The sequence below is a fragment of the Ancylobacter vacuolatus genome (assembly GCF_030813595.1).
Lineage (GTDB): Bacteria > Pseudomonadota > Alphaproteobacteria > Rhizobiales > Xanthobacteraceae > Ancylobacter > Ancylobacter vacuolatus.
Genome location: NZ_JAUSUH010000012.1, coordinates 111,625 through 164,761, shown reverse-complemented (window position 1 = coordinate 164,761; position 53,137 = coordinate 111,625). Strand labels below are relative to the sequence as shown.

The following is a 53,137-nucleotide window of genomic DNA, read 5'->3' as shown; positions in this document are numbered from 1 at the left end:
ACCGGCGCCACCACCATCTGGGCGATGCGCTGGCCGCGCTCCAGCACCACCGGCTCGGCACCGAGATTGACGAGGATCACCTTCACCTCGCCGCGATAGTCGGCATCGACCGTTCCCGGCGCGTTGAGCACCGTCAGCCCCTGCTTGAGCGCGAGGCCCGAGCGCGGGCGCACCTGCGCCTCGAACCCGTCAGGCAGCGCCAGCGCCAGCCCGGTGGGCACCGCCGCGCGCGCCAGCGGGGCGAGCGTCAGCGTCTCGCCCTCCGCCAGCGCCGCCATCAAATCGAGCCCGGCCGAGCCCGGTGTGGCATAGGCGGGCAGCGGCAGGCCCTCGCCATGCGGCAGCACGCGCACAGTGACCTCAATACTCATGATTCACTCTCCCTCTCGCCCAGCGCGGCGGCGATGCGGGCGATCAGTCGCTCGGCAACCTCCGCCTTGGAGGCCGGCGGCCAGGCTTCGCCGCCGTCGGCGGTGATCAGATGCACCTGGTTGGAATCCCCGCCCATCACCCCGCCGGGAATGCCGCTCTGGGCGGAGACATCATTGGCGACGATCCAGTCGCAGCCCTTGCGGGCGCGCTTGGCCTGCGCATAGGCCACGACATTCTGCGTCTCCGCCGCGAAGCCGATGACGAGGCGCGGGCGGCCCGCCGTCCGGTGCGCGATGGTGGCGAGAATGTCGGGATTTTCGGTCAGGGCCAGCGGCGGCAGGGCGCCGCCGTCCTTCTTCATTTTCTCCGGCGCCTCGCTCGCGGCGCGCCAGTCGGCCACCGCAGCGGCGAAGATGGCGACATCGGCCGGCAGCGCGGCCTCCACCGCCGCCAGCATGTCGCGCGCGCTTTCCACCGGGCGCACCGTGACGCCAGGCGGCGCGGGCAGGTTCACCGGGCCGCTCACCAGCGTCACCCGCGCCCCAGCGCGGGCGGCGGCGGAGGCGAGGGCGTGGCCCTGCTTGCCGGAGGAACGGTTGGCGATATAGCGCACCGGGTCGATCGGCTCATGCGTCGGGCCTGACGTGACCAGCACATGCCGCCCGGTCAGCGGCCCCCCGGCCGCCAGCATCGCTTCTACAGTGGCGGCGATCTCCAGCGGCTCGGCCATGCGCCCGGCCCCGTCCTCGCCGCGCTCGGCCATCGCCCCGGCATTGGGCCCGACAAAGGCGATGCCGTCGGCGGCCAGCTGGGCCGCGTTGCGGCGGGTGGCGGGGTTGGCCCACATCGCCGGGTTCATCGCCGGCGCCAGCAGCACCGGCCGGGTGTTCGCCAGCAGCACGGCGGAGGCGAGGTCGTCGGCGAGGCCATGCGCCATCTTCGCCATCAGATCGGCGGTGGCGGGGGCGACGATGATCAGCTCCGCCTCGCGCGACAGGCGGATATGGCCGATATCCTGCTCCGCCTCGCGGTCGAACAGCTCGGTGAAGACGCGGTCATGCGACAGCGCCCCGGCCGCCAGAGGCGTGACGAAATGCTGGGCGGCGGATGTCATAACCACCCGCACCGAGGCGCCGCGCTCTTTCAGCCGGCGGATCAGGTCGAGGCTCTTATAGGCGGCGATGCCGCCGCCGATGATGAGCAGAAGGCGCTTATTGGCGAGCATGGCGTTTCCCGAAGGCCCGGAGCGGGAGGTCGGGCGTTCATACAGCCAAACGCCGATTCGGCCGAAGGGCAACCGCGAACATGCTGAACGCCCGCCGCCGGCAGGAGGGCACCGGCGGCAGGCGCGCGCCTTACTGCGCGAACTGAAAACGCGTCGGCATCGGCGTGGCGAGGCTCGGCAGGAAGCTGAAATCGGACGGCGTCTTGTTGTCCACCAGCGTCGCCGCGCGGTGGCAGCCGATGCAGGAGCCGACACCGCCGGAAGCGGTCGGCTGGGTGTTGTTCTGGATGTAGGTTTCCAGCGTCGCGTTGGAGAGCAGGCCGGGCACGGCGTCGGCCGGATAAGGCGCGAGGCGCGTTTCCAGCCCGGCCCCCCATTGGGTGCCCACCAGCTGGTAATTGGCCAGCGGCGAGCCGGCGAGCGCCTTTTGCCATTGCTGGTTGAGCGCCACCGTCAGACTGTAGATCTGCCAGCAGCGCACCACCTGCGGGCCGGAATAAAGCGTGCGCGTGCCCACGCTCACCGGCTGGGCATAGCCCTTGGCAAAGGGCTGGACCGGGCTCCAGACGAAGTTGGGCAGCGTGGACGAGGCTGTGGGAGGAACGTTGGTCGTCGTGCTGGAGGACGGGACGAAATAGGACGCCGCAGCGGCGCTCGGCGCCGCGCCGCAGGAGGGGCGGTTGAGGTTCACGCACCCGACCGGAGCGGCCGGATCGCAGGCCGCCGGTGCCAGCGGGGCGTTGTCGACATGCTCGAAAGTGGACCAGATCCATTCGGGCAGCAGATTCTTGTTCGTTGCATAGTCGGGATTGCGCTGGATGATGTGCATGCCGACCATGCCCACCGTCACATTGGCGCAGATCGGCTGGGTGTTGCTCACGAGGTCCGGCGCCACCGCCAGCAGCACGTTCTGGGCGATGTAGCGGCTCGCATTGTCATTGGGCCCGAGCACGCGCCAGGCGATCTTCAGCTCCATGGAGCCGCGCGCGCCCTGGGGGTCGGTGGAGGAGGCGGTGAAGGCGACGCTGTTGCCGGCCGCGACGAAGTTCGTCTGCCCCGCGACGGTGAGCAGCGTGTTGAGCAGGTTGCCGTCCGGCGCCGCGAGATAGGCGATTTCGGTGACGTTGAGCCGGCGTTCATAGAGGGTCCAGTTGCCGTTGACGTCGATCAGCGGCACGTCGGTGGAGGCCTGGTAATAGTCGTCATTCTTCTGGGAAGGGTTGCCCTTGCCGTCGCTACCGATGGAAATGACCGGCAGTTTGGACGGGTTGGCGCAGGAAGCCTGTACGGGCGAATTGCCGAACACCTGGTTCACCTTCGCCCAGCCCTGCCAGACGCGGGAGCCGGCGGCGGCGAGGCCGGTGGCGGCGGGGGCGGATTCGGTGCCGGCGATCCAGTTGAGACCGACGAAGCTCTGCCACGACATGTTGTCGAACGGAGTCTGCGAATCGTCGGCGCTGCTCGTGGGCAATTGCCCGATGATGCCTCTGTAGCCGACGTGTTGGCCGAGCGTCGGATCCGGGCCGATATAGGCCGGGATGATCGCGCAGGGCGCGCTGCTGCCATTGGCGCAGAACTGCGCGGCCGGCACATAGGGCGACTGGCTGTAAGCGTATTGCGCGGCGGCCGAGGTGAGGCCGACCGCTCCGGCGAGGCACAGCATGGTGAGGGCACGCATGGTCCTTCTCCCCGCAAAGGTTGCAGGGAGTAGCATTACACCATTTTCGCCAAGTTCGCAGCCTAAAGTTGCGTAGATCCGGCTGCGCAATCCGGCCTGACGCGCCCCCGCCTCAGAACAGCATCTGCACCAGGATCAGCCCGGCGATCGCCCACAGCGCCAGCGTCATCCAGCGATTGCCCCGCCCCTCGGCGCGGCCGATGGCGTCGGTGGTCTGCGGCGAGAGGGTGAGCCCGTCGCGGGTGGCGGCGTCGAGCTGGGCGGCGATACGCTGGCCATGGGCGATCAGCTCGGGCAGCGTCTGCAGCGAGCGGCCCACCGCGCCGATGCCGGTCGCCACCTCCTCGATCCGCCCGGCCGGGCCGAGATTGCGCTCGATCCAGGCCCGCACCACAGGCTCGGCGGTCTTCCACATGTCGAGCTGCGGGTCGAGATTGCGGGCGACGCCTTCCACCACCACCATGGTCTTCTGCAGCAGCAGCAGTTCGGGCCTTGTCTGCATGTCGAACAGCGCCGTCACCTCGAACAGCAGTGTGAGCAGCTTGGCCATGGAGATCTGGTCGGCGCGGCGCGAATAGATCGGCTCGCCAATGGCGCGGATCGCCTGGGCGAAATCCTCCACCGAATGGTGCGGCGGCACATAGCCGGCCTCGAAATGCACCTGCGCCGTGCGCAGCCAGTCGCGGGTGATGAAGCCGAACAGGATCTCGGCGAGGAAGCGCCGCTCCTTGTGGCCGAGCCGCCCCATAATGCCGCAATCCACCGCCACCAGCTTGCCGTCCGGGTCGATGAACAGATTGCCGGGGTGCATGTCGGCGTGGAAAAAGCCGTCGCGCAGCGCGTGCCGCAGGAAGGACTGCATCACGATGCGCCCGAGCTGCGGCAGATCGTGCCCCGCCGCGCGCAGCGCCTCCAGATTGTTCAGCTTGATGCCGTCGACCCATTCGGTGGTCAGCACCTCGCGGCCGGTGCGGTCCCAATCCACTGCCGGCACGCGGAAATCGGGGTCCTCGGCGGTGTTCTGCGCCAGTTCGGACATGGCGGCCGCTTCCAGCCGCAGGTCCATCTCCATCGTCACCGAGCGGGCGAGCGTATCGACCACCGCCACCAGCCGCAGCCGCTTGCCCTCCGGCGAGGAACTCTCGCCGAGCCGGGCGGCGCGGTAGAAGGAGGAGAGGTCGATGCGGAAGCGGCGCTGCACGTCCGGGCGCAGCACCTTCACCGCCACGCGGCGCGCGGTGCCGTCGGCCTCGATCACCTCGCCCTGATGCACCTGCGCGATCGAGGCGGCGGCCAGCGGCAGGTCGAGCCTGGCATAGACCGCGCTCACCGGCCGGTCGAAGGTGCGGGCGATGGTCGCCTCTGCCACCTCCTGCGGAAAGGGCGGCATGCGGTCCTGCAGCAACTCCAGGTCGCGGGCCAGCTGCGGGCCGACCACATCCGGCCGCGTGGCGAGGAACTGGCCAAGCTTCACATAGGACGGGCCGAGCCGCGACAGCGCGGCGCCGAGCCGGGCGGCGCTGGAGGCCGGGCCGCGCCGCTCGATCAGCCCTGCCAGCGCGAATAGGGGTTCCGAACCGGGCGGGCGCACGCCGGGGTCGATGCGCGAGGCGACGCCCTCGCGCGCCATCACGAAGCCGGCCCGGGCGAGGCGCAGATAATCACCGAGGGGAGTGGCCACGGCGCTAGATCCGCACGCCGGAATGCAGCGCGACGATGCCGCCGGTGAGCGGCTGCCACGCCACGCGCCTGAACCCCGCTTCGCGCATCAGATCGGCGAAGGCTTCCGGCGGGGGAAATTTGCGGATCGATTCGACGAGGTACTGGTAGGACTCGGCGTCGCCCGTCACCAGTCTGCCCATGCCGGGAATCAGCTTGAACGAATAGGTGTCGTAGATCGCGTCCAGCCCCGGCACGTCGACTCGGGAGAATTCCAGCACGAAACAGCGCCCGCCGGGCTTGAGCACCCGGCGCATCTCGGCAAGCGCCTTGTCCATGCGCGGCACGTTGCGGATGCCGAAAGCGACGGTGGCGGCATCAAAACTCTTGTCGGCGAAGGGCAGTTCCTCGGCATTGGCCTCGACGAACTCCACCCGCTCGGCGAGCCCGAGCGCTTGCGCCCGCTCGCGCCCGACGCCGAGCATGCCGCCATTGATGTCGGCCACGACAGCGCGGGTGCCCGGCCCACCGGCTTCCACCGTGCGGAAGGAGACATCGCCCGTGCCGCCGGCGACATCGAGCAGGCGGAAGGCGCGCTCGCTTTTGGGCGGGCGCAGGCGCGAGACCAGAAGGTCCTTCCACACCCGGTGCAGGCCGAGCGACATGAGGTCGTTCATCAGGTCGTAGCGGCGCGCCACCGAGTGGAACACCTCGTCGACCATGCGCTGCTTCTCGCCGAGCGGCACGGTGCGGAAGCCGAAATGGGTGTCGGCGCCGGCGCCGCCGGCCTGTGTGTCGCCAACCATGGGTGCGCGGCTCCCGCGTTCGATCCGAATTCGGGCCGGACCATAGCGGAGAGCCCGCGCCGCTCCAAGCCGCCGGGCGGGCGCTGGGGACGACCCAGCCCTGCGCGCGGCGCGCCCCCGCGCGCAGCACTCAGCAAGGCGCGGCACTAACCCGCGCGCGTTTTGCCCGGCGAATCAGTCCCGCCCGCTCAGGGGCAGCGGACATAGACCATGGTGCCGTAGCGGCCGGCCACTTCCGGGTCCATCCATTTGAGCACCAGCACCTGGCCGTCGAAGCGCAGCACTTCGCGGTCCGAGCGCGCGCCCGGCGGCTCGTCCGGCAGACCGATATAGATCGGGCCGTTGCCGACCTGCTTCGACACCACTTCGGAGGGCTGCGCGTCGTCGGCCAGATACATCATGAAGCCGCCGGACGGGCCGGCATTGATGACATAGGGCTGGCGGCAGCCCTGGCGGGCCTGCGCCTCGGTACGGGCGGCGTCCTCCGGCCGGTGATAGGCGGCAAGGCCCCATTTACCCATCACCTGCTGCGCCGAGATCGGCGAGGTGAACTGGGGCCGCGCCGGCTCGATCGGCCGGGGCGGAGGCGGGGAGGCGCAGCCGGCGAGCATGGCGGCGAGGGTGGCGACAAAGGCCAGACGGGCAACACAGCGAGACACGTTCATTGAGCACTCCGGAACGGAAGGCTGGCGGGCGGACAGTCACGGATCAAGCGCGGGCCTGCCATTTCAGATCCATGTATCGGGCATAATGAATGGTCTTTACGCCAGAAGACCAGCCGAACATAGTCCGCCCGCGCCCCGCCGTCGAACTCTCCCAGCCTTCCCGGTGAGAAAATGGACCGCCGGGCGGGAGTGTGTGACGTGAGCGATATCCTGATCCGGCCGGCGAGCGATGCGGATGGCGATGCCATTGCCGCGCTGATCGCCGCCGCCTTTGCCGAATATGAGGGCTGCGTGTTCGACCGCGCCGCCGAATTCCCCGAACTCGACGCCATCGCCAGCCATTTCGCCGGGCGCGGCGGCACGATCTGGGTCGCCGAGGACAGCGACGGCGTCATCGGCTCGATGGCGCTGGCGCCCACAAGCGACCCCGACGCCCCGCCGGGCGGGCTGGAGATCTTCAAGGTCTATGTGGCGCAGGCCGCCCGCCGGCGCGGCATCGCCCGCGCGCTGTTCGCCACCGCGCTGAACGCGGCCCGCGCCGCCGGCGCGCCGGAAATACGGCTGTGGACGGACACACGCTTTGCCGATGCGCACCGCTTCTATGAGCGCTGCGGCTTCACCCGCGAGGGGCCGGCGCGGGAGTGCCACGACCTCTCCGCCACCTGGGAATATTCCTACCGCCTGCCCCTCGGGGCCGCCGGGCCGCGCGAAGGCTGATCCCGTATGTTCCCCGCTTTCATGCGCGGCCGCCGCCTCGCCGGCCCCGCGCTCGTCACCATCACGGCGATCGGCTTCCTGTCGATCATGGATGGCATGATCAAATACGCCACCGCCGAGTACAGCGCCGGCCAGATCGCGGTGCTGCGCTATGCCTTCGGGTCGCTGGCGGCGGGCGCGGTGTTCCTCGCCACCCGCACCCCGCTGCCTGCCGCGACGACATGGCGCCCGCATCTGTGGCGCTCGGTGCTGGTGTCGATCACCGCCGTCACCTTCTTCTATTCGCTCTCGGTGCTGCAGCTCGCCGTGGCGCTGGCGCTGTCCTTCACCTCGCCTTTGTTCATCGCCCTGTTCGCCGCGCTGTTCCTGGGCGAGCGGCCGGGAAAGTCCATTTTGCTCGCGCTCGGGCTCGGCTTTGCCGGCGTGCTGGTGGTGCTGTGGAACGAGCTGGATGTGAGCGCCGGCGGCAGCCTCGCCAGCGGACCGGGCATCGCCGCCGCGCTGGTGGCGGCCGTCACCTATGCCCTCGCCATGGTGACGCTGAAGAGCCGGGCGGCGCGCGACCCCGCCCCGACCATCGTGCTGCTGCAGAACGTCTTTTCCTGCATGCTGGTGTCCCCGCTCGCCGTGCTGCACTGGACCCCGCCGACCGGGGCGGCGCTGCTGCTGTTCGTCGGCATCGGCCTGCTCGGCACGGCCGGCCATCTGTGCATGGCCTGGGCCTATGCGCGGGCGGACGCCAGCCGGCTCGGCGTGTTTGAATACACCGCCTTTGTCTGGGCGCTCGCCATTGGCCTGCTGGCCTTCAACGAGATTCCGGCACCGAGCACGCTGGCGGGCGCCGCCCTCATCGCCGGCGGCGCGCTGCTCGCCTCGCGGCGCAGCAAGGTGCGGGAGGCCGAGGTCGAGATCGGCCCCTAGGCCGAGCGACACCGGCGCGGGGCTGGACCCCGCGCGGCAAGACGATAGGTTAGGCCGGCAAACGCCCCCCTCGATGCCCCTTCGACGCTGCCCTCGTCGATCCACCCGGAGTTCTGCGATGCGCCCGACCCAGCGCCTGCGCGCGGCCCTGTTCACCGCCGCCGCCCTCGCCGCCGCGCTCATGTCGCCGGTTCTCTCCCCGGCGATGGCCGCCGAGCAGATCCGAATCGGCGAGCTCAACAGCTACAAGGCGCAGGCGGCCTTCCTCGATCCTTATCGCAAGGGCATGGAGCTGGCGCTGAAGGAGATCAACGCCGCCGGCGGGGTGATCGGGCGCCCGCTCGAACTCGTCTCGCGCGACGATGGCGGCAATCCCGGCGACGCGGTGCGCGTCGCCACCGAATTGCTGACGCGCGACAAGGTGGACCTGCTGACCGGCACCTTCCTCTCCCATGTCGGGCTGGCGGTGGCCGATCTCGCCAAGCGGCGCAAGGTGTTCTTCCTCGCCGCCGAGCCGCTGAGCGACAAGCTGACCTGGGCCGACGGCAACCGCTACACCTTCCGCCTGCGCCCCTCCACCTACATGCAGGTGGCGATGCTGATGCCGGAGGCGGTGAAGGCCAACCGCAAGCGCTGGGCCATCGTCTATCCCAACTACGAGTACGGCCAGTCCGCCGCCGAGACCTTCAAGCGGCTGCTCAAGGCGGCGCAGCCGGATGTCGAATTTGTCGCCGAGCAGGCCACCCCGCTCGGCAAGATCGACGCCGGCCCGGTGGCGCAGGCCATCGCCGACGCCAAGCCCGATGCGGTGTTCAACGTGCTGTTCGCCGCCGACCTCGCCCGCTTCGTGCGCGAGGCCAATACGCGCCGGGCGCTGGACGGCACCTTCGTCGTGAGCCTGCTGTCGGGCGAGCCGGAATATCTCGACCCGCTGAAGGAAGAGGCGCCGATCGGCTGGGTCGTCACCGGCTATCCCTGGTACGCGATCACGATCCCCGCGCACCAAAAATTCCTCGATGCCTACCGCGCCGCCTATGATGACTATCCCCGCCTCGGATCCATCGTCGGCTATGCCACCATCAAGTCCCTTGCTGCCGGCATCGCCAAGGCCGGCAGCACCGACACGGAGAAGCTGGTCGACGCCTTCGAAGGGCTGGAGGTGGACGGGCCCTTCGGCCCCTTCGTCTACCGCGCCAGCGACCACCAGGCGACGATGGGGGCCTTTGTCGGCACGCTGGCGGTGAAGCACGGGCGCGGCATCATGCTCGATCCCGTCTATATCGACGGCGCCAGCGTCCTGCCCTCGGATGCCGAGGCATTGAAGCTGCGGCCGGCAGCGAACTGACGCGACGGCAGGCGGGAAGACTTCATGTCGTTCGAGGCGCTGCTGTTTCAGGCGGTCAACGGCTTCGCCTCGGCCTCCGGCCTGTTCCTCGTCGCGGCGGGGCTGTCGATCATCTTCGGCGTCACCCGCATCGTGAACATGGCGCATGGCTCCTTCTACATGCTGGGGCTCTATCTCGCCGTGACGCTGGCGCCGCTGCTGGGAGAGACCTTCGGCGGCGCGCTGGGATTCTGGGGCGGCATTCTCGGGGCGGCGCTGGTGACGGCGGCGCTCGGCGCGCTGGTGGAGGTGGTGCTGCTGCGGCGCATCTATGCCGCGCCCGAGCTCTACCAGTTGCTCGCCACCTTCGCCCTGCTGCTCATCATCAACGACGCCACGCTCTATTTCTGGGGACCGGAGGACATTCTCGGGCCGCAGGCGCCGGGGCTGTCGGGCTCGGTCGAGTTCCTTGGCCGGCGGCTGCCGGAATACGACATCTTCCTTGCCCTCATGGGTCCCATCGTCCTCATCGTCCTCCACATTACCCTCACGCGCACCCGCTTCGGCCGGCTGATCCGGGCCGCGACGCAGGACCGCGACATGGTCGCCGCGCTTGGTATCAACGAGGCGCTGCTGTTCACCGCCGTGTTCGCGCTGGGCACCGGCATCGCCGGCTTCGGCGGCGCGCTGCAAATGGCGCGCGAGCCGGCCAATCTCGCCCTCGACCTCTCCGTCCTGGGCGACGCCTTCGTGGTGGTGGTGGTCGGCGGCATGGGCTCGATCCGCGGCGCCTATCTCGCCGCCCTGCTGGTGGCGGAGGTGAAGGCGCTGTGCACGGCACTGGGGCTTGTGGAGGTCGGCGGCTTCACCTTCAACATGTCGCGGCTGACCCTGGTGGCGGAGTTCCTCGTCATGGCGGTGGTTCTGGTGCTGCGCCCGCACGGCCTGTTCGGCCGGCCGCAGCCGGCGCAGGCCCGGCGCGGAGAGGCCGAGGCGCCACTTGTGCCGCTCGGCCGGACCGGCCGCCTCATCGCCCTGGCGGTTCTAGTGTGTTTCGCCGGCATACCCCTGCTCGGCGCCGTCGCCAGCTACGCCCCGGTGCTGGCGCTGGACATGGTGATCGCGGCTCTGTTCGCCGCCTCGCTGCATCTGCTCATGGGCCCCGGCGGCCTCGCCTCCTTCGGCCACGCCGCCTATTTCGGCCTCGGCGCCTATGGCACCGCCTATGCCGCGACCGTGCTCGGCCTGCCGACCCCGCTGGCCTTCGCCGTCGGCATGGCGACGGCAGCGGCCGGCGCGGTGCTGTTCGGCTGGTTCTGCGTGCGGCTGGAAGGCGTGTATTTCGCCATGCTGACGCTGGCCTTCGCGCAGATCGTGTGGTCGATCGCCCATCAATGGGAAGAGGTCACCGGCGGCTCGAACGGGCTGTTCGGCGTCTGGCCCGACCCGCCCTTCGACAGCGCCAACGGGCTCTATCTCGCCGCGCTGGGCGTGACCGTGTTGGGGCTGGCTCTCATCCGCCGGTTGGTCTTCGCGCCCTTCGGCCTCGCTTTGCGGGCGGCGCGGGATTCACGCCTGCGGGCGGAAGCCTCCGGCATCGCCGTGGAGAAAGTGCGCTGGCTCGCCTTTGCCATCGCCGGCACGCTGTGCGGCGCGGCGGGCGGGCTGTTCGCCTTCGCCAAGGGCTCGATCTCGCCGGAAGCGATCTCGGTCGGGCGCTCCATCGACGGGCTGGTGATGGTGCTGCTCGGCGGCGTGCACAGCCTAATGGGGCCGCTCCTCGGCGCCGGCGGGCTGACCCTGCTGCAGGACATGGTGATGCGCGAGAGCCCCTATTGGCGTGGTCTGCTTGGCCTGATCATCCTCCTCATCGTCCTCATTTTCCCCTCCGGATTGGCCGCCGGATTGCCCCGCAAAAGGGGGGCGCCATGAGCCCTCCCGTGCTGGAAGTCTCAGCGCTGACAAAGCATTATGGCGGCGTGCACGCGCTGGACGGCGTCACCTTCTCCATCGCCCGCGGCGAATTGCTTGCACTCATCGGCCCAAACGGCGCCGGAAAATCCACCTGCTTCAACATCCTCAACGGCCAGCTGCGGCCGGATTCGGGCTCTGTGCGCCTCTACGGGCGCGATATTACCGGCCTCGCGCCGCGCCGCATCGCCCGGCTGGGGGTGGGGCGCACCTTCCAGGTCGCCACCGTCTTCGCCTCGATGACGGCGCTGGAGAATGTGCAGATGGCGCTCATCGCCGCGCGCGGGCAGGTCTTCGGGCTCTGGTCGCCGGCGCGCCGCATGGGACGCGAGGACGCGCTTGCCCTTTTGGAACAGACCGGCATGGCGGCACTGGCCGAACGCCCCGCCGCCACCCTCGCCTATGGCGATGTGAAGCGGCTCGAACTCGCCATGGCGCTGGCCGGCGACCCCGCCCTGCTGCTGATGGACGAACCCACGGCCGGCATGTCGGGCGATGAGCGGCAGGCGATGATCGCGCTCGTGCGCCAGCTCACCCGCGCGCGCGGCCTCGCCGTGCTGTTCACCGAGCACGCGATGGACGTTGTGTTCGGCCATGCCGATCGTGTGGTGGTGCTGGCGCGCGGCCGTCTCATCGCCGATGGCAGCGTCGAGGCGGTACAGAGCGACCCGGCGGTGCGCCAAGTCTATCTCGGCGGCGCCCCCGCCTCCATCAGCGAGGCACCATGAGCGCGACCCCTCCCCTGCTGCTTGAGATCGAGGGCCTCGACGCCTGGTATGGCGAGGCACAGATCCTGTTCGGCCTCGCGCTTCAGGTCGCGGCGGGCGAGGCCGTCGCGCTGGTCGGCCGCAACGGCGTCGGCAAATCCACCACGATGAAGGCCATCATGGGCCTTGTGCGCCGACGGGCCCACCGACTGGCTTTTCGCGGCAGCGATCTCGCGGCGCTTCCTACCCATGCCATCGCCCGTCTCGGCATCGGCTATGTGCCGGAAGATCGCCGGATCTTCGCCGAGCTCACCGTGCGGGAAAATCTCGATCTCGGCCGCCGCCCGCGCCCGCCCGGCGCAACCCTGCCGGACTGGTCGATAGACGCGGTATTCGATCTCTTCCCCCAGCTCGCCGACATGCGCGCGCGCCTCGGCGGACAGATGTCCGGCGGCGAGCAGCAGATGCTGGCGGTGGCCCGTGCGCTTGTCGGCAATCCGGCGCTGCTGCTGCTCGACGAGCCCTCGGAAGGGGTGGCACCGATTGTCGTGGAGCATATGACCCGCGCGCTCTTGCGGCTGAAGGCGGGCGGCCTTTCCTTGCTGATCTCCGAGCAGAGTTCGGATCTATGCGCGGCGATCTGCGACCGGGGCTATCGCATTGAGCAGGGGGCATTGCGCGTGCACGGTCCGATAACCACACGGGCGCCAGATATTCCGCCGAATGCACAACCGGCATCACCGACTGCGTCACCTCTCTGACAATTTGCATTTGCGAGCCGGCTGGGTTGTGCTCTCATGGTTTGCGGTATTGGGGGAGGTTACGGTCATGAACAGGGGCGGTCCGGACCAGCCGGACGGCGCCGGTGGCGAAGGTGGCGCTGCCTATCGGCTCGACGAGCAGGTGGGCTTTCTCATGCGCGTCGCCAGTCAGCGCCATACCGCACTCTTCGCCGCGCGGATGATCGAGGGATTGACCCCACCGCAATTTGCCACCCTGGCCAAGCTGCGCGAAATCGGCCCTTGCTCGCAGAACCATTTGGGACGGCTGGTCCACCTCGACGCCGCCACCATCAAGGGCGTGGTCGACCGGCTGCAGGCGCGCGCGCTGCTGGTCATTGCCGACGACCCACTCGACCGGCGCCGCCGCGCCGTTGACCTCTCCGTTCGCGGTCGCGAGGTCACCGACGCCGCCATTGTTGTCGCTCGGGACATCTCGGCCGCAACCCTCGAATCACTCACCCCCCCGGAACGCGAGCAGGCCGTACGGTTGCTGCGCAAGCTCGGCGCAGGCGACTCAATCGCCTGAGGGGGCGAAATCGGCCAGCCGGCCGCTATAGGCCTTGGCGCGCGGAGCGGCATAGGCCCCGCTCTTCGAGGTGACGAGCCCGACCCGCACCAGCCCCTCGGCCAACGCCACCGCGCTCGCCACGCCGTCGATAACAGGCACGCCATGCGCCTCGCCGAGCGCGCGGGCGAGATCCGCCATGCCGGCACAGCCCAGCACAATTGCCTCCGCCCGGTCCTCGCGCACCGCCCGGCCGACTTCCTCCGAGATGCGGGCGCGCGCATCTGAGGCAGGATCCTCCAGCTCCAGCACCGCCACTTCCGAGGCCCGCACACGGGCGCAGCGCCGTTCGAGACCCGAGCGCAGCAGATTGGCCTCGATGACAGGGATGGAGCGCGACAGCGTCGTCACCACGCTGAAGCGATGGGCAATGAGGCTGGCGAAATGGAACCCGGCCTCGCCGATGCCGACCACGGGGGCACGGGCGAGGCTGCGGGTCGCGTCAAGCCCGGTATCGTCGAAACAGGCGATGATGTGCGCATCGACGCCCGACGCCTCCGCCTGCGCAACAGCCGCCAGCAGGCCGGGCAGGGCGAGGGCGTCGTCGTAGTGACCTTCGATCGAGGCCGGCCCCATGGTCGACGTCGCCTCGACGATCTCCGTCCCCGGTGCGGCCACCGCTCGCGCCGCCGCCGCGATCTTCTCGGTCATGGAGCGGGTGGTGTTCGGATTGACGAGATGGATGCGCAAGGGAGAAGCCCGGGAATAGGAGAATCCGCAGCCTTTTCTAGCACGGCCCGGCACGAAGGTGGAACGCACGCGGCCGCTCTCCCAAGCTCAGGCGCCGCCTCCGCTCTGTCCCCCGAGGACCTGCCGCAGCGAGGTTTCGATCTCGCCGCCGCAATAGGCAGTGCCGTAAAGCTCGAACGACCTCTGCCGCAGCGCCGCAAGCGCCGGAACCGCCGCCACGCGCCGCGTCAGAGCCGCAAGGCACGGCGCGTGCGTCTCCAGCACTTCCTGGATGGCCGGAAACCGCTCGCCCATGGTCGACCACAAGGTGCTGGTGACGATATCGGCCACCCCGGGCTCTGCCGTGCCGAGCAGATAGCCACGTTCCTCGATGAGTCCATGGCGGAGGCCGGTCGCCTCCCCTATCGTCATCCAATGGATCAGCCGGGGCACGTAGGCCTCCCATTTCGCCCGGGTCCACATCTGCCGCCCTCCGTTCAGCGTCACTTCGTCGAGCACGTCATTGGCGTCATTGACCACTTTCACCGTCAGCGCCCGCCGCCCCGCCTCGTTCGCGATGAGGCCAAGCGTCTCGCCGAGATAGAGGGCGATGGCGGGCATCTGCGACAGGGCAAGGCCGGAACTGCGTTCAATGAGAACCGGCGGCCCCATGAAGGCGACCGGCTGACGCGCGGGCGGGCGCTGCATCAACGCCTCGATCTCGTCCGCCCCGTGCTCGTCCCAGCTCTTGCCGGCATAGGCCATCAGGGCGCGGATGAACTGACCGCGAAACGGCACTGGCCAGTAGTAGAAATCATAGTCGCTCACCTATGGCTCCTTCGGTACGCACCCCTCCGATAAACCCACGGATCAGGCGTCGGTTCGACCGGACAGCACACCGCCAGCACGCCAGACCGATGCGTGCCAGGTGGACGGTATGGGAAAGACTGCGTCATGTCCCTTCATGCCAGGTTTGGCATGGCCGCTGCCGACGGCAGACCTCGAGCGAGATTGAGGCGGCTCGACTGCAAGCCGCGAATAGAATGGCTGGGGCGGGAGGATTCGAACCTCCGCATGGGGGAATCAAAATCCTCGGGCGCTTCTGCCTAACGCATTGATTATATGAGATATTCACCAAGTATCCCCTTGCACTGTGCCGGCTATTGTGCGGGCGGGGCGGTTACGAACCTGCGACCGCCCCTTTTTTAGACCGTCGACCTTGTTGAGGTTTTACAACGGGTTGAGCCTGCGCGGGCTGTGCCGGCGGCTCTGTGCCGGGATTTGTGCGGCCGACTGCCGAGCGACGCGTTTCGACTTCGAGGAAGGCATAGGCCTTTTCGGTCTGCACCACGCTGGCATGGCCGAGCTGGTCGCGCACCATGGCGATGGTGAAGCCGTGATCCTGAAGCAGGCGGCAGCCATGGGTGCGGCGCAGATCATGCCAGATGAGATCGGAGACGCCGGCCCGCTCGGCGGCCATCTTGAGGCCGCGCAGCATGTGATTGAACCGGCTGCCGTCCTTCTCTACCCGCGAGATGCGCCGCGGTTCGGTCGGGCCTATTGCCTTCGGGCCGCCGTGGAAAAACACATAGGGCGAGCGGATGTGCCGGGGCATGCTTTTCAGCACCTCGACCGCCGGATCGAGCAGGATCACGACGCGGTCGCGCTTGCCCTTCGCGATCTCTTTCGGAATCACCACCTGCTTGCGCGCCAGGTCGACGCGGTCCCATGTCAGGCCCCATTGCTCTTCCGAGCGCAGGCCGGAATTGATGGCGACGATGATGGCGGCGCGCACGCGCGGAATGGCGCCTTCCAGCAGGCGGGCTTCCTCCACCTTGGATAGATAGCGGGTGCGGGGCGGGCTTTCCTTCAGGCCGCGCTTCTTGCGCGCGCGCAGGAACGCCGAGACGGGGTTGACCTCCACCCACTCTTTCTCGATGGCGAAGCCATAGATGGAAGACAGGCAGGCGAGATCGCGGCGCACGGTGGGTGCCGAGGCGCCCCGGGTGCGGCGCCAGGTTTCAAACTCGCGCAACTCGGCGGTGCCGATGGCCGTGAGCAGCTTTTCGCCCATCTGCTCGGTGAGCCATTTGATAGACGAGTAATAGCGCTTGACCGAGCCGGGGCGCAGGGTTGGCCCGTGTTCGCGCAGGAACAGGTTGCAGGCGGTGTCGACGGTGATCTTGGGGCGCTTGCCCCACTTCTCGCCGTCTAGTTCGTCGAGCCATGTCCTAAGGCGATCGCGAGCGACGCTTTCAGATCGAGTTTCGAGGGAGCGCCGAAACTCTTCCCCGCCCTTTTGCGCCCGGCCCCACCAGATTTCGCCGCGCCTGTATATGTTGGCCATTCGCTCACCTGCCTGCGCTGCGCATCCCACCAGCGGGCGACGACATCGGGATCGAACACCCAGCGGCCGTGCGGCCCGAAAGGCTGCCGGGCGCCGGGTACCTTGCCCATGGCGGCGAGCCGCGTCCAGTGCCGTGACGTAAAGCCGTAGCGCTCGACCAGCACTGAGACGGGGATAGGCTTCGCCATGCTACCCTCTCCTAGAACGGAATCTCGTCGTCCATATCCGCCGAGCCGCCCGTGTCGCCGAAGCTTCGGGTGGCGCCGGCGGTTTCGCGCGGCGGGTCGGTGCGGGTGTAATCGTCCGGCGAGCCTCGGGAGCCGGTGTCCTGGCGATCGAGCAGGGTGATTTCGCCCCGGAAGGGGCGCAGCACCACCTCGGTGAAATAGCGTTCCACGCCCGCCTCGTTGACGTGCTTGCGCGTCTCTATCTGCCCCTCGACATAGACCTTGCTGCCCTTGCGCAGACACTGCTCGGCGACCTTGATCAAGGGCTCGTTGAAGATGACGACGCTGTGCCACTGGGTGCGCTCCTTGCGCTCGCCCGTATCCTTGTCGCGCCAGGTTTCCGAGGTGGCGAGGCGCAGCGAGGCGATGCGCCCGCCATTCTGGAAGGTGCGGATTTCCGGATCGCGACCGAGATGGCCGATCAGGATTGCCTTGTTGACGCTGCCGGCCATTAGAAGGGGTCCTCCGATTCGAGTGCGGTGCGGGCGCTGCGCGCCTCATCGATAAGGGCGAGAGCTTCGACGCGCGGGGATGGGGGCGGCGGCGGGGGCGGCTCTTGTTTCAAGCGCGGCTTCACTCGGAACATGCGTTCCTTGAGGCGCTTCACCCTGGCGATGTCGCGCTCAAGGCTCGCCTGCCCCTTGCTGTCACCGGCCTTCTTGGCATCCAGGCGCCACGTGCGAAGGCTGCCCTCCCAATGCCAGAGCGCCATCGTCATGATGTCGAGCTGTTCCCGCGAGAGCGGGACAGGAATCGTGACCGGTTTCATGGCGCCGTCTCCCGCCCGTCGCGGAGCTTGGCGCGCTTGGCCTCGAAGGCGTCAGCAATCTCGGCAAGGTGGCGGACGAAGGATGCCGGGGACCAGACCGCCCAGGTGACGAGGTAGATTGCCGTGAAGCTAAGGCCGCTCATAGCCGCGCCTCCGGCATGTCGTTGTGCATGACGCCGTCGAGCAGGCGGCCGGCGGCACGCTTGCCGACTCGGCGCATGACGTGGAAGCGCTCGCCGTGGAAACCCGTGCCGCCGGCGAGATTGAGCCATGTGTGAGGGGCGCGATCGGCGAACTTGAAGCTGTAATCAAGGCGCCAATCGGGATCGTTGCGCTCGCGATCTACCGCCGCTTCCCACTCGCCCCACTGCTTGAAGAAAAACGCGGTGCCGGCGGCTGCGCACTGGTCGCGCAGGGAGCGCGCCCAATCCGGGTGCATGGGGCGCGCCTTGGGGCCGCTTTCGCCGCCTGATATGACGAGATCGAGCTTGGCGGTTTCCTCGGACGGGCCGAAGCGCAGGCCGCGCAGGGAATCGTGCCAATCGGTGATCGTGCCACGGTCGCCGCGTCGCTCATTCAGCGAGAACAGATTGACCGGCCCCAGCAGAGGCTCGGCGCTGATGAAGCGGACAGCGGCGGGGGTGGCGAGCAGATCCGGCACGCGCTCGTCGGCGCGGCGCTGATCCTCGGTGGAGACGCCGAGCCAGACGTTCGGGAGGGGCCATTCGCCGGGCGTTTCTGGCCGCCAATCCTCGCCCGTAAGCGCGGCAGCGGCTTCCTGTATCCGCTCCGCCCCCGGCATGGGCGGGCCGCGGCTGCACCATGTCTCCCGGACCTCGGAGACATATGCCCGCATCCGTGCCGAGCGCTTGGTGAGCACCATGAAGGTGTGCTGCGGGGCCATCGCCATGACAGCGAACACCTGGTCGATCCACGCGTCAGGCGCATCTTCGTGGAACAGGTCGCTCATGGAATTGACGAAGATGCGGCGTGGGCGGCTCCAGCGCAGGGGCTGGGTGAGGATGTGATCGGGCGCCAGGGCGAGCTTGCCCGACCAGACTGCGCCGGACTTGGTTTTCTGCGTCGTGCCGGCATAGTGCGTGCCGGGCTGCATGGCCTCGATCCGCGCGGCCTGCTTCATGGCGTAGCAGTTGGTGCAGCCGGGCGAGACGATGCTGCACCCGACGATGGGATTCCATGTCGAATCCGCCCATTCGATGCCGGTGTGATCAGCCATGGGAAGTGCCCTCCTCTTCCCCGCGTGCCGGCACCTTTGTGTTGGGGTGGCGCCAGACGGGCGGCATGGGGAATTCGGCGGTGATGGTGGCGGCGAGCCTGTCGAGCGCCGGCCGGGCTTCGGCCGTGAGCAGCGGGGCGATGGCACCGCGCAGGCGGGCGATTCCGTCGCGGGCGCCGGCGACATAGGCGCGGCGGTGACGGCGGCTGTTCTTGCTCATGAGGCACCTCCGAACAAAGCGGCCAGCGCGCGCGGGATGAGGGCGGTGTGCTGGAGATCGAGCGCCACCAGGCAGAGCGCGAGGAAGCCGAGCAGCACGCGGGTGATGGGGCGGGCGGGGTTGTCGCTCATGAAACCCTCATCGGCATGAGGACGCAGAGCGCGTCGCTGGCTTCGGGGCGGCGGAGGATGGTGGGGGAGCCGGGATCGGCGAGCGCGATCTCGATGGGGCCGGTTTTGGCCGTGGCGTTCAGCAGATCGACGACGTATTTGCCGTTGAAGCCGATGATGATGTCGTCGGCCGCATAGGCGATATCGACCTCTTCGGACGCGGAGCCCCCGCCTTCGGCGTTGATGACATCCAGCACCAGCTTGCCGGCGCCGAAGGTGAACTTGACCGCCCTGCCCCGCTCGCTGGCTACGGTGCCGACGCGATCGACGGCGGACAGCAGTTCCTCGGCCTGCAGGGTGGCGACATGCGCGTTGCCCAGCGGAATGACGCGGCCATAATCGGGGAACGTGCCGTCGATGAGCTTGGTGGTGAAGCGCGCCTTGCCCAGCGTGGCGGCGAGCTTGACCGGGGACAGAAGCAGCGCCAGCGGCGCCTTGTCCGCCGCCTGGGCGAGGCGCTCCAGTTCGTCAACCGCCTTGCGGGGCACGATGACGCCCGGGAATTCCGGCAAGCCTTCGACCGTGAGAGAGGCGAGCGAGAGGCGGTGCCCGTCCGTCGCCACCAGGCGCAGGCGATCGGCCACCTGCGGGTCGCGGTGCAGGTAAATGCCGTTGAGGTAATAGCGCGTCTCTTCCGTCGAGATGGCGAACTTCACCCGCGCCAGCGCATCGGCCAGCGCGTGGCCGGGGATATCGAACGCCACGCCGTCTTCCAGCCGGCCGAGGCTGGGGAATTCCGAGGCCGGCAGCCAGTTGAGTGCGAAACGGGAGCGGCCGGCGCGCAAGGTGGCGGTGCCGTTGTCGGTGGACACTTCCAGCTTGATCTGCACGCCTTCGGGTAGCTTGCGGACGATGTCGAGCAAGGTCTGCGCCGGCAGGGTGGCTTCGCCCTCGGCAGCGCATTCGGCCGGCAGGCTGTCCTCGATCTCGATATCAAGATCGGTGGCGATGAGGGTGAGGCGCCCGCCTTCCGCCCGCAGAAGCACGTTCGCCAGAATGGGGATGGTGTTGCGGCGCTCGACGGCGCGATGGGCGCGCTGGAGCGCGGCGAGGAAGGCGGCGCGCTCGACGGTGATGTTCATGATCTGCGTCTCGCGTGAGGGGAAAAGGTGAGCCGGGCGGTGGGGCTGGGGGAGCGGGATCACCGCCCGGCTCGACGCGGCGCTTTGGGGGCGCGCCGCGATGGGGATGGAAAAGCCGGGCGGCGGAGGAGGGCGCCGCCCGGCAGGTGTCCCGGCGCCCCGCCAAAGGCACCGGGGGGAGGAACGGGATCAGGTTTCGGGGGAGCCTTCGAAGGTGGGCAGCATCGTTTCCTTGGCGACGCGGTTGAGATCGTCGCGCACGCGCTCGGTGACGAAAGTGTCCGGCCGGTAAAGCAGGATGCTCCACACCACCTTTCCGCCGCCGGCGCGGTAGCGCAGGCTGACCGGCATGCGGACCGGCTCGCCGCCGAAAAACGGCGCCACGGTGAGAAGGAAGGCGCCGGGAACCTTGAGCGGCTTGCCGTCATGATCCTTGTGGGTTTCTTCCCAGCTGATCTGGCCTTCGCCGCTTTCGAGCGTAACCGCCTGCTTGACGGCGGATTCGACATGGACCTGCAGGCCGCGCGAGAGGCGGATCAAGTCGGCCGGGGAGGCAACCGTGGTCTCGAATTCACGCTCGATCGCGATGCGCTCGGGGTCGAAGGGGGCCGCAAGCTCGGCGAGGTGATCGCGAATGAATTCAGCGAAGCGGCCCTGCTCCATCCACTCGCCGTGCGCTTGCGTCCACGCCTTCCACTCATTGGAGAGAGGGAATTCATAGGCCACGCGGTGCTTGAGGTTGGCCGGCGTGCCGATTGCCGTTTCGCCCGCGAGCGACGACGGCTCTTCCACGATGGCGTTGAGGCCGTGATAGTCGATGACCGCCTGGAAGCCCGGCTTCTCCCAATTGGTGTCGGCGAAAACGGCGCTGTCCGCCGTCTTGTGGCGGTTCACCAGGTCGATGAAGCTGGTGAGGGTGAGCGCACGGGCGGTGCCGGTCTTGCGGCGGGGATGGTCGCGGTAGGCCTCGAACAGGCTGGCCACGCTGTTGAGCGCGGGCGTGGTGCCATGGTGGATGGCGACCGGGATCGCCTCCGGCACCCCTTCCAAGCCCGGCGGCGCGATCAGGTTGACGATCTCGACGCCGCGCGCCTGATGGGCAAGCGCGACCAGTTCTTTAATGCCCTCGGCTCCGGAGGGGATCGACGTGACTTGCTGGCCCATGGGGCGCTCCTGTGTTGCGAGGGGTTCAGCCGGCGGCGGGCTCGCGCGCGTTCACACCGCGCGGGCCGGAAAACATGTTCATCTGCTGGGGATGCTCGGTGCTGATGGCACCGTCGGTCATCACCCAATACATGGAGGCGCCGCGCTTCTTCTTCGGCAGCGCCACCTTGATGTCGCCGGTGATGGCGAGGATGCCGCCCTCCTGTTCAAGGTTGAGCACCAGCGTGACGGTGCCCTTGGCCTTGCCCTTCTGGCCGGCGCGCTCCTTGATGGCGGCGTTTACGCGCAGGATTTCGGCCGACAGTTCGGCGGCAAGATCGCCGTCGTCGACCATGCCGACGATCTGCAATCCATCATGGACAATGGCCATGGGGTTCTCCTGAGGCGGCTGCGGTCAGCCGTGGTTGGTGATGAAGAGATCGAGATCGGCGAGCAGGCTGGGCTGCATGGCGGCCCGGGCGACCTTCTTGGCGCGCTCGGCGGCGCGGGCTTCCTCGGCCAGCTGAACCTGCAGTTGGCGCGTGGTGGTGCGCTTCAGCTGCTGGGCGACGGCGGCGCGAGACGCGTGGGCCTTGCGGCGTGCGGCATAGTCGGCCGCGAGGCGCTGGCGATCATGGGCGAGGCTCATGCGGACCTCCGGCTGACGGGCGCGGTGCGGGCGCTTTGCGCGCGGGCGCCGGGCAGATGGCTGATGAAAAGCTCGTGCAGCGCGAGGGCGGCAGCGGCTGGCGGCAGAAGGCGCTGGCGGGTGGAAAGCGGGAACACGGCCTCGATGGCGGCGCCCCACCGCATGGGCGGGGGGGCGAGGAAATCCCGCCGCTCGGTGTTGAGGGCGACGATGTCGCAATGCTTGACGAAGGCATGCTCCGCCTCATTGGGCGGGGCGATGCCGGCGGCGGCATAGATGGCAGCGTCGTGCCGGCGCTCCACCTCGGCCATCACCTGGCGCAGCGTGTCCTCGGCGGCGGCGCCGAACATTTCCCGCGCGACGGCGAACTCCATCGCCTTAACCGGGGTGGCCTTGTCGCCGATGCGGCTCTCATGCGCATCGTGCAGCAGCACCAGCGCCCTCTCCCGCTCGGTGGCGCCGGCACGCTCGGCGGCGCGGTAGGCGATGAGCGTGTGATTGGCGACCGAGACGGCGACGGTGGAGGCGCCGACATAGCGGTTGATCAGGGCGAGCTGGTCCGCGATCTCGGCAAAGCTCACCTGATCCGCGCGGGGCTCGACCAGATCGAGCGCGCGGCCATAGCGGGACTGCTTCCAGACGCGGGGGGTGAGGCTCATGCCGTGCCCTCGGTCTTGAGGCGGGCTGTATGGCTCGCCTGTATGGCGCGCGCCGTGTCGATTACGCCGCTACGGATCACCTCCAGACAGTCATGCACGAAGGCTTCGGGGTCCTGCGCCGTCGCGGCCGCGCTGCCGACCATGATGCCAAGCATCATGGTGCCAATCGAGAACGCGGCGGAGGCGGGGTCGGAGGGTTCGGCCCGCACGCCTTCCGCCATGGCGGTGTTGACATGGCCCCGCGCCATCATCACCAGCGGCGCGCCTTTGGGGTCGGTGCCCATCACGCGGCCTCGCAGACGCGGGCGGCCTCGGTGGCGGCTTTCCGGGCCTGCCAATAGCGGGCCTGCGCGACCTTCATCGCCTCGGCCAGCTGGGCGGCGGTGATGGCTGCCTCGGCGATCTCGGCGCTGGTGTAGCCTTCGCAGGCGAGCGTATCCGGCATGACGTGGATGCCGGCGAGATCGAGGCGGCGCATATCCAGCGCCATGCGGTCCACCAGCGCCTCATAGGTGGGGGCGCGGTCCACAAGGCGGCGGGTGTCGGCACACTCGGCGACCATCTGCGCGAAGCAGTGGGCGTCGCCGCTGGCGGCCATCCAGTCATCAACCGCGAAGACGTGGTTGCCGAAGGCGAAGGCGCCGCCTTCCGCCGGGGTGGCGCGGAAATGCGCGTCGCGCATGGCGAAGCCCATGGCGAGCACCAGGCCGTGGCGCTCGATCAGCCCATCGGCCTCGGTGTGGGGCGCGACAAGGCCGTGGCGGCGGAAGAAGGCGACAAGCGCCGATTCATGGTGGGCGGGGTGCATGCGTCGCTCCCAATCGCGTGGATTGGGGCGGAGGTTGCATTAAACTCAACACCTCGTCAATGACAAAGTTGCAGTTAATGCAACATCTCAGCCATGGGACATGCAACCCGGCCTCGCGGGAGCTCAGAACGCCCGCGAGGTGGCCTGCCCTTCAGCTTGCAGGCGCCTTTTGGGCGACATCGATCTGATGCACATCGCTGCCGATAACGACTGTTATCCGATACTGCTTGCCGGATTCCGTTGCCGTTGGCTTGGCGAAATGGACCTGGCCCCCGATCCACTCCCCGGGCATGACCGTGTTGTCCTTCAGCACTTGGTTTTCAAGCGCGGCGAGGCTTTGCTGACCGCGCTCAATGACCGCCGACGTCATTGCGGCGTTCTCATATGCGGCAGCGTTCCGCGCCATCGACGCGGCAGCCGGGCTGTATCCAGACGTGTAGACCGTTGCCGGACCTCGCGGCGTGTATATGGTTGATTGACTATTATAATATCCAGCGTTGCTGGCTGAGATGGTGTTTGCCGCAGATGAAACGCCAGTCAATATAATAGCGACCGCTTGGCGCGTTTGTTCCTCCTTTACCAAATCCTCGTAGGTGAACACCTTTAGTGAACCAATCGGCTCGCCATTATTTGTTTGTTCTACGGAAACATTCGATACCGAAAGAAGAGTTGGCGCCGACCCGGCATTGTAGGCGGCAACCACGAAGACGGGCCGCGCCATCGGGTCCATCTCCCGCTTGGCCGGCCTCACCATCACAATGGACGAAGCTTTCTTAGAGACAAGAGCGGGGCTGCCATCTCGCACGATGGCTTCCTGTCCCGCAGATGGTGTGAATTCTGCCTTTTCTGTCGTTACACAGCCGGCAACGGCCAACGCCGTCGCGGCAACCAATATTAACCGCATGCCACTCCCCCAACCTATGGCTGAATGCTGGCGTATCGGCGCCCATGAGTCGAGCGGCAAAACATGTCTTCGGCTCGCCCTGGGCCGCTCGCCCACATTGGATTTGGCACGGGTCAACGATAGTCTGATCTGTAGGCTGTGCCGGGTTGGGGTGGTAGGCGATGACGATGGGCGAAGGGCTGCTGGTTCTAATTGTCATTGTGAGCCTAGCGGCCTGGGCTTTCATGCGCTTTGCGCGACCGAAAGGACGGCGGGTGATCCGCTATATCGGCGATGGCTCATTTGCCGAGAACATCGTTGGCGAGAGCAATTACCAAGCCGAACTGGAAAGCTTTGTTGGCCGTTCGGAAGATGGCGCTGAGTTCATGATTGATGCCTGGCTGGTGCCAGAGCCAGACAACCGGCATGATCGCAAAGCAATTCGCGTTGACATCATGGGCAGGACGGTCGGTTATATTCCTCGCGATGCCACCTCCTATTATCACGCCGGGCTTAAGGGAGGGCGCGGCCGCTGCCGTGCGATGATTGTAGGCGGCTGGGATCGAGGCTCGCGCGGCAAGGGGAGTTTTGGCGTCAAGCTTGATGTCAAAAGCAGGACCCTGTTCGAAGTGATCTCATAGAGGGCGGCAGCCCTCACCTCGTTATCAGGCCCGCCTGCGGGGGAACGCCGCTTCAAGTGCCGTGATCATGCGGCCCCGCTCATCTTCCGACCTATCTGCGAAGAACCGGGCCAGCCAGTCTTCGTCGGGATGGCGGAAGAGAGCCACCGGCTCGTCAAGGTGAAAGGCTTCGACCAGAGCCGACAGGTAGCGCTCGCCCGGAACCACACCTTCGTTGAACCAGCGGGACACCAAGCCCTTATCAGCGCCGGTTTTGCGCGCCACATCTGCCTGCGTCATGCCGCGCTTTTCCGCCCACTCCCTGATGTAGTGGAGACGGGGCGGCGTCTTGCCCGCATGAATCGTGTCGCGTTGCACCATGCGCAACATTTTGCACCTGCGAGGCATCCTGTCGTTAAATCGGGATGCAACAGCCGGCTTGACGGGCGGTTGCACAAAATGCAACATCGCGATCATGAGCACCGAGCCCCCTCTTCGTCTGTATCGCGAAGCCAACGGCCATAGCGTGGCATCGCTGGCACGTCTCGTCGGCGTGAACCGCAGCACGTTTCTTCGTTGGGAAGAGCGCCGCGTCCCCGCCGAGCGCGTGCTCGATGTGGAGCGCGTGACCGGCGTGCCGCGCCATGAGTTGCGGCCTGACCTCTATCCCGCGCCGACCCTTGCACCCGCTGCATCAGGCGAAAACGATAATCCGGCGGTGGAAAGTCTCACCCCAGAGGAGTGCGGCGAATGACCAAGCGGCCCGTCATCGGCTCGGCGCATGAGGCGCTTGACCGGATGTTCGACCAGATCGGCCGCGCGCATGGGCCGAATGGTTCGCCGAGCGAAGGCATGCTGGTGGCGGTCGGCTTTCTCAACATCGCGCGCTCGACGCTGTACCGGCAGATGGACCCGGACCAGCCGGGCGAGTTCGCCTTTGCCCATGCCTGCCAGCTGGCGGAGCGCTATGGCTGCACGGAAGGCGCGGCGTATCTGGCCGCGTGCGCCGGCGGCTTTTTCGTGCCTGCCCCCCCGGAGGGTGACGCGGCGGTGCAGCTGACCGCCGAGGCGATGCGCGAGACGAGCGAGGCGGCGGCCAAGATATTCGCCAGCGCGGCGATTGATTCCGAGGGCGGGGTGGAGATTACCCCTGCCGAGGCGCGGGCCGCCCTGCCTGACGTGCGCGACGCGCTGATGGCGATGTCGAGCCTCTATGCCCGGCTTTCCGCCAAAGCGAATGGGGTGCGGTGATGAGGCGGCAACCGCGCGGCTGGACAGCGGAGATGGACGCGGCGCTGTGCCGGATGCGCCATGCCGGGCTGAACTATGCGGCCATTGCCGCCCGCCTGCAGGCTGAGGGGCTGGGCACGCGCTCGCGCGACGCGGTGAAGGCGCGGGCGTTCCTGCTCGGCATCGCGGCCGAGACCGGAGCGCCGGAGCCGCTGGACTGCCGCGCCGGCAACGGCGCCGACCCGCTGCTGGCGGCGCTTGCCGCCGCGCACAAGGCGGCACCGGCCGATGCCGCGCCGCCGCCCTTCGATGCCCGCCCGCTGCGCTGGCGCGGGCTGCTGCCGAATGCCGGCTGTGCCGGCAGCCCGGCCTCGCAATGCGCCGAGATCGGCGACACGGGGAAATGGTGAGCCATGCTCGCGCGCACCCCGATCGTTTTCATCGTCAAGCGGCCGTGGCGGCGGGTGGTGCCCGTGGTGCGCCGCATGCACGCGCTGGGGCGCCCGCGCTGGGAGATCGCCCAGCGGCTGCGCATCAGCCCCCGCTATGTCGAGCGGGCCTTGTCGAGCGGCGGCGGCGTTTGGGCGCCGGACCATTGGGCGCGGCTGACCGAAGCGCTGGCGCGGGAGATGGGGCGGTGAGCGAGATCGATCAGGACGGCATCACCACCTTCACCCGGCGCCCGACCTCCGCCGACGACCCGGGCGGCACCTTCCGCCGGATCACATGCCGGTGCTGCCCCAACGCTTTCGAGATGCGGGCGCGGCGCTTCATGGGGCGGGTGCCGGACCTTGAGGGCGAAGTGCTGCCGGAGGCGAAAAAGGCCGGCTGGGACGTGCTGCACGGTGCGCGCAAGGCCGTGTGCCCCCGCTGCCTTTCCCTCCAGTCGAAGGCCAAGGCCAGGAAAGAGGCGAAGATCATGGTTGCGAAGATGCCGACCCCGATGCCGCGCGCGCCGCAGGCCGAGCCGGCAGCCCTGAAGGCTGTCCCGGCAGGCAAGGCGGAGGCGCCGCCTGCCATGGATATCGATGCGGCCTTCCTGATCCGCGACAAGCTGGGCGAGGTGTATCTGGACGCGCAGCGTGGCTATGGCGAGGGCTGGACTGACAAGCGGGTGGCGGAATCGCTGACCGTGCCGCGCGACTGGGTGCGGCAGGTGCGCTGCAAGGTTTATGGCGCCGGCAGCGCCGGCGGGGCGGAGGATTTCGCCCCCGTGCTGGCCGAGGCGCGCGCCGCGCTGGCGGCGGCGAAGGACCTGACCGAACAGGGCCTGAAGGTGCAGCAGGAAATGGCGGTGTTCGACCGCGCGCGCGGCGAGGTGCTGGCGCAGGTGGGGCGGCTGGAGCGCCGGCTGGCCGATATCGAAAAGGCGGTCGGGTGATGGGCTGGCCTTTCGCCCCCCTGCACATGTTCGCCTATGACGTGGTCGAGCTCGACCCGCCGTGGCACTTCGACCTGTATTCGGCGAAGGGCGAGGCGAAGTCGCCGCAGGCGCAATACGCGACCATGTCGCTGGCCGATATCGCCGCGCTGCCGGTGGGCAACCTGCTGTCGCCGGGCGGCGTGTGCGTGATGTGGACGACGTGGCCGCTGGTGGCGATCGGCGCGCATGTCGAGATCATTCGTGGCTGGGGGCTAAAGCCGGTGACCGGCGGCGGCTGGGCCAAGCGCACGGCCAGCGGCAAGCTGCAATGGGGGCCGGGCTATGTCGCCCGTTCGCTGCACGAGCCTTACATCATCGCCCGCCTGCCCGGCGGCGACTGGAGCGGGGCGAGCTTTCCCAACCTTGTGGAGACGCTGGAAGCGGATTCGCTGGACGGGCTGGCGCGCGAGCATTCCCGAAAGCCCGATGAATTCTATGCCCGTTGCGAGGCGGCATGGCCGCAGGCGCGGCGCGCCTCGCTCTTCTCCCGCCAGGCGCGTGCCGGCTGGGATGTGTGGGGCAATGAAGCGGGCAAGTTCGATCAGGTGGGGGGGGTGTGATGATCGCTCATGACGGCCTTCAGCCCAACCAGACTGGAACTAATCTGGTTGAAACTTATTGCGGCGGTACCAGAGATGAATATAGCGATAGCTTGTTGTGTATCGTCTATTGCCGTCATCACGCCGTGTGGATGAAGAAGGTTAAGTTTATCTACGACGTTCGCTTCCGCATTCATAATGGGCCGAACGTATATGCTGCATTCGAGGTTCACGACCGAAAGAGCGACCTCTGCGTCAACCCGGGATGGCGCGACACGGCCGTTGTCGCGCAGCGACTTAAGGTCAGAGAATGCCAGCACTCTGCGGTTAGCATCGGTATTCATAAGGGCGGCGTTAGCGGCCTGGAGTGCTTGGTCGCAGAACAGTTTTGCACTGTTCGCGTACGCCCAGAGCATCTGAAGTGCACGCCGCTTTTCTTCAGCCTTTCGCTGCCGTTCTCCGTCCGCTTGCAAATAGTAAACAAGAAGGGCTGCCCCGGCCGCGACGACTGTGAACGCCCCGCCGATTACGTTTCCAGCAAGACTGACCCATATCGGGCTCAATTCGGTCGCCCAGCGATTTGGTGCCTCTCCAAACGCGGAAAACATAGCCGCACCCAGCAAGAGCAAGGGAAAGCAGCAGACAATAGCAGCCATGAACTTCAGCAAGCGGTCGAGCATCCACCAAAGTTGCGCCCGAGCCCGAAAGTTGTCGAGAGGGCGGCGGCATGACTGCACCATTTTCCCTACACGATCACCCCGCCCCGCTGCGCGTCCTTGTCGGCTGCGAGACGTCCGGTGTTGTCCGCCGGGCCTTCGCCGCTTTCGGACACGACGTTTGGTCGGTTGACCTGCTGCCTGCCGAGGATGGCAGCAACCGCCACATGATCGGCGACGTTCGCGATCATCTCGATAGCGGATGGGATCTGCTGGTGGTGATGCACCCGCCCTGCACGCGGCTTTGCAACAGCGGGGTGCGCTGGCTGCGCACGGCGCCTCCGGGCCGGACGCTCGAAGAGATGTGGGCCGAACTCGACGCCGGTGCGGCTCTGTTTTCCGACTGCTGGAATGCGCCCGTCGAGCGGGTGTGTGTCGAAAACCCTGTCATGCACCGCTACGCGCGCGAGCGGATTCAGAATTGGGCAAAGCCCCAGACGGTCCAGCCCTGGTGGTTTGGTGACCCGGCGTTCAAGGCAACGGGGCTCTATCTGCGCGGGCTGCCGCCGCTGGTGCCGACCAAGAAGTTGATGCCGCCGGCGCGTGGCACAGACGAGCACAAGGCGTGGTCGAAGGTGCACCGCGCCTCGCCCGGCCCCGACCGCTGGAAAGACCGCAGCCGCACCTATGAGGGCATCGCCGCCGCCATGGCGGCACAGTGGAGCACCGTCGCCGCGCGGCAGATGGAGGCGGCGGAATGATTTCCGAATCCTCCCTCGCGGATCTGCGCGCCCGCAACCCGGTTTCCGATGTCGCCGGCAAATGGGTGAGCCTACGGCGGGGCAGCCGCAAGGGGCGGCTGATAGGCCCCTGCCCGCTGCACTCGCCGGACCCGCACGCCAAGGATTCCACCGCCTTCGAGTGCTGGGGCGATGGCTGGGTGTGTGCGCGCTGCCAGGATGGCGGCGACGTGATCCGCCTGGTGCAGCTGCGCGAGCGGCTGGGCTTTCGCGAAGCGGTGGACTGGCTGGGCGGGGCGCAGGAAACCGACCCGGCGGAGGATGAGCGGCGCGCGCGGGCGGCGGCGGAACGCAAGGCGGCGGACGACGCGAAAAACGCGGCCTTTCGCGAGGCGGAGCGCAAGCGGTGCTGGGAGTTCTGGCAGGGGGCCGGGCCGCTGGCCGGCACGCCTGTCGAGGCCTATCTGCGCGAGATTCGCCGGGTGGACTGGCCCGACGGCGCGGCGCTGCGGGCGCACCCGGCCATGCCCTATCTGGAACACGGGCAGGATGAGGCCGGGCGGACAAGCTGGAGGCTTCTGCATGAGGGGCCGGCGATGCTTGCCGCCATTGCCGGGCCGGACGGGCGGATGGCGGGGCTGCATATCACCTGGATCGACCTCGATGCCCCCAAGGGCAAGCTGGCGCTGGTGCACCCGACCACTGGCGAGAAGCTGCCGGCCAAGAAGGTGCGCGGCTCTCTCGCCGGCGGGCGGATCGAGCTTCTGCGCGCGGCTTCGCCCTGCCGGCTGTTTATCGGCGAGGGGATTGAGACGGTGCTGACCGTGTTTACCGCGCTGCGGGCGGCGGGGCGCTGCCTCGATGGCACGGCGATGTGGACCTCGATTTCGCTCGGCAATCTTGCGGGCAAGGCGGCGGACCATTCGCGCGTGCCGCACCCCAGCGAGCGCACCCCCGCCGGCCGGGTGAAGCAGGTGCCGGGGCCGGAGCCGGACATGGACAGCGCCGCGGTGCCGGTGCCCGACAGTGTGATGGACCTTCGGCTGCTGGGCGATGGCGACAGCGACCCTTTCACCACTCGCCTGACCATGGCCCGCGCCGAGCGCCGGCACATGCGGCAGGGGCGCCGGGTGGCGACGTGCTGGCCCCCGGCGGGCCACGACTTCAATTCGATGGTGGTGGCGTGATGGACGACAACCCGAGGCAGGACGCTTTCGAGGCCATCGCCGAACTGGTCGACCCGGTGGAGGGGCTTGCGCCCGCCGCGCCTGCCGCGCCGGCGCCGGACGATGATCCCGTTGGCGAGGAAGCCCCAGCGCCTGCCAAGCCGCGCCGCAAGCGCAAGCCGGCGGCCGATGTCGGCGAGGATGACGCGCCGCCACGCGGGCGTGCCATGGGCTATTCCACCGACGACATGAACGCGGAATGGGCGCTGGTGCTGATGGGCTCCAAGGCCGTGATGGTGCGCGAGCAGGGCGCCGGGCCGATCGAAGATCGGCTGCGCATCATCTCCGTCGACGCCTTCCGGCAGTGGTTTTCCAACCGCTTCACCGAGACGGTGAATCCCCAGGGCGACCTGAAGGTGGTGACATGGGCGACGCGCTGGCTGAGTGCGCGGGACCGGCGGCAGTTTCAGGGCATCGAGTTCAACCCCGGCCCGGACGCGCAGGCGACGGACGGCTATTTGAACCTTTGGCGCGGCTTTGCCGTGGAGCCGCGAAAGGGCGGCAGCTACGCGATTTTCCGCGATCACCTGCTCAACAATGTCTGTGATGGCGACCCCGATCTATTCCGATGGGTGTTCGGCTGGTTTGCCCACCTGCTGCAGCGCCCGCGCGAGCGGATCGGCACCGCCGTGGTCATGCGCGGCAAGATGGGCACCGGAAAGACCAAGATCGGCGAGGTGATCGGCGGGCTGATTGCCGCCCATTATTTCGCGGTCGATGACCCGCGCTACATCACCGGCCAGTTCAACGCGCACATGGCGTCGTGCCTGCTGCTGCAGGCCGAGGAAGCGGTGTGGGCCGGCGACAAGGCGGCGGAAGGCCGGCTCAAGGGCCTTGTCACCTCCAAGTTCCAGATGATCGAGAACAAGGGCATCGACCCCATACGCATCGACAATTTCGTGCGGCTACTCATGACCTCGAATGAGGACTGGGTGGTGCCTGCGGGCAAGGATGAGCGGCGCTTCTGCGTGCTCGACATCAACCCGCGCTGCGCCCAGAACACCGACTATTTCCGCGAGATGGACGAAGAGCTTGATGCGGGCGGGCGCGAGGCGCTGCTGCACGATTTGCTGGCCTTTGACCTTTCGCAGGTGGACTTGCGGAAGATACCGCGCACCGGCGGCCTGCTGGAACAGAAGCTGCGCTCGCTCGACAGCGTGGAATCATGGTGGTTCGGCCGGCTGGAAAAGGGCACCAGCACCCGCAACTCGGCGACATGGCTTGAAGAGGTGTCGTGTGACGCCCTGTTCGCCGACTATATCGACATTTCCGACAAGATCGGCATACGGCGGAAGGCGGAAGAAACCGCCCTCGGCATGAAGCTGCGCAAGCTGGTGCCGGGCATCACCAAGCGCCGGCTCACGATCGAGGCTGAGGCGGGCGTGATGCGACGCGCCTGGTGCTTTGTCATGCCAAGCCTCGCTGACTGCCGCGATGCCTTCGTCAGCGAACTCGGCCAAGCCGTGGATTGGGGCGATGACGAGGCGTGAGAGAGATCGGGTTGAAGGGGTAGAGGCGCTTTCGTCCAACCTAGGTTGGACGCGGCGGGAAAGGTTGGACAGGAAAACGCTAGCGATATCAACGCGCTGCCTAACCTGTCCAACCTGTCCAACCTTTTTCCTCGCACGTGCGCGTGCGCTCGCGTGCCCGTGAAGGCCGCTGGCGGAATGTGAATTGCGCCGAAGGTCCCTGTCTCACGGGGAATAGGTCGAAATTAGGTTGGACAGGTTGGACAGGTTGGACAAAGCGAGCGACTGCAAGGCTTTGCGAGTGTCCAACCTCTTATTTCTGTTCTGAAAAGGTTGGACAGGTTGGACAGCAACAGGGGCCGGCGATGAAGACGACCACCGATATCGAGGATCTGCTGATCTGGGCGTACCGGACGGAACTGCCGAAGGTGCCGGCAGCGCCGACAGGGCCGGCGGCGCACGGGGCGGGCTGGGCCTCCATGTCGCTCTTTGGCAAGCTGGGTACGGTGATCGACGACCGGGATGTGCGGAACGTCTATGGCGTGACGCCTGACCGGATGGCGACGGGCGGGCCGCATGCGGACGCGCTGGCCATCGACCGCGTGGTGGCGGAGCTGGACGGGCTGCACCTCGATGTGCCGGCGGGCTGGTGGCCCTTCGCCGACATGGCGCCAGCCGATGGCTGGGGCGAGGCCGGCGCGAAGGTGATTTCCGATGCACTCGACCGGCTGGCGGTGCCCGGCGAGGATGGGGGCTTGAGGTTCAAGACCTCGCCCGGCTGGCTGGTGCGCAAGCATGCCATGATGGGCACGGTGCCGGACTGGGAGGCGGAGCCGATCGAGTATCGCTATGTGCGCGGCGACAATGGCGGGCACCCCAAGTGGTTCATGAAGCGCAAGGTGCCGCAGACCGTGAACGGCGAGATCATCGGCTATAACGAGCATGAGGTGGATGGGTGGTGCGCCTCGCGCCGACGGGCCTACCCCGGCGCCTATCGCAAGATGGAGCTGGTGCCCTCACCGGTGCATGCCGCCTGCGACCGTGCGGAATATGAGGTGTGGCATGCCGCCCTCACCGCGCTGGCGAGCATGCTGGGCGAATCGCTCGACGCGCACAGGGCCACCGGGCCGGCACGCGCGGCCCGCCCGTGGGAGCCGGAGGGCCGGCAAAGCCGCATTCTCCCGTCATTGCGCGGTTTGTCGATGATGGGGGCTTGACGCGCGCCTTGGTTTTGGTGCTCACTGTGCACGGATAAAGAGGCCCGGGCGAAAACGCTTCGGGCCTTTCGCATGTCTGGAGGGTGGCGATGGGGCGGCTGAAGGCGATCCCCTCGCGCTACAAGGTGGCCCCCTCCCGTCTCGCCACTCAAGCCCATGATGGCCCCTCTCGGGATAGGTTGCGCTATGCGACCAAGCCGTGGCGCGCCTGGTACGATCTGGCCCGGTGGAAACGTCTGCGGCTGAAGGTGTTCCTGCGGGACCTGTTCGCCTGCCAGATGCCCGGATGCAGGGTGATAGAGCCGAACACGTCACGGCTCGTCTGCGATCATCGCGTGCCGCATCACGGTGACGAAGCGTTGTTCTGGGATGAGAACAACCTGCAGACCTTGTGCAAGCCGTGCCACGACAAGGTGAAGCAGGCAGAGGAGCGGCGTGCTGGCTGGTGATGCCCTCTGTGGCAAGGGATCAACAAGCCCACAAGGCAAGCCTTACGCTCACAATATTGGATTTTCGGCAGGGGGTGGGGGGGGTGAAAAGTCTCCCAGCCCCCCCGCTTCCCTACCCGCGTCCTTCTCATTCGGGGATTTTTTTCTGATGGACGAAAAATTCGACCTGTTCGGGCATCCGATCCGGGTCGGTCAGGGGCGGCGTGGTCGCCCTTCGTTTGAGCCATCGGAGAAAGATCGTAATAAAATCAAGCTCTTACTGGCTCTTGGTTGGTCTATCACGCGGATGGCCAACGGGATTGGCGTCTCACCGGCGACCGTGAAGCGCTATTTTAGAGCCGAGCTCCGGGCGCGGGACGCGATGCGCGACCGGCTCGATGCGCGGCGTTTCGAGATCGCCATGGAGCAGGCCAACGCCGGGAACATACAGGCGTTGAAGGAGCTGGGCCGGATGGTCGAGCGCTCCGACCTGATGCGGATGGAGGATGATATGGGCAAGGCGCCGCCGAGTGATCGCGGAGCGCCGGCGCCGGAGCGGATCGGCAAGAAGGTGATCGACAAGGAGCGCGCGCTGGAGGCCGACGCCGACCTGATGGCTGATCTGGAGCAGGAGGCGGCGAGCTTTGCCCGCCACTGACGCCCTTCCCCGCTTCGCCTGCCCGGACTGGTGGGAGCGGCTGCAGGCCGGGCTGCCGCCGATGGCCGACGTGCCATTCAATCCGGCAAAGGCGGCCAAAGGGAAGGCGTTCTTCAACCGTCTGCGGCTTCCGGATGTGCCGGGAAACCCGCCAATGGTGGAGGCCTGCGGCGAGTGGTTCCGCGACATATTGTGCGCATTCCTCGCCAGCGAAGACCCGGAAACGGGGCTAGCGCTGGTTTGGGAACTGCTCTGCATGGTGCCGAAAAAGAACTCCAAGACCACCAATGTGGCCGCGCTCGGCTTGACCGCGCTCTACATGGAGGAGACGCCGAACCGGCAGATGTTGCTGGTGGCGCCCAGCCAGAACATTTCGGAGCGCTGCTTCGACCAGGCGCAGGGGATGATCCGCCTCGATTCCCGGCTGCGGGATATCTTCAAGGTGCAGGATCACCTCAAGTGCATCACCCGCAACAAGACCGGCACCGCGCTCGATGTGAAGACCTTCGACACGACCATCGTGACGGGCGAGATACCGATTCTCACGATCATCGACGAATTGCATGAGCTGGGGAAGAAGGCCAAGGCGGCGGCGGTGATGCAGCAGATCCGAGGGGGTGGCATCACCAAACAGCGCGGCAAGGTGCTGATGATCACGACCCAGTCGGATGAACCGCCCGCGGGCATCTGGAAGACGGAACTGGAGAAGGCGCGCAAGATCCGCGACGGCAAGGGAGGCCCCTCCCCGATCATGCTGCCGGTCCTGTACGAATTTCCTGTCGAGAAGCAGCTCGACCAAGCCTTCTGGCGCGACCCGAAGAACTGGGATCTCGTACTGCCGAATATCGACCGCTCAATCGATCGCCAGGCGCTGATCGACGACTATGAGAACAATGGCAAGGTCACGCGGGAGGCCGAACAGATATGGGCCTCGCAGCACCTCAATATAGAGATCGGTGTTGGCCTCTCCGGTGACGGTTGGTCTGGCACCCCCCACTGGGCGAGCTGCATCGACAGCCGCCTTACAGGCCTTGATGAACTGCTGGCGCGATCGGAAGTGTGCACGGTCGGGATCGACTGGGGCGGCGCCGACGATCTCGCCGCGCTCTATGTGCTGGGCCGGGAGACGCGCACCAAGCGGTGGCTTGGCTGGGGGCGGGCCTGGGCGCGTCCGAGTGTCTTCGAGGAGCGCAAGAGCATCGCCTCGCGGCTGCGCGACTTCGTCGAGGATGGCGATCTTGTTCTGGTCGAGACCGGCGAAGAGCAGGCCGAGCAGGCGGCGGAGATTTGCCGGGTGCTGAAGGAAAGCGGCCTGCTGCCGGAGACGAGCGGGATCGGGCTGGACAGCGCCGGCATCGCGCTGCTGCTCGACGCGCTGGAAGAAAAGAAACTGACGCAGCCGCTGGTGGAGGCGGTGACGCAGGGCTGGAAGCTGCAGACGGCGATTTCCTCGGTGCCGCTGAAGCTGGAAGGCGGGCGGATGGTGCATGGCGACCAGCCCATCATGGCGTGGTGTGTCAGCAACGCGAAGCAGACGCTGCGCGGCAGCAACTATGTCGTGACCAAGGAACTGGCCGGTGCCGGGAAGATCGACATGCTGATGGCGCTGTTTAACGCCGCCATGCTGATGTTCCTCAACCCTGTCGCCCATAACCCGCGCTCGGTCTACGAGACGCGCGGCGTTCTTTATGTGTGAGGCATCATGAGCGCCCTGGGCTGGCTGCGAGGCATGTTCGGTGCCGGGACGGCATCGGTGCGCGCAAGCGCCGGCGATGGCGGTGTCGAGATCGACATCAGCGATCCGAATTTCGCCGCCCAGCTGCGGGGCGGAGCCGAGACCGAGAGCGGCGTGGTAATGACGCCGCTGGCGGCGCTGCGGGTATCAGCGGCGTTCCGGTGCATCGACCTGATCTCTTCCGCTGTCGGGCGGCTGCCGGCCCCGGTGATCCGTGTGCTTGCTGATGGCACGCTGACGACAGAGGTGAACCACCCGCTCTACTGGGTGCTGATGCATGAACCGAATGGCTGGCAAACGCCTTTCGAGTTCAAGAGCACGATGCAGGCGCGGGCGCTGCTTTATGAAAACGCCTTCGCCCTGGCGGTCTGGTCGATGGGTCGGGTGATCCGGCTTATTCCGCTTGACCCTCACCGGGTGCGGGTGGAGCAGATGCCGGACTATAGCGTCCGCTACCATTACAGCCGCCCCGATGGCGGGGTGGCGATCTTCACGCCGCAGGAGATTTTGCACCTGCGCGGTACGTCGGTGGACGGGCTGAACGGGCTTTCGCGCACCCGCTACGCCAAGGAAGCGCTGGGGCTGGCGCTGAAGGCCGAGCAGGCGGCGGCCAACCTGTTCAAGAACGGACAGATCACACCGGGCGCTTTCCAATTCCCGGAGCATCTTTCGCCCGAGGCCTATCAGCGCCTGCAGGAAGGCATGGCCTCGCGGCGCGCCGGCGGCGAGAACGCAGGGCGCCACCTCATTCTTGAGGAGGGCGGAACCGTTGCCGCCATCTCCAGTTCGGCGGTGGACAACCAGCATCTGGAAACCCGCCAATACCAGGTGGAAGAGGTTGCCCGCGCCTTCGGCGTGCCGCGGCCGCTGCTGATGGTGGACGAAACGTCCTGGGGTTCCGGCATCGAGCAGCTGGCGACCATGTTTGTCCGCTTCGGCCTCGCGCCATGGTTCACGGTGTGGGAGGAGGCGCTGGCGCGCTGCGCCCTGACCCGTGAGGAGCGCCGCGCCGGCTATCGCGTGGACTTTGACGAGCAGGAGCTGCTGCGCGGCTCGATGAAGGATCAGGCCGACTTCTTTTCCAAGGCGCTGGGCGCCGGCGGACGGGGCGGCTGGCTTACCAAGAATGAGGCGCGCCGGGCGACCGGCTTCAGCCCGCTGCCGGGCGGCGACGACCTGCCGTCCGATGCCATGCCATCCGCCCCCGTGCCGCCGCCGGCAACACAGGAAGATCCGAGCAATGAGCCTCAAAACCCTGCGTAAGGCGAGCGCGGTGGCGCTGCCCAATTGCTACAGCTGGGATGCACGGGCGGATGCCTTGTCGCATTGGGCGGAGCGCCCGCTGGCGGCGGATGACGACGCCAACACGATCTCGCTCTATGACGTGATCGGCGAGGACTGGTGGTCGGGCGATGGCTTCACCGCCAAGAAAATGGGCGGGATCCTGCGCAGCATCGGCGGTCGCGACGTGACGGTGAAGATCAATTCGCCGGGCGGCGACATGTTCGAGGGCCTGGCGATCTATAACCAGCTGGCCGAGCACCCGGGCAAGGTGACGGTGAAGGTGATGGGAATCGCCGCCTCCGCCGCCTCGATCATCGCCATGGCCGGCGACGAGGTGCTGATGGGCGAAGGCACCACCATGATGATCCATCGCGCCTGGGGCGCGGTGATCGGCAACTATCACGACTTCACGGCGGCAGCGCCCGTGTTCGACGGGTTCGACCGCAACATGGCGGCGATCTATGCCGGGCGGACGGGGAAGAGCGAGGCCGACATCATCGCCATGCTCGACGGCCCTTCTCGCCGCTCGGATGGCACCTATCTGACGGCGGCCGAGGCGATTGATCAGAAGTTCGCCGATGGCACTTTCGACGGCGCGGCGGATGCCGCCCCCTCGGCGCGGGCCGACGTTCCCGAACCCATTCTCGCCCGCCGCCGCTGGGAGGCCAAGCTGGCGCATGCCGGCCTCACCCGGAAGCAGCGGGACGAAATCTTCTCTCTGGGCCAGCGCGATGCAACCCGGAACGCCACGCGCGATGCAGGCGTCGACCTCGCCGACATTCGTCGGTTCATGGAAAACCTGAAAAGCTGAAAGGACGCGCCATGAAGCGCAACATTCTGCTCGCGGCGCTGGCCGTCGCGGCAATCGCCCTCCTGTGTGTCGACGCCCATGTGATGACGGCTCTCGCGCACTATTCCAGCGGCCTCGCCGCCCCTGCCGCCATGGCGATGTTCGCCGCGCCGGCGTCTTCGTTTCGCGGCATCCAGCGGGTGCGCGCCGATGCCAATGACGACCCGGTGAAGGTGTTCAATGAACTTCGCCGCACCGTCGAAGCCTTCAAGGCCGAGCAGGAAAAGGCCTTGGCCGACATCCGTAAGAAGGTGGATGACCCGGTGCAGACCGAAAAGGTCGAGCGCATCAACGCCGACATTTCCCGGCATACCGCCGCGCTCGACGAGATCAATGCCGCTATTGCCGCGCTGAAGCTCGGCGGCGGTGGCGGCGGTGCGCCGAATGCCGATGTGCAGGCGCATGCCCACGCCTTCGAATCCTACTTCCGCCGCGACGTGAAGGATGGCCTGCGCGATCTGGAAGTGAAGGCCGGCCTCACCAGCCAGTCCAACCCCGATGGTGGGTTCGTGGTGCCCACCACGATGGAAGCCACCATCGACCGCGTGCTCGGCACCGTCTCGGCGCTGCGCTCGGCCTCCCGCGTCATCACGATCTCGACCGGCTCCTACACCAAGGATGTCAATATGGGCGGCGCCGGCGCCGGCTGGGTGGGCGAGGAAGATGCGCGCACCGAGACGGAAACGCCCAAGCTGAAGTCGACGGAATTCCCGGTGGCGGAGCTCTATGCTGAGCCCTACGCCACCCAGATCGTGCTCGACGACGCGCGGATCGACATCGAGCAGTGGCTGGCCGACGAGGTGTCCACCACCTTCGCCGAGATGGAAGGCGCCTCCTTCATCACCGGCAATGGCGTGAAGAAGCCCCGCGGGCTGCTCTCCTATGACATGGTGGCGAATGCCTCCTATGCCTGGGGCAAGCTCGGCTTCATCGTCAGCGGCGCTGCCGCGGCCTTCGCCACTTCGGCGCCGGCCGATGCGCTGATCGAAGTCTTCCACGCGCTGAAGGCCGGCTATCGCAACAATGCCAACTGGCTGATGTCCGATGTCACGGTGGGCTCGCTGCGCAAGATGAAGGACGGACAGGGTAATTATCTCTGGGCGCCGCCGACCACCCCCGAGGCGCCGTCGACCATTCTCGGCAAGCCCGTGATCACCGACGACAACATGCCTTCGGTGGCGGCCAATGCCTTCCCGATCGCCTTCGGCGACTTTCAGCGTGGCTATCTCGTGATCGACCGCGCCGGCATCCGCGTGCTCCGCAACCCCTACAAGGTGAACGGCAAGGTGGCGTTCTACACCACCAAGCGGGTTGGCGGCGGCGTGCAGAACTTCGAGGCCATCAAGCTGCTGAAGATCAGCACCTGACGATATCGCGCCCCGGCCGGCGGCGCGCGCCGCCGGCCTGATGCCGCGCCCCTGCGGCAAAACCCACCTCTTCGCAAAGGGCTTCCCCATGAAGGACATTCATTCGGGGCTGACGGCGGCCGTTGCCATCGGCAACGCCACCCTGTCGGCCGACAATACCCCTGCCGCCATCGACCTGCAGGGCTACAACGCCGCCGAGATCGTGCTCGCCATCGGCATTGGCGGCATCACCTTTTCCGGCACCAACAAGGTCGAATTCAAGCTGACGCACAGCGACGACGATTCGACCTATGACGCGGTGGAGCAGAAGGACGTGCTCGGCGTCACCGTCGCCGCGGGCGGGATCATCAAGTCGCTGGTGGCGGCGCATGCGGCGGCAGCGGTCTACCGCGCCGGCTACAAAGGCGGGCGGCGCTATCTGAAGCTTCTGGCCGACTTCGCCGGCACGCACGGCACCGGCACGCCGATCGCCGCCATCGTGCTGAAGGGCCATGGCTTCAACAAGCCCGAAGCCGACCAGGCCTGACGCCATGCTGCCGAGGGTCGTCGAAGCACCGGATCCGCTCGTGACGCTGGTGGAGGCCAAGCTGTATCTGCGCGTGGATTCCACCCTGGAAGACGATCTGATCAACGCCTTCCTCGCGTCGGCTTCGGCGTTTTTCGACGGCCCTCGCAGCATCGGCCGCGCCATTGGCGCCCAGACGCTGGAATTCGATCTCCCCTGCTTTCCGTGCGGGGGCATCGACATTCCGGCGCCCACCTTCACCTCGCTTGTCAGCATCGCCTATGTCGATGCCGAGGGTGCCGAGCAGACCATTGATGCCGCTGACGTGCGCTTTGCCGATGGGCGGCGGGTGGATGGGCAGCTTCTGCCTGCTTCCCCCTGGCCGTTGGATGCCGCGCCGGACACGATCCGCATTCGCTATGTCGCCGGCTGCCCGGAAGGCGAGCCCTTTCTCGCCATTGCGAAGCAGGGCGTGCGGCTGCTGACCAAATACTGGTACGACGACCGCGAGGCCTTCGGCCAGTATCCCGCCGCCGCGCATGATTTGCGCAAGCTGATCCGGGTGCGGAGGTTCTGATGGCCGACCCCGGCAAGATGGACCGCCGCATCACGCTCTATGAGCCGGGTGCCGAGACGGGGCGCGACGGCTTCAACGCACCGATCCTCGGCGCGCCGGTGGCGCGGGGGGTGTGGGCGGAATATGCGCCGGCCTCCGACCGCGAGCGGATGCAGTCGGCGGAGGTGGGGGCGACGATCACCGCCCGCTTCCGCATACGCTGGAGCCCTGATGTCGCCGCCCTGTCGCCTCTGTGGTGGCTGGATTTCGAGGGCCGGACTTTCGACATATCAGGCGCCAAGGAGATCGGTCGGCGCGACGGGATCGAGATCACCGCCTCGGCGAGGGCCGAGTGATGGTCGGCAGGCTCAAGGTTTCCGTTGAAGGCCTTAAGGAACTCGACGCGGCGCTGAGCGAGCTGTCGAAGGCGACGGCGCGCGGCGTGATGCGGCGGGCGCTTATCCGCTCGGCGCAGCCCATGGTGGCCAAGGCGGCGGCGCTGGCGCCGAAAGGCGAGACGGGCGAGCTGTCGGAATCGATTATCGCCGCGACGAAAAACAGCGTCGAGGGCGATGCCGGGCTGCGGGCCTTTGGCGAGGTGATGCGCGCCGGCGGCAGCAAGGGCGAGGCGCAGACGGCGCTGCGCGATGCGCGCCGGCAGGCCGGCGCGGGCAAGGCATTCGTCGAGGTGTATGTCGGCCCGGCCAAGGCGAAGAGCAAGCGCAACGCGATCAAGCGCATCGTGCAGGAATTCGGTTCGGTCAAGCAGGCGCCGCGCGCCTATCTACGCCCGGCCTTCTCCGCCACCCGCGAGCAGGTGCTCGGCCGGATCAAGGGCGAGCTTTCCACCGAGATCGACAAGGCGGCGCGGCGGGCAGCGGCGCGGGCACTTAGACCTAAGCGCGCGAGGGCCAAGCGTGCGCCCAAGGCCGGGACCACAGGGGCGAGGTGATGGAAGAGGCGCTTGTTTCCCTGATGCTGGCCGACGCGCCGCTGGCGGCGCTGGTCGGCACCCGGATCAACTGGAATGTGTTCCCGCAGGGCATCGCCTCGCCAGCCATACGGCTCGCCCGGGTCGGTGGCGCAGTGGGCATGCACATGCGCGGCATGGACGGGCTCGATGGCGCTCTCGTGCAGATCGACGTGCGGGCGCGGGCAGCCAAAGACAAGCCGGACACCAGCGCGGGGCGTCCGGCCCTCTTGGCTGGGCGAGCCGTGAGTGCGCTGCTGGCCGGCTATCGCGGCACTCATGCCGGCATCGTCTTCGGCGGGGTGTTCCCCAGCGCCCAGCGCATGAGCGCGGAGAAGATCGAGAGCGAGGTGTTCCACCTCGTCTCGCTGGATTTCGACATCTGGTCGCGCGTCGCGGCCTGACCCTTTCCACATCATCCATACTGGAGTTGCGACCATGGACGAGCCCGGCATTGGCTACGGCAGTCTTTTCGAGATCTCGACCGATGGCGGCGCGACCTGGGCGTCTCCCGGTCAGGCTACCTCGCTGACCCCTCCTTCGTTCGCGGTGGACGCGATCGATGTGACGCATATGCAGTCGCCCAGCGGCACGCGGGAATTCATCCCCGGCCTCGTGGACCCGGGCGAGTGCTCGATCGAAATGAACTTCATGCCCGGCAGCGCGGGCGAGGCGATCATCCTGAGTGTGCTGCGCATGAAGGTGAAGGCCCGCGCAACCTTTCCCGACGGGGAGAGCGTGACTTTCGACGCTATCATCACCGGCTACTCCCCTGCTGTGCCGATGGACGAAAAGATGACCGCCACACTTACGGTGAAGGTGAGCGGCGTTGTCGAGCACGGTGCTGCTGCGGCCCCGGTCAACTCCATCAAGCCGGCGATCTCCGGCGTGGCGCAGGTGGGGCAGGTGCTGACCGCCTATCCGGGCGTGTGGAGCGGCGCGCCGAGCTATGACTACCAGTGGAAAAATGAGGGCACCAACCTCGCGGGCGCCACCAGCCAGACCTATACACTGCAGGCCAGCGACGCAGCGGACACCATCACCGTGACCGTCACCGCCACCAATTCGGAAGGTAGCGCCAGCGCCACCAGCGCCGGCCTTGCCGACATCGCGGCGTGAGCACCATGGCAAACCCGCATCGCGGCCAGGTGCCGCTCACCGCCGGCGGCGTGACCTATACGCTGTCCATGTCGATCAACGCCATGTGCGCTCTGGAGGCGCATCTCGGACGGCCGATGGGGGCCGTGATGACCGATCTTCTGGCCATGCACGGCGACCCCAGCCTCATGTCGCTTACCCTGCTGCGCGCGGTGCTGTGGGCAGCCTTGCGCGACCACCACACGGTGGATGAGGCCAAGGCGGGTGACGTGCTGGGAGAGGCGGGCCTGCCGGCGGCACTGGCGGGGGTGACGCAGGCGTTTACCCTTGCCTTTCCCCCCAAGAAGGCGGGGGCGGACGCCCGCCCTCCGCTGGCGGCGGGCTGATCGACCCCGGCCCGCTGCTGTCCGGCTGGATAGAGCTTGGCCTCGACCCGTCGCCCTTCTGGGGGCTCACCCTACGCGAGATCACGCTGATGATGGAAGCCGCCGGCGAGCGTGATCGCCGCGCCTACAACGACCGTGCCGGGCTGACGTGGATCGGGGCAGCGCTGGCGCGCGGCAAGCGACTGCCGAAGCTGAAGACTCTGCAAATCGCACGGCGCGGCGCGGCGCCACGCCCGCAGACGGCGGAAGAGCAGATGGCGATTCTTCGCCAATGGGCGGCGGCGACGACCGGCTCTGCACGGAAAAGGTGAGAAATGGCAAAGGGACTGGTCGTCGGCAGCCTGCGGGCCATACTTGGTCTCGACACGGCCGAATTCGACGACGGTGTCGCGCGTGTCGGCCGCGATGCCAAGGGACTGGCCGCCAATCTGCGGAGCGGGTTGGCCGGCGCCGCCGGAGTTGTTTCCTCCGCCGCCCTCGGCATGGGCGCGGCGCTGGCCGGTATCGGCTTTGCCGGGGTAGCAGCGGCGGTACGCAATGCCGCCGCCGAGATGGCGACGCTGGGCGATGAGGCCAAAAGGGCGGGCCTTTCCATTACCGCGTTCCAAGAATGGAAATTCGTCGCCGAGCAAAACCGCATCGGCCTCGACGCTATGGTCGACGGGTTCAAGGAGCTGAACCTCCGGGCTGATGAATTCATCGTCACCGGCGGCGGCAGCGCAGCAGACGCCTTCCAGCGGCTGGGCTATGGCGCCGAAGACCTCAAGGAGAAGCTGAAAGACCCTTCGGCGCTGATGCTGGAGATCATCGATCGGGTAGGGCAACTCGACAAGGCAGCGCAGATTCGTGTCTTCGATGAGCTGCTCGGCGGCTCCGGCGGCGAGCAGTTTGTGCAGCTGATCGATCAGGGTTCGGCGGGGATCAAAAGGACGATCGAGCGCGCGCATGAGCTCAATCGCGTGATCGGTGAAGACACCGTCAAGTCTGCGGTCGAACTCGACAAACAGTTTCGCGAGTTGTCGGCGACGGTAGACACCTATCTCAAAACGGCCATTGTCGATTCAGCAGCCGCCCTGCGCGGGTTCCTGGACATGCTTAAAAAGCCGGCGGATCAGGGCCTTACGACGATCCGCGACCGGCTCAAAGAGATCGAGCGCATCGCATCCTCCTCGGGGGCACAGCGATTTCTTTATGAGACGCAGTATGGCGGCAAGGGCATGCCCTGGCTGGAGCAGGAGCGCGACAATCTCCAGATGAGGCTGAAGCTGCGCGAACAGTCGCAGCCGGTGGATTTCGGCGGCAACCTGCCGCCTCCCTCCAGCGCGCCGCCAGCGATAACGAGTGGCGGCGGTGGTCGCGCGCAGGCAACCGAAGTGGATCAGCTTGGCGCACGGGTGGAGAGCTTGCGCCAGTCGCTGATGACCGAGGCGGAACTCGAAGAGCAAACTTATGCGCAACGCATGGAGACGCTCGCGACCTTCTACCAAGGGCGGGAGGGAATGGAGGCCGAGTGGCGCGACCTCTCTCTGCGGGCGCAGCAGGAATATTCCGACAACATGAACGCCATTGCTGAGCGGCAGGCGGCACGCGATCAGCAAATCCGGGACATGACATGGCGGGGTGTCTCTGACACGCTCGGCTCGCTCTCGGATCTCGCAGCAGCGTTTGGAGAAAAAGGGTTCCTCGCGGCCAAGGCTTTCGGCATCGGGCAGGCGGTAGTGAATACCGCCGTGGGTGTGACCGAGGCACTGAAGTTGCCGCCTCCGGCGAACTTTGCCGCCGCCGCCGCTGTCGCCGCCGCCGGAGCGGCGCAGATCGCCAGTATCGCCGCCGCGCGACCGGGCGGCTCCAGCCGGCCAAGTGTGCCCTACTCGTCTGTCGCCACATCTGCGCCCGCTGGGTCCAATGAAGGGGCGAGCCGTGCGCCGGCCTTTGTCGAGATCAAGGGCGACACCTTCTCCCGCGCCGCCGTGATCGAAATCATGCGCCAGATCAGCGACCTGATGGGGGATGGCTATGAACTCAAGTTCTGACCCCATGAACCGCGCGCGGGGCTGCTGATCATGGCGCTTGTGCTTACTTCCGCCCTGGTGCTTTCCGAACCGCTCACCAGCACCGACGCGGCCGCGCCGGCCATCGGCTGGCACAACGTGGTGCAGGCGGGCGGCATCACCGCCGAATTCGAGTTGCCCGGCTATCCCGCCAGCAACATGGCACTGCCCACCACGGCGGAGGGCTGGCGATCCTCCAGCGCAGACGAGCAGACCGTGACCTTCGCCATCCCTGGCGGGGTGGGCGTCGATTATGTCGGGATCGAGCGGCACAATCTCGGCTCGATCGGCTGCAATCTCTCGCTTGAAATCCCCGATCCCGAGGATGAGGGCGAGTGGATTGAACTGGCGGCGCCGCTGGTGCCGGCGGGCGATGCGCCGCTGATGCTGATATTCCCGCTGACCTATCCCGGCGGGGCGCTACGCCTGCGCCTGGCGATGCCGGATGGCGCGGCGGCGCCCCGGATGGCGGTGGTCTATATCGGACGGCTTACCCGCGTGCCGCGCGGCATTCAGCCCGGTTCCACGCCGATCCCCTTTGCGGGCTCGACGGACATTGTCACCGGCATGGCGGAGAGCGGCGACTATCTCGGCCGCATCGTGACCCGCCGGGCGCTCTCGACCGCCGTGACCTTCCGTTATCTGCCGGACGCATGGTTTCGGGCGAATATGGGCGCCTTCGCGCGGGCGGCGCTGGAAACGCCGTTTTTCTTCTGTTTCCTGCCGGCGCTCTACCCCGGCGATGTCGGTTATGGCGTGCTGAAGGGCGACCTTCGCCCTGACCCGGAAATGACCGGCGAGGGGGTGATGGTGCATGTCACGCTGCAGATCGATGCGGTGGCGCTATGAGGGCGATCACCTTTGTCGAGATCGACCTTGAAGTGTGCTCGCTCTCCTATGGCACGGCACCCTGCACGGCGACCCTGACCGGCGAGGCGCCGACCGGCACGCGCAAATGCTTCAATACCAAGCGCACCTGCCAGGACCGGGAGAACTACGCGGCAGCCGCCACGCCGCTGACGCTGCGCTTCGCCAAGGGCACGGCGGACCTGGCGGCCAGCGGGATTGAGGCGATCGGCTGCCTCGACGATGTGAGCCTGACGCCTGCGGTGATCTCGCTCGGCAAGGATCTGGGCACGCGGGCCTCGGCCTCGGTGCGGTTCAAAGATTTCCGGTGGGGCGACAGCCCGCTGGGCTTCGATCCCTACCGCACCGAGCGGGACTATGTGCCCTTCGCCACCGGCACCTTTTGGGGGAAGTTCCGGGCGCGCCAGCCCTATCTGCGCCACCGGGCGCTGCGGGTGATCGAGGGCAGCCTCGGCCAGAGCCTCGACCAGATGGAGACGCACCATTTTCTGATCGAGAGTTTCGAGGGGCCATCGCTCGACGGCGCCTTCACCATCACCGCCAAGGATACGCTGAAGCTGCTCAGCGGCGACCGGGCGCAGGCGCCAAAGCCTTCCAACGGCTTCCTGCTGGCGGATCTCACCTCGGGCGCCACCACAGCGACGCTGGCCCCTTCCGGGGTGGGGAATGCCGAATACCCTGCCAGCGGCTTTGTGTGCATCGCGGGCAAGGAATCCTGCGCCTTCACGCGCTCCGGCGACACCCTGACACTCACAAGGGGGCAGCGCGGCACCGCGGCAATCGCGCATGAGGCGCAGGACCGGGTGCAGCTGTGCCTCGACTATGTCGGCAAGACCCCGGCCTTCATCATCAACGACCTGATGGTGAACTATGCCGAGGTGCCTGATACCTATATCCCGCTCGCCGAGTGGGAGGCGGAGTGCGAAACGTTTCTGCGCCGGGTATTCTCCCGCCACCTCCCCGAACCGACCGATGTCGATGAACTGGTCGAGGCGCTTATAGAGCAGGCCGGGCTGGCGGTATGGGATGACGACGCGGCGCGGCAGATGCGGCTGCAGGTGTTGCGTCAGGTGCCGGCGAATTCCGAGGTGATCGACGACGCGGTGATGATGGCCGGCACGCTGCGGGTGCGCGAGCAGCCGAAAGAGCGGCTGTCGCAGGTGTGGACCTATTTCGGCCAGCGCGACCCGACCCAGAAGGCCGACGATGCCGACAATTACCGCTCGGCCGCACTGACGATCGATGCTGATGCGCAGGCCGATTATGGCTCGCCGGCCTATCGCAAGATCCATGGCAGCTGGATTTCCGCCTTCGCTCGGGTGGTGGCGCAGCGCGTCAATAACATTCTCCTCGGCCGCTTTCGCGACGCGCCGCGCCGCTTCACCTTTTCCATCCTGCGCGGCGGGCGACTGACGCCGCTGGCGGGGCGCGGCTATTTCCTCGCCTCGCGCATCCTGCAGACGGATACGGGCGAGCCGGAGCTGGTGCCGGTGCAGGTGGTGAGCGTGCGGCCGAGCGCGACGGAATATGAGGTGGAAGCCGAGGAGATGCGCTTCCTCATTCTCGATGACGATGACCTGCTGAATCGCGTGCTCACCATCGACGCCAATGATTTCAACCTCAACCTTCGGCAGATCCACGATTACAGCTACCCGGCGCCCACCACCGGCGACACGGTGACATTCGTCATCGAGGCCGGGGTGGTGGTCGGCTCGAATTCCACGGCGCTGCCGGCGATCGACCTCGGCGAGTGGCCGGGCTTCACCACGCCCACCATCATCCTGCGCGGGCGCATACAGGGCGCCGGCGGCAATGGCGGCTGGCAGCAGGAACTGTTCGGCAAGCCGGGCGGCCCGGCCTTGAAGCTGGCGCAGGCGGCGACGCTGCAATTCGAGGGTGGCGGCGTGTGGGGCGGCGGCGGTGGCGGCGTCGCCTATGTCAATGGCGGCACGGTCTTCGGCGGCGGCGGCGGACAGGGCGCGATCGGCGGCAAGGGCGGGCCGGGCAGTGGCAACGGGGCCGCCGGCACCTCGGAGGCGCCGGGCGTGGGCTTCGGCGTGGCCGGGCGCGGTGGCGGGCCGGGACAGGCCGGCCGGCCAAGCGGCTCCAGTGGGTTCGTCACCGGCGGGGCGGCCGGCGCGGCGATCGATGGCGTGAGCCACCTCACCATTTCGGGCACCGCGGACATTCGCGGCGCGCAGATCAACTAGGAGCAGACCATGGCCGACACTTTCGCCAATTTTTCCACTGGCCTGACCGCGCCGGCGGACGACGCTTTCGCCATCACCCCGGCGGATGGTGCCGATCTCGCGATACTGCCCCGGGCGCTGTGGATCGGCGGTGCGGGCACCGTCAAGGTGACGATGAAGGGCGGCGGGGAGGTGACGTTCACGCATCCCGGCGGCGCGCCGCTCGACATTCGCGCGCGCCGCGTGTGGTCCACCGGCACCACGGCGACCGGCATCATCGGCCTGGTGTGATGCACCCGCACGATAGAGCGAGGGCCGCGACATGACGCTTTACCGCTGGCAGGCGACGATCACGGATGAGGCCGGCAATGTGATGCCCGGCGCGCAGGTGACGGTGCGCAATGAGGCGACCGGCCTGCTGCCGGCGCTCTTTGCCGACAAGGCCGGCGCCGTGCCACTGGGCAACCCCTTCGATGCCGACGATGACGGCGCGGCGGCGTTCTATGTGGCGGCGGGCTTCTATGAGATCACCGCAACGCTCGGCACGCTGATCGCTGAGGCGCAGGATGCCAATGTCGGTGCGATGAACGCCGCAATCTACGACCCCGAGGGCATCGAGGCCGACACCTTCGACTCGACCAATATCCGTTATGACAACACGGAATCCGAGCTGGCGGCGACCCATGTGCAGGGCGCGATCGACGAGCTCGCCGCCCGGCTCACCTTCACCGGCGCCGTGGTGGCGCTGGCCTCCGGCTCCGCGCTGCCGGGCACGGATAGCGGCCCGGTCTATCATGTCGACTATGCCGACACCATGAATTGGGCGGTCTATGACGCCAACGGGGCAAGCTATGCCGGCTATGCCAGCGACGGCATTGGCGACCTGGTGAAGCTCGGCCGCTCGACGGCGCGGCGAGGCACCCTGAAGCTCAATGGCGGCGATATCAGCACCACGACCTATGCCGCGCTCTATGGCTGGGCCAAGCACCACGGGCTGGTGGATTCATCCGGCGTGTGGGCGGCCGGCACCTTCCGCTTCCGCGAGAACGGCGGCGGCACCTTCCGGCTGCCGGATCTACGCGGCGAAACAGATCGCGCGTGGGATGACGGGCGCGGCGTGGATAGCGGGCGCGCGCTCGGCTCCTGGCAGAACCATCAGCTGCAGGACCATATCCACCAGATCAACGTGCCGAACAGCGTCGGCCTCGGCTGGGGCGATGGCGGTTCGGCCGGCAACAACCCGGCTAACACCTCGAACCCCACCACCGGCAATCACGGCAGCGAGACGCGCAGTCGAAATGTCGCGGTGCTTTACGCGATCAAGTTCTGAGGGCTTCCCGATGAAAGTCTATGGCTATGACGGCGCGACCGGCGAATATACCGGCGCGACAGATGCCGCGCGCGACCCGCTGGCGGGTGACCGCTATGTGATGCCGCACAACAGCACGCGCCGCACACCGCCCATGCCCGGCCCAAAGCAGGCGGCGGTGTTCGACGGGCAGGAATGGGGCCTTGTGCCCGACCATCGCGGCGAGACGTGGTGGAATGCGGCCGGCACGCCGGTGATCGTCTCCACCCTCGGCGACCCGGCCGACGGCGGCTTGAGCGCCGAGGCCCCGCCCACGCCGCTGCCGAGCCTTGCGGACTATGCCGCCGCCGCGCAGGCGATGCTGGACACGCGGGCGCGCGAGCGCGGCTATGACAGCATTCTCTCCGGTGTCTCCTATCTCGATGATCCGCACCCCGCCTTCGCGGCCGAGGCGGCGGCGCTGAAGGCGTGGCGCTCGGCCATATGGGCTTATGCGACGGCGGCGCTCGCCGAGGTGGAGGCCGGCGCACGGCCGGCGCCGGGCCTTGATGACTGGCGCACCGAGCTGGCCGGAGCCTGCCCCTTTACCTGGCCGGAGGCCGCGCCGTGAGCGGTGTCGGCTCGGGGCTTGTGATCACGCGCCGGCGGGTGCTGCCGCCCGTCATCACCATCGACGCCGAGGCGGTGACAGGCGGCTATGCCGGCTCGGTCTATCATGCCGACCAGCCCGGCGGCGTGTGGCGGGTGGATGGCGTCGACCTGCCCGGCGAGACGGCGCAGGACTGGGAAATGACGCTGGCGCTGGAGGGGCGGGCGATCACCTATCGTGTCGGCGACAAGGTGAGCAACACGATCCAGATGTGGACGCCGAAGGCGCTGCCGGGCCTTGTCGGTGCCTTCGACATCCGTCAGGGGCTCTATCTCGACAGCCTGCGGCTCTATGGCTGGACGCCGATCTCCGGTGCCATGTACTACACCCAGCCGACACCAGCGCTGCGCCCGCTTTATCAGGCGACCGGGGCGGATGGGTGCCCCGAGATATTCACCGATTTCGACCGCACTCTGCTGGTCTCCAATCTCTCCCCGGCGCCGGGGGCGCGCAGCTTCATCGGCCTGATGCACTTTCGGGAAACCGACCCGGTCAACTGGGCGCAGATCTATGGCAACGGCCGGCCCGGCACGTGGCAGATGCTCAAACGATGGGCTTTCCCGGCGAGTGTTTCGGGCCTGCGCACGATTGCGGTGACGAGTTCCAATGTCGAGAATATCCAGCAGAGCGGGCAAGACATTGTCGACGGCGGCACCTATCTGGTGACAGCACAAAGCGCGCGGCCGGCCGGAACCTATAATTTCCGGATCGACGGCGCCGCCTCGGCTTCGGGCACCTCAAGCGTGCCGGCCTTTGTCGATGATGCCGGCGACTACACGCTTGCCTCCTTTGGCGGCCTTTCCTCCCATGTGTTCGCCGACAGCTACCTTTCCGCCGACGACGCGGCGCGCACCGAGGCATGGCTCGCCTGGACGCTGGGCGATGCCGGGCGGCTCGATGCCGCGCAGACGTACAAGACCGCAGCACCGAGGATCTCGTGATGGGTGGATATGGATTCGGCTATGGTTTCTGGCGGCACCGGACCCCGTCCTTCATCGGCCCGCTGGACGGGCTAGGGCCGCTCTACGCTCTGCCCGGCCCGCATCGCTCCCTCTCGTCTTACACTGGCCTGTGCTGGCGCGTGCGCCGGTCTATTGACGCTGGAGAGGAAGACATCGGTTTTACGCCTGACGGCTGGGTGGACAAGGATTGGCTGCTCGCCGTCGCCGGCGGCGGGTCCCTCACTGTCATACGGGATTACGACAAGGCCGGGCAAGGGCACGACCTTGTGCAATTAAGTTCCGGCAGTCAGCCGCGCTGCGTGCTTAATGGCGTTGTGGACGTTGGGCCAAACGGGCACCCGGTACTCGTTTACGACGGCATCAACGATTACATGGACGTTCATGATTCGGCAGGTTTTTCGCGCAATCAGGCAGCCTTGACCTATGCGGGCGTGGTGCGGAATACGACAACTGGTGCCATTCTATACTATCCGGTCAATGCCGGCGTGGGGTCCGTCCGGGGTTATATAGGCTTTTCGCCAGGCGCGACGGCGCCCTTGCTGCAAACGCGATCAACCGACGTGGCCGCGAACACTTCGGTGGCGGGGGCAGCCATCACTTCCGGCACATGGAACCGACTTATCGGGCGAGGGCGGTACGCAGCAGGGGGTGCCGATATATCGGTGAACGGCGCAGTTGTGGCGAACAACACCTTGACGCCTGCGCAGAACACGCCAGACGCCAACCAAGCCGCGAACGTGCGGATAGGCGCGGCAACTTTCGGAGGCGCCTACCTAACCGGGGCTATGTCCACCGTTGTGCTGGCGCAGGCGTCGCTAGATATGGCGGCTCTTGAGGCCGCTCTCGCCAAGATTATGCCCTAATCGCAGGAGGCCAGAATGAATACACCAACCGTCATGCTTGTTACCGCAGCGTCGAAGGTCGCCGCCGACGCGATCGGCGCGGCGCTGGGCTATGGCCCCGAGAGCTTCAACGTGCGACTGACCACAGACCCGGCGGCTAACGGGTACGATGCCGACGTGCTCGGGCCTTTCCCCGGCGTCGTGACTCACTACGGCGCTATGTTCTCTGTGCTGGAAAAGCCGGACGCCGACGAATGGCTCTCTATTTCCAACGGCTTCCTTCCTGCGACGCTGCCAGGCGGGCGCGAATGGGGCGAAGGAGGCGTCATCAGCTACGCCGACGCGCTCGCGGCGGTGACCCCCGCCGGCAAGCTGCAGGTGTGGGAAGGGTCCGATTCCGTTGATGCCTACTCCACCTTTTGGGGCATCGTCGCCGGCTGGCGAGATCCTTCTGACAGCGAAAAGCGGCTGTACAACTACCCGATGGCGATTTTCGGATAGCCATCGAATTCAGCGCGACCTGACCGCAGCCGCCTCCGGGCGGCTTTCCCATATCTTGAGGCGGCTGCGGTCAGGATCGGCCCTGGCTCTGTAATATCCCGGCACCTGCGCGTGCGAGCCTATCCCCCTTGCAACCCAAGGGGACGACAATGCCTTCCAATCTCGACCACCTGCTGATGCTGCGCCAAGAGGCCCAGCGCCTTCACGATCGCCTGCGCGCCGAGCCGGGGCTTTCTCTGGCGGGCCACATCGCCTCGATGCTGGTGCTGGCGCTTGCCGAGCACATAGCCGATTCCGCCGGGCCGCCACCAAGCGGGTCGCGCCGCCACTGAAACCACTCAGGCCGCCCCACCGGGCGGCCTTCTTGATTCCTGACAATCTGGAGACCTGGCCATGCGCCTCATACCCAACTGGCGCAGGGTGCTTCTGCGCGCCTGGAGCGTGCGGCTTGGCCTGCTGGCGGGCCTTTGCGAGGGCGTCAACGTCGCCCTGCAGATCACCATCGAGCGCCTGCCAGAGGTGTCGCTTGCCCTGCGCCTCGCCGCCGGGCTTGCC

68 protein-coding genes (2 of these 68 running past the window's edge) are annotated in these 53,137 nt (G+C 67.2%); 43 read left to right on the top strand and 25 right to left on the bottom strand.

Annotated elements, in window-relative coordinates:
* The 6 genes from dut to J2S76_RS21110 all read right to left on the bottom strand — a co-directional run.
* Positions 1-371 carry the 5' portion of a dUTP diphosphatase gene (dut, locus tag J2S76_RS21135; protein WP_307063784.1) on the bottom strand. Its footprint begins 103 nt before the window's first position, so 371 of the gene's 474 nt are visible here — the first part of the coding sequence; the start codon lies at positions 369-371; its stop codon lies off the left edge, out of view.
* Positions 368-1,597, bottom strand: coding sequence for a bifunctional phosphopantothenoylcysteine decarboxylase/phosphopantothenate--cysteine ligase CoaBC (gene coaBC / locus J2S76_RS21130; RefSeq protein WP_307063782.1), 1,230 nt, complete (start codon positions 1,595-1,597; stop codon positions 368-370). The genes dut and coaBC overlap by 4 nt, the downstream gene beginning before the upstream one ends.
* A 130-nt stretch (positions 1,598-1,727) precedes the next feature.
* Positions 1,728-3,275 carry a hypothetical protein gene (locus J2S76_RS21125; RefSeq protein ID WP_307063780.1) on the bottom strand — a complete coding sequence of 516 codons (1,548 nt, stop codon included), beginning with the start codon at positions 3,273-3,275 and terminating at the stop codon, positions 1,728-1,730.
* Positions 3,276-3,387: 112 nt separating this feature from the next.
* The gene (gene ubiB / locus J2S76_RS21120; RefSeq protein ID WP_307063778.1) at positions 3,388-4,956 is read right to left on the bottom strand and encodes a 2-polyprenylphenol 6-hydroxylase; all 1,569 of its coding nucleotides are present in this window, start codon (positions 4,954-4,956) and stop codon (positions 3,388-3,390) included.
* Between the two features lie 4 nt (positions 4,957-4,960).
* Entirely contained in the window at positions 4,961-5,740 is a 780-nt protein-coding gene (gene ubiE / locus J2S76_RS21115) for a bifunctional demethylmenaquinone methyltransferase/2-methoxy-6-polyprenyl-1,4-benzoquinol methylase UbiE (RefSeq protein WP_307063776.1), read from the bottom strand.
* Positions 5,741-5,928: 188 nt separating this feature from the next.
* Complete coding sequence (locus J2S76_RS21110) at positions 5,929-6,405, bottom strand: hypothetical protein (protein ID WP_307063775.1); 477 nt, start codon at positions 6,403-6,405, stop codon at positions 5,929-5,931.
* A 198-nt stretch (positions 6,406-6,603) separates the two neighbouring features.
* Between J2S76_RS21110 and J2S76_RS21105 the strand changes: the two genes are divergently transcribed.
* The 7 genes from J2S76_RS21105 (at position 6,604) to J2S76_RS21075 (ending at position 13,353) form a co-directional block, all read left to right on the top strand.
* Positions 6,604-7,122 (top strand): GNAT family N-acetyltransferase, encoded by a 519-nt coding sequence (locus J2S76_RS21105; protein WP_307063773.1) that lies wholly within the window; start codon positions 6,604-6,606, stop codon positions 7,120-7,122.
* Positions 7,123-7,128: 6 nt separating this feature from the next.
* A complete protein-coding gene (locus J2S76_RS21100) occupies positions 7,129-8,043 on the top strand; it encodes a DMT family transporter (protein ID WP_307063771.1) in 915 nt (304 codons plus the stop codon).
* A gap of 118 nt (positions 8,044-8,161) precedes the next feature.
* Entirely contained in the window at positions 8,162-9,388 is a 1,227-nt protein-coding gene (locus J2S76_RS21095; RefSeq protein WP_307063770.1) for an ABC transporter substrate-binding protein, read from the top strand.
* A 24-nt stretch (positions 9,389-9,412) separates the two neighbouring features.
* Positions 9,413-11,299 (top strand): ABC transporter permease, encoded by a 1,887-nt coding sequence (locus J2S76_RS21090; RefSeq protein ID WP_307063767.1) that lies wholly within the window; start codon positions 9,413-9,415, stop codon positions 11,297-11,299.
* The gene (locus J2S76_RS21085; protein WP_307063765.1) at positions 11,296-12,066 is read left to right on the top strand and encodes an ABC transporter ATP-binding protein; all 771 of its coding nucleotides are present in this window, start codon (positions 11,296-11,298) and stop codon (positions 12,064-12,066) included. The genes J2S76_RS21090 and J2S76_RS21085 overlap by 4 nt, the downstream gene beginning before the upstream one ends.
* Positions 12,063-12,806, top strand: coding sequence for an ABC transporter ATP-binding protein (locus J2S76_RS21080; RefSeq protein WP_307063763.1), 744 nt, complete (start codon positions 12,063-12,065; stop codon positions 12,804-12,806). Before J2S76_RS21085 ends, J2S76_RS21080 begins: the two co-directional genes overlap by 4 nt.
* 67 nt (positions 12,807-12,873) lie before the next feature.
* Complete coding sequence (locus J2S76_RS21075) at positions 12,874-13,353, top strand: MarR family winged helix-turn-helix transcriptional regulator (protein ID WP_307063761.1); 480 nt, start codon at positions 12,874-12,876, stop codon at positions 13,351-13,353.
* Here the strand turns inward: J2S76_RS21075 and J2S76_RS21070 are convergent.
* The 17 genes from J2S76_RS21070 to J2S76_RS20990 form a co-directional block, all read right to left on the bottom strand.
* On the bottom strand, positions 13,342-14,082 hold the full coding sequence (locus tag J2S76_RS21070) for an aspartate/glutamate racemase family protein (RefSeq protein WP_307063758.1): 741 nt from the start codon (positions 14,080-14,082) through the stop codon (positions 13,342-13,344). The two genes, J2S76_RS21075 and J2S76_RS21070, sit on opposite strands and share 12 nt — an antisense overlap.
* A gap of 87 nt (positions 14,083-14,169) precedes the next feature.
* Positions 14,170-14,889 carry a glutathione transferase, Atu5508 family gene (gene gst / locus J2S76_RS21065; protein ID WP_307063757.1) on the bottom strand — a complete coding sequence of 240 codons (720 nt, stop codon included), beginning with the start codon at positions 14,887-14,889 and terminating at the stop codon, positions 14,170-14,172.
* 352 nt (positions 14,890-15,241) lie between these two features.
* Positions 15,242-16,408 (bottom strand): tyrosine-type recombinase/integrase, encoded by a 1,167-nt coding sequence (locus tag J2S76_RS21060; protein WP_307063754.1) that lies wholly within the window; start codon positions 16,406-16,408, stop codon positions 15,242-15,244.
* Positions 16,409-16,607: 199 nt separating this feature from the next.
* Positions 16,608-17,087, bottom strand: a complete 480-nt coding sequence (gene ssb / locus J2S76_RS21055) for a single-stranded DNA-binding protein (protein ID WP_307063752.1) — start codon at positions 17,085-17,087, stop codon at positions 16,608-16,610.
* Positions 17,087-17,404, bottom strand: a complete 318-nt coding sequence (locus J2S76_RS21050) for a hypothetical protein (protein ID WP_307063751.1) — start codon at positions 17,402-17,404, stop codon at positions 17,087-17,089. Before J2S76_RS21050 ends, ssb begins: the two co-directional genes overlap by 1 nt.
* Positions 17,401-17,547, bottom strand: a complete 147-nt coding sequence (locus J2S76_RS21045; protein WP_307063749.1) for a hypothetical protein — start codon at positions 17,545-17,547, stop codon at positions 17,401-17,403. The genes J2S76_RS21050 and J2S76_RS21045 overlap by 4 nt, the downstream gene beginning before the upstream one ends.
* Positions 17,544-18,641, bottom strand: a complete 1,098-nt coding sequence (locus J2S76_RS21040; RefSeq protein WP_307063747.1) for a phage Gp37/Gp68 family protein — start codon at positions 18,639-18,641, stop codon at positions 17,544-17,546. The genes J2S76_RS21045 and J2S76_RS21040 overlap by 4 nt, the downstream gene beginning before the upstream one ends.
* Entirely contained in the window at positions 18,634-18,861 is a 228-nt protein-coding gene (locus J2S76_RS21035; RefSeq protein ID WP_307063745.1) for a hypothetical protein, read from the bottom strand. The genes J2S76_RS21040 and J2S76_RS21035 overlap by 8 nt, the downstream gene beginning before the upstream one ends.
* Complete coding sequence (locus J2S76_RS21030) at positions 18,858-18,992, bottom strand: hypothetical protein (protein ID WP_307063743.1); 135 nt, start codon at positions 18,990-18,992, stop codon at positions 18,858-18,860. The genes J2S76_RS21035 and J2S76_RS21030 overlap by 4 nt, the downstream gene beginning before the upstream one ends.
* Entirely contained in the window at positions 18,989-20,113 is a 1,125-nt protein-coding gene (dnaN, locus tag J2S76_RS21025; RefSeq protein WP_307063741.1) for a DNA polymerase III subunit beta, read from the bottom strand. The genes J2S76_RS21030 and dnaN overlap by 4 nt, the downstream gene beginning before the upstream one ends.
* A 189-nt stretch (positions 20,114-20,302) precedes the next feature.
* On the bottom strand, positions 20,303-21,277 hold the full coding sequence (locus J2S76_RS21020) for a DUF2303 family protein (RefSeq protein ID WP_307063739.1): 975 nt from the start codon (positions 21,275-21,277) through the stop codon (positions 20,303-20,305).
* Between the two features lie 25 nt (positions 21,278-21,302).
* On the bottom strand, positions 21,303-21,647 hold the full coding sequence (locus J2S76_RS21015; protein ID WP_307063737.1) for a YfdP family phage-associated protein: 345 nt from the start codon (positions 21,645-21,647) through the stop codon (positions 21,303-21,305).
* 24 nt (positions 21,648-21,671) lie between these two features.
* A complete protein-coding gene (locus tag J2S76_RS21010; RefSeq protein WP_307063735.1) occupies positions 21,672-21,905 on the bottom strand; it encodes a hypothetical protein in 234 nt (77 codons plus the stop codon).
* The gene (locus J2S76_RS21005) at positions 21,902-22,564 is read right to left on the bottom strand and encodes a hypothetical protein (RefSeq protein ID WP_307063733.1); all 663 of its coding nucleotides are present in this window, start codon (positions 22,562-22,564) and stop codon (positions 21,902-21,904) included. Before J2S76_RS21005 ends, J2S76_RS21010 begins: the two co-directional genes overlap by 4 nt.
* Positions 22,561-22,848, bottom strand: a complete 288-nt coding sequence (locus J2S76_RS21000) for a hypothetical protein (RefSeq protein ID WP_307063731.1) — start codon at positions 22,846-22,848, stop codon at positions 22,561-22,563. The genes J2S76_RS21005 and J2S76_RS21000 overlap by 4 nt, the downstream gene beginning before the upstream one ends.
* Positions 22,848-23,372: a hypothetical protein gene (locus tag J2S76_RS20995; RefSeq protein ID WP_307063729.1), complete on the bottom strand. Its 525-nt coding sequence runs from the start codon at positions 23,370-23,372 to the stop codon at positions 22,848-22,850. The genes J2S76_RS21000 and J2S76_RS20995 overlap by 1 nt, the downstream gene beginning before the upstream one ends.
* Before the next feature lie 151 nt (positions 23,373-23,523).
* Positions 23,524-24,276, bottom strand: a complete 753-nt coding sequence (locus tag J2S76_RS20990) for a hypothetical protein (RefSeq protein ID WP_307063728.1) — start codon at positions 24,274-24,276, stop codon at positions 23,524-23,526.
* A 161-nt stretch (positions 24,277-24,437) separates the two neighbouring features.
* Here J2S76_RS20990 and J2S76_RS20985 point away from each other — a divergent pair, with 161 nt between their 5' ends.
* A complete protein-coding gene (locus J2S76_RS20985; protein ID WP_307063725.1) occupies positions 24,438-24,896 on the top strand; it encodes an HIRAN domain-containing protein in 459 nt (152 codons plus the stop codon).
* Between the two features lie 24 nt (positions 24,897-24,920).
* On the opposite strand, the gene J2S76_RS20980 is transcribed toward J2S76_RS20985, so the two are convergent.
* Positions 24,921-25,256, bottom strand: a complete 336-nt coding sequence (locus tag J2S76_RS20980; protein WP_307063723.1) for a helix-turn-helix domain-containing protein — start codon at positions 25,254-25,256, stop codon at positions 24,921-24,923.
* Between J2S76_RS20980 and J2S76_RS20975 the strand changes: the two genes are divergently transcribed.
* From J2S76_RS20975 to J2S76_RS20950, 6 genes are read left to right on the top strand one after another with little or no spacing between them, the layout of a single operon-like run.
* Positions 25,255-25,629, top strand: a complete 375-nt coding sequence (locus J2S76_RS20975; protein ID WP_307063721.1) for a transcriptional regulator — start codon at positions 25,255-25,257, stop codon at positions 25,627-25,629. The genes J2S76_RS20980 and J2S76_RS20975 overlap by 2 nt on opposite strands.
* Positions 25,626-26,126: a hypothetical protein gene (locus J2S76_RS20970; protein ID WP_307063719.1), complete on the top strand. Its 501-nt coding sequence runs from the start codon at positions 25,626-25,628 to the stop codon at positions 26,124-26,126. The genes J2S76_RS20975 and J2S76_RS20970 overlap by 4 nt, the downstream gene beginning before the upstream one ends.
* Positions 26,126-26,515 carry a hypothetical protein gene (locus J2S76_RS20965; RefSeq protein WP_307063717.1) on the top strand — a complete coding sequence of 130 codons (390 nt, stop codon included), beginning with the start codon at positions 26,126-26,128 and terminating at the stop codon, positions 26,513-26,515. The genes J2S76_RS20970 and J2S76_RS20965 overlap by 1 nt, the downstream gene beginning before the upstream one ends.
* A 3-nt stretch (positions 26,516-26,518) precedes the next feature.
* Positions 26,519-26,746 (top strand): hypothetical protein, encoded by a 228-nt coding sequence (locus J2S76_RS20960; RefSeq protein WP_307063715.1) that lies wholly within the window; start codon positions 26,519-26,521, stop codon positions 26,744-26,746.
* Positions 26,743-27,486: a hypothetical protein gene (locus J2S76_RS20955; RefSeq protein WP_307063713.1), complete on the top strand. Its 744-nt coding sequence runs from the start codon at positions 26,743-26,745 to the stop codon at positions 27,484-27,486. Before J2S76_RS20960 ends, J2S76_RS20955 begins: the two co-directional genes overlap by 4 nt.
* Complete coding sequence (locus tag J2S76_RS20950) at positions 27,486-28,088, top strand: MT-A70 family methyltransferase (RefSeq protein ID WP_307063712.1); 603 nt, start codon at positions 27,486-27,488, stop codon at positions 28,086-28,088. The genes J2S76_RS20955 and J2S76_RS20950 overlap by 1 nt, the downstream gene beginning before the upstream one ends.
* Here J2S76_RS20950 and J2S76_RS20945 read toward each other — a convergent pair.
* Positions 28,070-28,735, bottom strand: a complete 666-nt coding sequence (locus J2S76_RS20945) for a hypothetical protein (RefSeq protein WP_307063710.1) — start codon at positions 28,733-28,735, stop codon at positions 28,070-28,072. The two genes, J2S76_RS20950 and J2S76_RS20945, sit on opposite strands and share 19 nt — an antisense overlap.
* 59 nt (positions 28,736-28,794) lie before the next feature.
* On the opposite strand from J2S76_RS20945, the gene J2S76_RS20940 reads away from it, so the two are divergent.
* The 29 genes from J2S76_RS20940 to J2S76_RS20800 form a co-directional block, all read left to right on the top strand.
* Positions 28,795-29,484, top strand: a complete 690-nt coding sequence (locus tag J2S76_RS20940) for a hypothetical protein (protein ID WP_307063708.1) — start codon at positions 28,795-28,797, stop codon at positions 29,482-29,484.
* Positions 29,481-30,650, top strand: coding sequence for a DUF7146 domain-containing protein (locus tag J2S76_RS20935; protein WP_307063706.1), 1,170 nt, complete (start codon positions 29,481-29,483; stop codon positions 30,648-30,650). The genes J2S76_RS20940 and J2S76_RS20935 overlap by 4 nt, the downstream gene beginning before the upstream one ends.
* Positions 30,650-32,179: a primase-helicase family protein gene (locus J2S76_RS20930; protein ID WP_307063704.1), complete on the top strand. Its 1,530-nt coding sequence runs from the start codon at positions 30,650-30,652 to the stop codon at positions 32,177-32,179. Before J2S76_RS20935 ends, J2S76_RS20930 begins: the two co-directional genes overlap by 1 nt.
* A gap of 344 nt (positions 32,180-32,523) precedes the next feature.
* A complete protein-coding gene (locus tag J2S76_RS20925; RefSeq protein ID WP_307063701.1) occupies positions 32,524-33,375 on the top strand; it encodes a hypothetical protein in 852 nt (283 codons plus the stop codon).
* Positions 33,376-33,464: 89 nt separating this feature from the next.
* Entirely contained in the window at positions 33,465-33,824 is a 360-nt protein-coding gene (locus J2S76_RS20920) for an HNH endonuclease (protein ID WP_307063699.1), read from the top strand.
* Positions 33,825-33,972: 148 nt separating this feature from the next.
* The gene (locus J2S76_RS20915) at positions 33,973-34,461 is read left to right on the top strand and encodes a helix-turn-helix domain-containing protein (RefSeq protein WP_307063697.1); all 489 of its coding nucleotides are present in this window, start codon (positions 33,973-33,975) and stop codon (positions 34,459-34,461) included.
* Complete coding sequence (locus J2S76_RS20910) at positions 34,448-36,157, top strand: terminase large subunit domain-containing protein (protein ID WP_307063695.1); 1,710 nt, start codon at positions 34,448-34,450, stop codon at positions 36,155-36,157. The genes J2S76_RS20915 and J2S76_RS20910 overlap by 14 nt, the downstream gene beginning before the upstream one ends.
* A 6-nt stretch (positions 36,158-36,163) precedes the next feature.
* Positions 36,164-37,459, top strand: coding sequence for a phage portal protein (locus J2S76_RS20905; RefSeq protein WP_307063694.1), 1,296 nt, complete (start codon positions 36,164-36,166; stop codon positions 37,457-37,459).
* Positions 37,437-38,291: a head maturation protease, ClpP-related gene (locus J2S76_RS20900; RefSeq protein ID WP_307063693.1), complete on the top strand. Its 855-nt coding sequence runs from the start codon at positions 37,437-37,439 to the stop codon at positions 38,289-38,291. Before J2S76_RS20905 ends, J2S76_RS20900 begins: the two co-directional genes overlap by 23 nt.
* Before the next feature lie 11 nt (positions 38,292-38,302).
* Positions 38,303-39,697 carry a phage major capsid protein gene (locus J2S76_RS20895; protein ID WP_307063691.1) on the top strand — a complete coding sequence of 465 codons (1,395 nt, stop codon included), beginning with the start codon at positions 38,303-38,305 and terminating at the stop codon, positions 39,695-39,697.
* An 88-nt stretch (positions 39,698-39,785) separates the two neighbouring features.
* Positions 39,786-40,223 (top strand): hypothetical protein, encoded by a 438-nt coding sequence (locus J2S76_RS20890; protein ID WP_307063689.1) that lies wholly within the window; start codon positions 39,786-39,788, stop codon positions 40,221-40,223.
* Positions 40,189-40,779, top strand: a complete 591-nt coding sequence (locus J2S76_RS20885) for a head-tail connector protein (protein WP_307063687.1) — start codon at positions 40,189-40,191, stop codon at positions 40,777-40,779. The genes J2S76_RS20890 and J2S76_RS20885 overlap by 35 nt, the downstream gene beginning before the upstream one ends.
* Entirely contained in the window at positions 40,779-41,114 is a 336-nt protein-coding gene (locus tag J2S76_RS20880) for a head-tail adaptor protein (RefSeq protein WP_307063684.1), read from the top strand. Before J2S76_RS20885 ends, J2S76_RS20880 begins: the two co-directional genes overlap by 1 nt.
* Positions 41,114-41,710: an HK97-gp10 family putative phage morphogenesis protein gene (locus J2S76_RS20875; protein WP_307063682.1), complete on the top strand. Its 597-nt coding sequence runs from the start codon at positions 41,114-41,116 to the stop codon at positions 41,708-41,710. Before J2S76_RS20880 ends, J2S76_RS20875 begins: the two co-directional genes overlap by 1 nt.
* Entirely contained in the window at positions 41,710-42,132 is a 423-nt protein-coding gene (locus tag J2S76_RS20870) for a hypothetical protein (protein WP_307063680.1), read from the top strand. Before J2S76_RS20875 ends, J2S76_RS20870 begins: the two co-directional genes overlap by 1 nt.
* A gap of 34 nt (positions 42,133-42,166) precedes the next feature.
* Entirely contained in the window at positions 42,167-42,847 is a 681-nt protein-coding gene (locus J2S76_RS20865) for a phage tail tube protein (protein WP_307063678.1), read from the top strand.
* Positions 42,844-43,212 (top strand): hypothetical protein, encoded by a 369-nt coding sequence (locus J2S76_RS20860; protein ID WP_307063676.1) that lies wholly within the window; start codon positions 42,844-42,846, stop codon positions 43,210-43,212. The genes J2S76_RS20865 and J2S76_RS20860 overlap by 4 nt, the downstream gene beginning before the upstream one ends.
* 89 nt (positions 43,213-43,301) lie before the next feature.
* The gene (locus tag J2S76_RS20855) at positions 43,302-43,523 is read left to right on the top strand and encodes a hypothetical protein (RefSeq protein WP_307063674.1); all 222 of its coding nucleotides are present in this window, start codon (positions 43,302-43,304) and stop codon (positions 43,521-43,523) included.
* Positions 43,524-43,526: 3 nt separating this feature from the next.
* Complete coding sequence (locus J2S76_RS20850; RefSeq protein ID WP_307063672.1) at positions 43,527-45,245, top strand: hypothetical protein; 1,719 nt, start codon at positions 43,527-43,529, stop codon at positions 45,243-45,245.
* 30 nt (positions 45,246-45,275) lie between these two features.
* On the top strand, positions 45,276-46,112 hold the full coding sequence (locus J2S76_RS20845; RefSeq protein WP_307063670.1) for a hypothetical protein: 837 nt from the start codon (positions 45,276-45,278) through the stop codon (positions 46,110-46,112).
* Positions 46,109-48,340: a hypothetical protein gene (locus tag J2S76_RS20840; RefSeq protein WP_307063668.1), complete on the top strand. Its 2,232-nt coding sequence runs from the start codon at positions 46,109-46,111 to the stop codon at positions 48,338-48,340. Before J2S76_RS20845 ends, J2S76_RS20840 begins: the two co-directional genes overlap by 4 nt.
* Before the next feature lie 9 nt (positions 48,341-48,349).
* A complete protein-coding gene (locus J2S76_RS20835; protein ID WP_307063667.1) occupies positions 48,350-48,610 on the top strand; it encodes a spike base protein, RCAP_Rcc01079 family in 261 nt (86 codons plus the stop codon).
* 31 nt (positions 48,611-48,641) lie between these two features.
* Positions 48,642-49,649, top strand: a complete 1,008-nt coding sequence (locus tag J2S76_RS20830) for a phage tail protein (protein ID WP_307063665.1) — start codon at positions 48,642-48,644, stop codon at positions 49,647-49,649.
* Between the two features lie 10 nt (positions 49,650-49,659).
* Complete coding sequence (locus J2S76_RS20825) at positions 49,660-50,238, top strand: hypothetical protein (RefSeq protein WP_307063664.1); 579 nt, start codon at positions 49,660-49,662, stop codon at positions 50,236-50,238.
* Positions 50,235-51,218: a hypothetical protein gene (locus J2S76_RS20820; RefSeq protein ID WP_307063662.1), complete on the top strand. Its 984-nt coding sequence runs from the start codon at positions 50,235-50,237 to the stop codon at positions 51,216-51,218. The genes J2S76_RS20825 and J2S76_RS20820 overlap by 4 nt, the downstream gene beginning before the upstream one ends.
* Positions 51,218-52,102 (top strand): LamG-like jellyroll fold domain-containing protein, encoded by an 885-nt coding sequence (locus J2S76_RS20815; protein ID WP_307063660.1) that lies wholly within the window; start codon positions 51,218-51,220, stop codon positions 52,100-52,102. Before J2S76_RS20820 ends, J2S76_RS20815 begins: the two co-directional genes overlap by 1 nt.
* A 15-nt stretch (positions 52,103-52,117) precedes the next feature.
* On the top strand, positions 52,118-52,582 hold the full coding sequence (locus J2S76_RS20810) for a hypothetical protein (protein WP_307063658.1): 465 nt from the start codon (positions 52,118-52,120) through the stop codon (positions 52,580-52,582).
* Positions 52,583-52,731: 149 nt separating this feature from the next.
* Positions 52,732-52,914, top strand: a complete 183-nt coding sequence (locus J2S76_RS20805) for a hypothetical protein (RefSeq protein WP_307063656.1) — start codon at positions 52,732-52,734, stop codon at positions 52,912-52,914.
* A gap of 61 nt (positions 52,915-52,975) precedes the next feature.
* A protein-coding gene (locus J2S76_RS20800; RefSeq protein WP_307063654.1) for a DUF7940 domain-containing protein crosses the window boundary here: on the top strand, positions 52,976-53,137 show its 5' portion. Its footprint extends 57 nt past the window's final position; 162 of the gene's 219 nt are visible here — the first part of the coding sequence; its start codon is at positions 52,976-52,978; its stop codon lies beyond the right edge, outside the window.

Excerpts from the sequence above, each read along its gene's own strand:
- J2S76_RS20900 (WP_307063693.1), top strand. The coding sequence starts at position 37,437 with ATGAGCCTCAAAACCCTGCGTAAGGCGAGCGCGGTGGCGCTGCCCAAT.
- J2S76_RS21060 (WP_307063754.1), bottom strand. The coding sequence starts at position 16,408 with ATGGCCAACATATACAGGCGCGGCGAAATCTGGTGGGGCCGGGCGCAA.
- J2S76_RS21010 (WP_307063735.1), bottom strand. The coding sequence starts at position 21,905 with ATGAGCCTCGCCCATGATCGCCAGCGCCTCGCGGCCGACTATGCCGCA.
- J2S76_RS20875 (WP_307063682.1), top strand. The coding sequence starts at position 41,114 with ATGGTCGGCAGGCTCAAGGTTTCCGTTGAAGGCCTTAAGGAACTCGAC.
- J2S76_RS20880 (WP_307063684.1), top strand. The coding sequence starts at position 40,779 with ATGGCCGACCCCGGCAAGATGGACCGCCGCATCACGCTCTATGAGCCG.
- J2S76_RS21045 (WP_307063749.1), bottom strand. The coding sequence starts at position 17,547 with ATGAGCGGCCTTAGCTTCACGGCAATCTACCTCGTCACCTGGGCGGTC.
- J2S76_RS21035 (WP_307063745.1), bottom strand. The coding sequence starts at position 18,861 with ATGAGCAAGAACAGCCGCCGTCACCGCCGCGCCTATGTCGCCGGCGCC.
- J2S76_RS20895 (WP_307063691.1), top strand. The coding sequence starts at position 38,303 with ATGAAGCGCAACATTCTGCTCGCGGCGCTGGCCGTCGCGGCAATCGCC.
- J2S76_RS20855 (WP_307063674.1), top strand. The coding sequence starts at position 43,302 with ATGATGGAAGCCGCCGGCGAGCGTGATCGCCGCGCCTACAACGACCGT.
- J2S76_RS21075 (WP_307063761.1), top strand. The coding sequence starts at position 12,874 with ATGAACAGGGGCGGTCCGGACCAGCCGGACGGCGCCGGTGGCGAAGGT.
- J2S76_RS20935 (WP_307063706.1), top strand. The coding sequence starts at position 29,481 with ATGATTTCCGAATCCTCCCTCGCGGATCTGCGCGCCCGCAACCCGGTT.
- J2S76_RS20850 (WP_307063672.1), top strand. The coding sequence starts at position 43,527 with ATGGCAAAGGGACTGGTCGTCGGCAGCCTGCGGGCCATACTTGGTCTC.
- J2S76_RS20980 (WP_307063723.1), bottom strand. The coding sequence starts at position 25,256 with ATGGTGCAACGCGACACGATTCATGCGGGCAAGACGCCGCCCCGTCTC.
- J2S76_RS20905 (WP_307063694.1), top strand. The coding sequence starts at position 36,164 with ATGAGCGCCCTGGGCTGGCTGCGAGGCATGTTCGGTGCCGGGACGGCA.
- J2S76_RS20810 (WP_307063658.1), top strand. The coding sequence starts at position 52,118 with ATGAATACACCAACCGTCATGCTTGTTACCGCAGCGTCGAAGGTCGCC.
- J2S76_RS21015 (WP_307063737.1), bottom strand. The coding sequence starts at position 21,647 with ATGGCCATTGTCCATGATGGATTGCAGATCGTCGGCATGGTCGACGAC.
- J2S76_RS20940 (WP_307063708.1), top strand. The coding sequence starts at position 28,795 with ATGACTGCACCATTTTCCCTACACGATCACCCCGCCCCGCTGCGCGTC.
- J2S76_RS21005 (WP_307063733.1), bottom strand. The coding sequence starts at position 22,564 with ATGAGCCTCACCCCCCGCGTCTGGAAGCAGTCCCGCTATGGCCGCGCG.
- J2S76_RS21040 (WP_307063747.1), bottom strand. The coding sequence starts at position 18,641 with ATGGCTGATCACACCGGCATCGAATGGGCGGATTCGACATGGAATCCC.
- J2S76_RS21080 (WP_307063763.1), top strand. The coding sequence starts at position 12,063 with ATGAGCGCGACCCCTCCCCTGCTGCTTGAGATCGAGGGCCTCGACGCC.
- J2S76_RS20930 (WP_307063704.1), top strand. The coding sequence starts at position 30,650 with ATGGACGACAACCCGAGGCAGGACGCTTTCGAGGCCATCGCCGAACTG.
- ssb (WP_307063752.1), bottom strand. The coding sequence starts at position 17,087 with ATGGCCGGCAGCGTCAACAAGGCAATCCTGATCGGCCATCTCGGTCGC.
- J2S76_RS21125 (WP_307063780.1), bottom strand. The coding sequence starts at position 3,275 with ATGCGTGCCCTCACCATGCTGTGCCTCGCCGGAGCGGTCGGCCTCACC.
- J2S76_RS21000 (WP_307063731.1), bottom strand. The coding sequence starts at position 22,848 with ATGGGCACCGACCCCAAAGGCGCGCCGCTGGTGATGATGGCGCGGGGC.
- coaBC (WP_307063782.1), bottom strand. The coding sequence starts at position 1,597 with ATGCTCGCCAATAAGCGCCTTCTGCTCATCATCGGCGGCGGCATCGCC.
- J2S76_RS20925 (WP_307063701.1), top strand. The coding sequence starts at position 32,524 with ATGAAGACGACCACCGATATCGAGGATCTGCTGATCTGGGCGTACCGG.
- ubiE (WP_307063776.1), bottom strand. The coding sequence starts at position 5,740 with ATGGTTGGCGACACACAGGCCGGCGGCGCCGGCGCCGACACCCATTTC.
- J2S76_RS20975 (WP_307063721.1), top strand. The coding sequence starts at position 25,255 with ATGCGCAACATTTTGCACCTGCGAGGCATCCTGTCGTTAAATCGGGAT.
- J2S76_RS21030 (WP_307063743.1), bottom strand. The coding sequence starts at position 18,992 with ATGAGCGACAACCCCGCCCGCCCCATCACCCGCGTGCTGCTCGGCTTC.
- J2S76_RS20995 (WP_307063729.1), bottom strand. The coding sequence starts at position 23,372 with ATGCACCCCGCCCACCATGAATCGGCGCTTGTCGCCTTCTTCCGCCGC.
- J2S76_RS21085 (WP_307063765.1), top strand. The coding sequence starts at position 11,296 with ATGAGCCCTCCCGTGCTGGAAGTCTCAGCGCTGACAAAGCATTATGGC.
- J2S76_RS20845 (WP_307063670.1), top strand. The coding sequence starts at position 45,276 with ATGGCGCTTGTGCTTACTTCCGCCCTGGTGCTTTCCGAACCGCTCACC.
- J2S76_RS21090 (WP_307063767.1), top strand. The coding sequence starts at position 9,413 with ATGTCGTTCGAGGCGCTGCTGTTTCAGGCGGTCAACGGCTTCGCCTCG.
- J2S76_RS20920 (WP_307063699.1), top strand. The coding sequence starts at position 33,465 with ATGGGGCGGCTGAAGGCGATCCCCTCGCGCTACAAGGTGGCCCCCTCC.
- J2S76_RS20990 (WP_307063728.1), bottom strand. The coding sequence starts at position 24,276 with ATGCGGTTAATATTGGTTGCCGCGACGGCGTTGGCCGTTGCCGGCTGT.
- J2S76_RS20870 (WP_307063680.1), top strand. The coding sequence starts at position 41,710 with ATGGAAGAGGCGCTTGTTTCCCTGATGCTGGCCGACGCGCCGCTGGCG.
- J2S76_RS20840 (WP_307063668.1), top strand. The coding sequence starts at position 46,109 with ATGAGGGCGATCACCTTTGTCGAGATCGACCTTGAAGTGTGCTCGCTC.
- J2S76_RS20830 (WP_307063665.1), top strand. The coding sequence starts at position 48,642 with ATGACGCTTTACCGCTGGCAGGCGACGATCACGGATGAGGCCGGCAAT.
- dnaN (WP_307063741.1), bottom strand. The coding sequence starts at position 20,113 with ATGAACATCACCGTCGAGCGCGCCGCCTTCCTCGCCGCGCTCCAGCGC.
- J2S76_RS20915 (WP_307063697.1), top strand. The coding sequence starts at position 33,973 with ATGGACGAAAAATTCGACCTGTTCGGGCATCCGATCCGGGTCGGTCAG.
- J2S76_RS20970 (WP_307063719.1), top strand. The coding sequence starts at position 25,626 with ATGACCAAGCGGCCCGTCATCGGCTCGGCGCATGAGGCGCTTGACCGG.
- J2S76_RS20890 (WP_307063689.1), top strand. The coding sequence starts at position 39,786 with ATGAAGGACATTCATTCGGGGCTGACGGCGGCCGTTGCCATCGGCAAC.
- J2S76_RS20950 (WP_307063712.1), top strand. The coding sequence starts at position 27,486 with ATGGGCTGGCCTTTCGCCCCCCTGCACATGTTCGCCTATGACGTGGTC.
- J2S76_RS20885 (WP_307063687.1), top strand. The coding sequence starts at position 40,189 with ATGGCTTCAACAAGCCCGAAGCCGACCAGGCCTGACGCCATGCTGCCG.
- J2S76_RS21050 (WP_307063751.1), bottom strand. The coding sequence starts at position 17,404 with ATGAAACCGGTCACGATTCCTGTCCCGCTCTCGCGGGAACAGCTCGAC.
- J2S76_RS21100 (WP_307063771.1), top strand. The coding sequence starts at position 7,129 with ATGTTCCCCGCTTTCATGCGCGGCCGCCGCCTCGCCGGCCCCGCGCTC.
- J2S76_RS21095 (WP_307063770.1), top strand. The coding sequence starts at position 8,162 with ATGCGCCCGACCCAGCGCCTGCGCGCGGCCCTGTTCACCGCCGCCGCC.
- J2S76_RS20835 (WP_307063667.1), top strand. The coding sequence starts at position 48,350 with ATGGCCGACACTTTCGCCAATTTTTCCACTGGCCTGACCGCGCCGGCG.
- J2S76_RS20805 (WP_307063656.1), top strand. The coding sequence starts at position 52,732 with ATGCCTTCCAATCTCGACCACCTGCTGATGCTGCGCCAAGAGGCCCAG.
- J2S76_RS21110 (WP_307063775.1), bottom strand. The coding sequence starts at position 6,405 with ATGAACGTGTCTCGCTGTGTTGCCCGTCTGGCCTTTGTCGCCACCCTC.
- J2S76_RS20985 (WP_307063725.1), top strand. The coding sequence starts at position 24,438 with ATGACGATGGGCGAAGGGCTGCTGGTTCTAATTGTCATTGTGAGCCTA.
- J2S76_RS20965 (WP_307063717.1), top strand. The coding sequence starts at position 26,126 with ATGAGGCGGCAACCGCGCGGCTGGACAGCGGAGATGGACGCGGCGCTG.
- J2S76_RS20960 (WP_307063715.1), top strand. The coding sequence starts at position 26,519 with ATGCTCGCGCGCACCCCGATCGTTTTCATCGTCAAGCGGCCGTGGCGG.
- J2S76_RS20865 (WP_307063678.1), top strand. The coding sequence starts at position 42,167 with ATGGACGAGCCCGGCATTGGCTACGGCAGTCTTTTCGAGATCTCGACC.
- J2S76_RS21020 (WP_307063739.1), bottom strand. The coding sequence starts at position 21,277 with ATGGGCCAGCAAGTCACGTCGATCCCCTCCGGAGCCGAGGGCATTAAA.
- J2S76_RS20825 (WP_307063664.1), top strand. The coding sequence starts at position 49,660 with ATGAAAGTCTATGGCTATGACGGCGCGACCGGCGAATATACCGGCGCG.
- J2S76_RS20815 (WP_307063660.1), top strand. The coding sequence starts at position 51,218 with ATGGGTGGATATGGATTCGGCTATGGTTTCTGGCGGCACCGGACCCCG.